The sequence below is a fragment of the Hoylesella enoeca JCM 12259 genome (assembly GCF_000613405.1).
Taxonomy (GTDB): Bacteria; Bacteroidota; Bacteroidia; order Bacteroidales; family Bacteroidaceae; genus Prevotella; species Prevotella enoeca.
In genome coordinates, this window is record NZ_BAIX01000015.1 from 1 (window position 1) to 53,967 (window position 53,967).

36 protein-coding genes, 8 pseudogenes and 1 riboswitch are annotated in these 53,967 nt (G+C 43.9%); of the genes and pseudogenes, 18 read left to right on the forward strand and 26 right to left on the reverse strand.

Features of this window, described 5'->3' with window-relative positions; all coding sequences use genetic code 11:
* Nucleotides 1–155 precede the first annotated feature (155 nt).
* The 7 genes and pseudogenes from JCM12259_RS06250 to JCM12259_RS06280 all read right to left on the reverse strand — a co-directional run bounded on the left by JCM12259_RS06250 (nucleotide 156) and on the right by JCM12259_RS06280 (nucleotide 10,505).
* On the reverse strand, nucleotides 156–1,067 hold the full coding sequence (locus tag JCM12259_RS06250; protein WP_025065806.1) for a discoidin domain-containing protein: 912 nt from the start codon (nucleotides 1,065–1,067) through the stop codon (nucleotides 156–158).
* A 23-nt stretch (nucleotides 1,068–1,090) separates the two neighbouring features.
* Nucleotides 1,091–3,025, reverse strand: coding sequence for a RagB/SusD family nutrient uptake outer membrane protein (locus JCM12259_RS06255; RefSeq protein ID WP_025065807.1), 1,935 nt, complete (start codon nucleotides 3,023–3,025; stop codon nucleotides 1,091–1,093).
* A gap of 19 nt (nucleotides 3,026–3,044) precedes the next feature.
* Nucleotides 3,045–6,148, reverse strand: a pseudogene (locus JCM12259_RS14190) (SusC/RagA family TonB-linked outer membrane protein).
* 660 nt (nucleotides 6,149–6,808) lie between these two features.
* Nucleotides 6,809–7,869: pseudogene (locus JCM12259_RS14195) on the reverse strand (relaxase/mobilization nuclease domain-containing protein).
* A complete protein-coding gene (locus tag JCM12259_RS06270; RefSeq protein WP_025065808.1) occupies nucleotides 7,859–8,284 on the reverse strand; it encodes a plasmid mobilization protein in 426 nt (141 codons plus the stop codon). The pseudogene JCM12259_RS14195 and the gene JCM12259_RS06270 overlap by 11 nt, the downstream one beginning before the upstream one ends.
* 403 nt (nucleotides 8,285–8,687) lie before the next feature.
* On the reverse strand, nucleotides 8,688–9,113 hold the full coding sequence (locus JCM12259_RS06275; protein WP_025065809.1) for a DUF3408 domain-containing protein: 426 nt from the start codon (nucleotides 9,111–9,113) through the stop codon (nucleotides 8,688–8,690).
* Between the two features lie 48 nt (nucleotides 9,114–9,161).
* Complete coding sequence (locus tag JCM12259_RS06280; protein WP_025065810.1) at nucleotides 9,162–10,505, reverse strand: VapE domain-containing protein; 1,344 nt, start codon at nucleotides 10,503–10,505, stop codon at nucleotides 9,162–9,164.
* Between the two features lie 477 nt (nucleotides 10,506–10,982).
* On the opposite strand from JCM12259_RS06280, the gene JCM12259_RS06290 reads away from it, so the two are divergent.
* The 3 genes and pseudogenes from JCM12259_RS06290 to JCM12259_RS14205 form a co-directional block, all read left to right on the forward strand.
* Nucleotides 10,983–11,282 (forward strand): helix-turn-helix domain-containing protein, encoded by a 300-nt coding sequence (locus tag JCM12259_RS06290; protein WP_025065812.1) that lies wholly within the window; start codon nucleotides 10,983–10,985, stop codon nucleotides 11,280–11,282.
* 4 nt (nucleotides 11,283–11,286) lie between these two features.
* Nucleotides 11,287–11,591 (forward strand): annotated as a pseudogene (locus JCM12259_RS14200) (helix-turn-helix domain-containing protein).
* Nucleotides 11,592–11,610: 19 nt separating this feature from the next.
* Nucleotides 11,611–12,241 (forward strand): annotated as a pseudogene (locus JCM12259_RS14205) (ATP-binding cassette domain-containing protein); the annotation flags it as partial.
* Between the two features lie 61 nt (nucleotides 12,242–12,302).
* On the opposite strand, the gene JCM12259_RS06305 reads toward JCM12259_RS14205, so the two are convergent.
* From JCM12259_RS06305 to JCM12259_RS06325, 7 genes are all read right to left on the reverse strand, one after another.
* Nucleotides 12,303–12,899, reverse strand: a complete 597-nt coding sequence (locus tag JCM12259_RS06305; RefSeq protein WP_025065814.1) for an RloB domain-containing protein — start codon at nucleotides 12,897–12,899, stop codon at nucleotides 12,303–12,305.
* Nucleotides 12,900–12,905: 6 nt separating this feature from the next.
* Complete coding sequence (locus JCM12259_RS06310) at nucleotides 12,906–14,186, reverse strand: AAA family ATPase (RefSeq protein WP_025065815.1); 1,281 nt, start codon at nucleotides 14,184–14,186, stop codon at nucleotides 12,906–12,908.
* 220 nt (nucleotides 14,187–14,406) lie between these two features.
* Entirely contained in the window at nucleotides 14,407–14,580 is a 174-nt protein-coding gene (locus JCM12259_RS16720; RefSeq protein WP_159105372.1) for a hypothetical protein, read from the reverse strand.
* On the reverse strand, nucleotides 14,577–14,810 hold the full coding sequence (locus JCM12259_RS06315; protein ID WP_159105373.1) for a hypothetical protein: 234 nt from the start codon (nucleotides 14,808–14,810) through the stop codon (nucleotides 14,577–14,579). Before JCM12259_RS06315 ends, JCM12259_RS16720 begins: the two co-directional genes overlap by 4 nt.
* A 668-nt stretch (nucleotides 14,811–15,478) precedes the next feature.
* On the reverse strand, nucleotides 15,479–16,045 hold the full coding sequence (locus tag JCM12259_RS14210; protein WP_148299588.1) for a hypothetical protein: 567 nt from the start codon (nucleotides 16,043–16,045) through the stop codon (nucleotides 15,479–15,481).
* A 149-nt stretch (nucleotides 16,046–16,194) separates the two neighbouring features.
* Nucleotides 16,195–16,431, reverse strand: a complete 237-nt coding sequence (locus tag JCM12259_RS15805; protein ID WP_051559211.1) for a hypothetical protein — start codon at nucleotides 16,429–16,431, stop codon at nucleotides 16,195–16,197.
* Nucleotides 16,432–16,487: 56 nt separating this feature from the next.
* Complete coding sequence (locus tag JCM12259_RS06325; protein WP_025065817.1) at nucleotides 16,488–16,712, reverse strand: hypothetical protein; 225 nt, start codon at nucleotides 16,710–16,712, stop codon at nucleotides 16,488–16,490.
* Between the two features lie 653 nt (nucleotides 16,713–17,365).
* Between JCM12259_RS06325 and JCM12259_RS06340 the strand changes: the two genes are divergently transcribed.
* The 5 genes from JCM12259_RS06340 to JCM12259_RS17265 all read left to right on the forward strand — a co-directional run bounded on the left by JCM12259_RS06340 (nucleotide 17,366) and on the right by JCM12259_RS17265 (nucleotide 21,957).
* The gene (locus tag JCM12259_RS06340) at nucleotides 17,366–18,364 is read left to right on the forward strand and encodes a CBASS cGAMP-activated phospholipase (RefSeq protein WP_025065820.1); all 999 of its coding nucleotides are present in this window, start codon (nucleotides 17,366–17,368) and stop codon (nucleotides 18,362–18,364) included.
* A 1-nt stretch (nucleotide 18,365) separates the two neighbouring features.
* The gene (locus JCM12259_RS06345) at nucleotides 18,366–19,349 is read left to right on the forward strand and encodes a CBASS cGAMP synthase (protein ID WP_025065821.1); all 984 of its coding nucleotides are present in this window, start codon (nucleotides 18,366–18,368) and stop codon (nucleotides 19,347–19,349) included.
* Nucleotides 19,342–21,063: a ThiF family adenylyltransferase gene (locus JCM12259_RS06350; RefSeq protein ID WP_025065822.1), complete on the forward strand. Its 1,722-nt coding sequence runs from the start codon at nucleotides 19,342–19,344 to the stop codon at nucleotides 21,061–21,063. Before JCM12259_RS06345 ends, JCM12259_RS06350 begins: the two co-directional genes overlap by 8 nt.
* Nucleotides 20,967–21,509, forward strand: a complete 543-nt coding sequence (locus tag JCM12259_RS16145; protein WP_025065823.1) for a Mov34/MPN/PAD-1 family protein — start codon at nucleotides 20,967–20,969, stop codon at nucleotides 21,507–21,509. Before JCM12259_RS06350 ends, JCM12259_RS16145 begins: the two co-directional genes overlap by 97 nt.
* Nucleotides 21,510–21,741: 232 nt before the next feature.
* Entirely contained in the window at nucleotides 21,742–21,957 is a 216-nt protein-coding gene (locus tag JCM12259_RS17265; protein WP_025065824.1) for a helix-turn-helix transcriptional regulator, read from the forward strand.
* Nucleotides 21,958–22,374: 417 nt separating this feature from the next.
* On the opposite strand, the gene JCM12259_RS06365 is transcribed toward JCM12259_RS17265, so the two are convergent.
* The 3 genes and pseudogenes from JCM12259_RS06365 to JCM12259_RS06375 all read right to left on the reverse strand — a co-directional run bounded on the left by JCM12259_RS06365 (nucleotide 22,375) and on the right by JCM12259_RS06375 (nucleotide 25,323).
* Complete coding sequence (locus JCM12259_RS06365; protein WP_025065825.1) at nucleotides 22,375–22,791, reverse strand: hypothetical protein; 417 nt, start codon at nucleotides 22,789–22,791, stop codon at nucleotides 22,375–22,377.
* Nucleotides 22,775–24,081, reverse strand: a pseudogene (locus tag JCM12259_RS14220) (tyrosine-type recombinase/integrase). The gene JCM12259_RS06365 and the pseudogene JCM12259_RS14220 overlap by 17 nt, the downstream one beginning before the upstream one ends.
* 12 nt (nucleotides 24,082–24,093) lie before the next feature.
* A complete protein-coding gene (locus JCM12259_RS06375) occupies nucleotides 24,094–25,323 on the reverse strand; it encodes a site-specific integrase (RefSeq protein WP_025065826.1) in 1,230 nt (409 codons plus the stop codon).
* 457 nt (nucleotides 25,324–25,780) lie between these two features.
* A riboswitch (TPP riboswitch) is annotated at nucleotides 25,781–25,877 on the forward strand.
* Between the two features lie 35 nt (nucleotides 25,878–25,912).
* On the opposite strand from JCM12259_RS06375, the gene JCM12259_RS06380 reads away from it, so the two are divergent.
* Together JCM12259_RS06380 and pnuC are read left to right on the forward strand one after the other, a co-directional pair.
* Nucleotides 25,913–28,180 (forward strand): TonB-dependent receptor, encoded by a 2,268-nt coding sequence (locus tag JCM12259_RS06380; RefSeq protein WP_025065827.1) that lies wholly within the window; start codon nucleotides 25,913–25,915, stop codon nucleotides 28,178–28,180.
* Entirely contained in the window at nucleotides 28,180–28,776 is a 597-nt protein-coding gene (gene pnuC / locus JCM12259_RS06385; RefSeq protein ID WP_025065828.1) for a nicotinamide riboside transporter PnuC, read from the forward strand. Before JCM12259_RS06380 ends, pnuC begins: the two co-directional genes overlap by 1 nt.
* 528 nt (nucleotides 28,777–29,304) lie before the next feature.
* On the opposite strand, the pseudogene JCM12259_RS14225 reads toward pnuC, so the two are convergent.
* The 4 genes and pseudogenes from JCM12259_RS14225 to JCM12259_RS06410 form a co-directional block, all read right to left on the reverse strand.
* A pseudogene (locus tag JCM12259_RS14225) lies at nucleotides 29,305–31,186 on the reverse strand (DUF349 domain-containing protein).
* Nucleotides 31,187–31,299: 113 nt separating this feature from the next.
* Nucleotides 31,300–32,226: a magnesium transporter CorA family protein gene (locus tag JCM12259_RS06395; protein WP_025065829.1), complete on the reverse strand. Its 927-nt coding sequence runs from the start codon at nucleotides 32,224–32,226 to the stop codon at nucleotides 31,300–31,302.
* Between the two features lie 489 nt (nucleotides 32,227–32,715).
* Nucleotides 32,716–34,173, reverse strand: coding sequence for an aminoacyl-histidine dipeptidase (locus JCM12259_RS06405; protein ID WP_025065831.1), 1,458 nt, complete (start codon nucleotides 34,171–34,173; stop codon nucleotides 32,716–32,718).
* A gap of 2 nt (nucleotides 34,174–34,175) precedes the next feature.
* Complete coding sequence (locus tag JCM12259_RS06410) at nucleotides 34,176–35,186, reverse strand: lysylphosphatidylglycerol synthase transmembrane domain-containing protein (protein WP_025065832.1); 1,011 nt, start codon at nucleotides 35,184–35,186, stop codon at nucleotides 34,176–34,178.
* 517 nt (nucleotides 35,187–35,703) lie between these two features.
* Here JCM12259_RS06410 and rsmA point away from each other — a divergent pair.
* From rsmA to JCM12259_RS06445, 6 genes and pseudogenes are all read left to right on the forward strand, one after another.
* Complete coding sequence (gene rsmA, locus JCM12259_RS06415) at nucleotides 35,704–36,504, forward strand: 16S rRNA (adenine(1518)-N(6)/adenine(1519)-N(6))-dimethyltransferase RsmA (RefSeq protein ID WP_025065833.1); 801 nt, start codon at nucleotides 35,704–35,706, stop codon at nucleotides 36,502–36,504.
* A gap of 567 nt (nucleotides 36,505–37,071) precedes the next feature.
* Nucleotides 37,072–38,262 (forward strand): ATP-binding protein, encoded by a 1,191-nt coding sequence (locus tag JCM12259_RS06425; protein ID WP_025065834.1) that lies wholly within the window; start codon nucleotides 37,072–37,074, stop codon nucleotides 38,260–38,262.
* Between the two features lie 46 nt (nucleotides 38,263–38,308).
* Nucleotides 38,309–41,874: pseudogene (gene nifJ / locus JCM12259_RS14230) on the forward strand (pyruvate:ferredoxin (flavodoxin) oxidoreductase).
* A gap of 133 nt (nucleotides 41,875–42,007) precedes the next feature.
* A pseudogene (locus tag JCM12259_RS14235) lies at nucleotides 42,008–44,550 on the forward strand (endonuclease MutS2).
* Nucleotides 44,551–44,564: 14 nt separating this feature from the next.
* Complete coding sequence (locus JCM12259_RS06440) at nucleotides 44,565–45,548, forward strand: aminodeoxychorismate synthase component I (protein ID WP_025065835.1); 984 nt, start codon at nucleotides 44,565–44,567, stop codon at nucleotides 45,546–45,548.
* Nucleotides 45,532–46,128, forward strand: coding sequence for an aminotransferase class IV family protein (locus JCM12259_RS06445; protein ID WP_025065836.1), 597 nt, complete (start codon nucleotides 45,532–45,534; stop codon nucleotides 46,126–46,128). Before JCM12259_RS06440 ends, JCM12259_RS06445 begins: the two co-directional genes overlap by 17 nt.
* 94 nt (nucleotides 46,129–46,222) lie before the next feature.
* Here JCM12259_RS06445 and JCM12259_RS06450 read toward each other — a convergent pair whose 3' ends face one another.
* From JCM12259_RS06450 to prmA, 5 genes are all read right to left on the reverse strand, one after another.
* Nucleotides 46,223–47,428, reverse strand: coding sequence for a zinc ribbon domain-containing protein (locus JCM12259_RS06450; RefSeq protein WP_025065837.1), 1,206 nt, complete (start codon nucleotides 47,426–47,428; stop codon nucleotides 46,223–46,225).
* A 44-nt stretch (nucleotides 47,429–47,472) separates the two neighbouring features.
* Nucleotides 47,473–48,168, reverse strand: coding sequence for a glycoside hydrolase family 25 protein (locus JCM12259_RS06455; protein ID WP_025065838.1), 696 nt, complete (start codon nucleotides 48,166–48,168; stop codon nucleotides 47,473–47,475).
* A gap of 70 nt (nucleotides 48,169–48,238) precedes the next feature.
* Nucleotides 48,239–49,048 carry a hypothetical protein gene (locus JCM12259_RS06460; protein WP_025065839.1) on the reverse strand — a complete coding sequence of 270 codons (810 nt, stop codon included), beginning with the start codon at nucleotides 49,046–49,048 and terminating at the stop codon, nucleotides 48,239–48,241.
* Between the two features lie 47 nt (nucleotides 49,049–49,095).
* A complete protein-coding gene (locus tag JCM12259_RS06465) occupies nucleotides 49,096–50,160 on the reverse strand; it encodes a LacI family DNA-binding transcriptional regulator (protein WP_025065840.1) in 1,065 nt (354 codons plus the stop codon).
* A gap of 93 nt (nucleotides 50,161–50,253) precedes the next feature.
* Nucleotides 50,254–51,123, reverse strand: a complete 870-nt coding sequence (prmA, locus tag JCM12259_RS06470) for a 50S ribosomal protein L11 methyltransferase (protein WP_025065841.1) — start codon at nucleotides 51,121–51,123, stop codon at nucleotides 50,254–50,256.
* A 239-nt stretch (nucleotides 51,124–51,362) separates the two neighbouring features.
* Here prmA and JCM12259_RS06475 point away from each other — a divergent pair, with 239 nt between their 5' ends.
* A complete protein-coding gene (locus JCM12259_RS06475; RefSeq protein WP_234396570.1) occupies nucleotides 51,363–52,196 on the forward strand; it encodes a hypothetical protein in 834 nt (277 codons plus the stop codon).
* A 39-nt stretch (nucleotides 52,197–52,235) separates the two neighbouring features.
* Nucleotides 52,236–53,777, forward strand: coding sequence for an OmpP1/FadL family transporter (locus tag JCM12259_RS06480; RefSeq protein ID WP_025065843.1), 1,542 nt, complete (start codon nucleotides 52,236–52,238; stop codon nucleotides 53,775–53,777).
* The last annotated feature ends 190 nt before the right edge of the window (nucleotides 53,778–53,967 follow it).

Consider the following 53,967-nt stretch of genomic DNA (forward strand, 5'->3'; position numbering starts at 1 on the left):
GATGAAGACCGACATGGTTGGACAACAGTTGTAGTGGGCTGACAAATCAATGATGATTTATGAATTGTAAATTATGCATTATAGAAAAGGTGTGCAGAAACTTGTTCTGTACACCTTTTTCTTATGGGAGTTTATGATTGATTCGGCCTGACCCATCAATACTCAACGATCGTTGTTTCGTTGATTTCCGGATCATAAAGTCTCTCTCTGATCTTGAAAATCTGCCATTCGGCTAACGCTACCCAGTTTCTGCCACTTGTGGCAGACTTGATTTTGAACCAGACATATCTGAAAGGCTTTTCGCTCTTGATGCTTTGTCTCGTCTCATAAACAGCCTTTTTGTCGCCGGGAAGACCTGAGAATGATTTCAACAACGTCGTTCCGGTTTCATTGGTATAATAATCGGCCGTATTTTCAAAGGCATTGCTGACCAAGACATCAATCTCTTTGGGATTGTCTTTATTGTTATTATCGCGACAAACATAACGGAATTGTAGTGCCGTCCGCTCCTGTCCGAGATCGAAAACGATATAATGTGGAAACGATTTAGGCGTACTCCAACTCATGTGAAAGAAGTTGTTTTCATTCCCATCGATCAAAGCAGAAAGCGGTCCTTCCGAAGTTTCGGGATCATCTGTCCACACATGAGCTATGTCAAACGTGAGTAGATCTTTATAGGTCTCATAAACGGTCTTCGTAGCTGCACCAGCCTGCGCCGTAATCTTGACGATCTCGCCTCCGGTTCCGTCTGCATTGCAGGGTTGCAAGCTGTATTCAATCTCGCCGTAACGTGCTAACAGATTGTCGATTTTAATGGAATCGCTATATACACTGGCCAAACGCATCCTCGGAGAATTCTCATCCGGCACCTGATAGGTCACTTTGATGTACTTGTAAGTGGGATTTTGAGGAATCGTCCATTTAATGATAACAGCTCCGGGAGCCTTCTTATAAGTGAGTGTCTGTGCATCGATAGAGGTCGGAGCAGGTCCTTTATCATCATCGCTGCACGAGATGAAGCCTGCAATTACACACAGGCAAAACATCGAAAATATAATCTTTTTCATCTTATTCGGTATTTAGGTATATATTATCTATGATCACCCGTGTAACCAGGATTATTGACCAAATGCGGATTTTTATTGATATCACCGATAGGAATGGGCAATAGATATTGGGTCGGAGCCTCGAACTTACGCTCAAAACTGATATCTTTGATTGTGGCAAGCTCTTCAACTGTTGTTGCATCGATATTCAGTCCTTGAGCCTTCACATTGAAATACTTTTCAGCAAGCATCCAACGACGCATGTCCCAGAAGTTCTGGCATTCAAGATAAAACTCTGCCATCCTCTCCTGTCGTACGATTTGTCGCAGCTTAGCTTGGTCTAACGTCACACCGACAGGGGCCCACGAAGTCTCAACTGTGGGGATTCCAGCGCGCACTCTTACCTTATTAATGTAGGTCTTGGCTGTTTCCAAATCCCCAGTTTCAACACAGGCTTCGGCATATCCGAGGTAAAGATCAGCTAAACGAATGATCGGGAACGGACTTTCTTCACGCGATCCGCCTCCGGTTGCAGCTACAACCGTGTTTGGACTGACGAATTTCTTGTTGAGATAACCGCCCGGTGAGTAGTTGCCAGGCCGCTTTTGGGTAACGGTTCCGCGGCTGCAATTACCGCCGAGAAGGAAGTTACAGACCACGCGAGAGTCGGAAGTGTTCTTTTGTCCGTTGCTCATTGTATAAGCAGGATTAACCGGATCGTTCTGCAATTCATAGTACCCGCCTTGAAAAGCCACCCAAGCGTAATAGCGAGGTTCACGGTCTAAGTTGAAGACTAATGTCTTTTGACCTACTTGTCCTTCGTCTGCATGATCATTATCAATAGTTACCACCTTCATTTTATCTACATCCTTAAACTCCGGATCTTCGTCCCAAGGAAGCCCGTTCTTCGTATAAAAGCGATTAAGCATTGCCCAAGTGGGACATATTCCATTCCAAGCTGATCCCGAGTCATTGTAAGGCATCGACTTGTTTTGTATTCCATACCATCCGCCACTACGTGTTTCGGCCAATAATACCTCCGGATTTACATCCTGATAATCGATATTGAGTAGTCGCATACACCGATTATAACCGGCTGCTGGATATTGATTCTTGTTGTTATCGCCGATATATCGATCTTGTTTCGTATACAAGTGATAGCCATTTTGTTCTGCAAGATCAATGGCTTCTTTCATTGCATCACGAGCCTTTTCCCATTTCTTAGGATCGTAAGAAGTAGGCATTAATAACGTGCCGTTATCTGGATCCTTCATATTTTTATATAAAACAGGAGACTGTTCATTAAAAAGAGGTGACGCTGCATACAAAAGCATCTTAGCTTTTACTGCCTTTGCTGCTACGTTTGTAGCCAAACCATATTGTATCTGAGGTCGAGTAGCCGGCAAATTTTTGGCTGCTTCATCCAACTTATCACATATCCACTGCACGCATTCATCATAAGGCGAGCGATGAGCATAGTCTTTGACGGGTGTTTCTATGTTCGGTTCTTCTTTCACCAAGATGATAGACCCATAGCAACGAGCTAACATATAATGGTAATAAGCAATGAGAAAATTGGTCTGGGCTTTGTAATCCGTCTTCAAATCATCATCTAATCCCGGTGTTTTATCAATAACATTAAGGAACATGTAACATTGACGAATGCCTTGGAAGAATGAATTCCAGTAAGAGATAACAGGAGAAGAGGCCGTGTAATTACCCTTAGGAAACGAGGCGAAAGTCTCATGTTCGAATGAGGTTACGATCTCATCACCGGTCAATAAGTCGAGAGAACCTGAAGCAACGTTGCATTGCGGCAAGTAGCCATAGCAGGAATAGAGATACTTCTCGGCCTTATCCTTATCGGAATAAGTGTCTTTGGTCGTGGCATTCTCATCAGGAACGATGTCCAAGAAATCGCATGAAGAGAAACAGAGAACTGTTGTCGCGACAATGATAAATTGATATATTGCTTTCATTTTGTTTTCTGTTGAGCGTTTATTTGAATGTTAATTGCAGACCAACATTGAATGTCCGTTGCAAGGGATAGGACATTCCGGCTCCTCCTCCCATCTCCGGATCCCAGAGTTTGAAGCCCGAGAAAGTCACGATATTGGTTGCACTGGCATAAATTCGACCGAATTTGAACTTGTAACCGACTTCTAAGTTCTTCAAACGAAGGAATGCAGCGTTACGCAACCAATGTGTAGATGCCTGCATGTTGTTGTTATTATTATATTTAGTCAGGCGTGGATAGCGAGCGTTTGGATTCTGATTATCTTTACTCCAATAGTCATCCGCAATCCATTGCAGCACATTTCGCTTGCTTTGCGTACCGAATGGTTCGAAACCGCTCATCATCAGACTCACATTCGCTTGTCCTTGGAAGAAGAAAGAGAAGTCCCATTTCTTGTAAGCAATCGATGGTCCAAAACCATAAATGATTTCCGGAACATACGGATGGCCGATTTGCACACGATCATTGGCATCGATTTTTCCATCATATTCACCGTTTTGATCAGGCTGATCCTTATATTTTACATCACCGGGAGCTATTGCAATATTACCAAGTGTTGATTTCGGGCTGTGTGCAATGTCTGCTTCATCAATGTATAAACCATCTGCCACATAACCGAGATAGGTATTTAAGCTTCTTCCCACCTGTCTCAATGCAGGACGAGTATCCGCTGCTTCATCATACTCTAACACTTTATTACGTGCAAAGGTGAATGTTCCTCTAAATTCTGCAGACAAATCATCATTAAACTTCTTGCCGTAATTTACAGCTAAATCTACACCCCAATTCTTGACCTTAGCAAGGTTCCCATAAATCGTTGTAGCTGCTGTTCCAAAGTAATTAGGTATCGAACCTTTGGTTTGGAAGATGTGATCACGAATTTCCCGGAATGCATCCACCGTGATACTCAGCGCATCAAAGAAACGAAGATCCATTCCGATATTCAGCTTATGACCCACTTCCCACGTGAGATTAGGATTCTCGAATCTACTGAAAGACGGTCCGCTAAGACTACGTCCTTGTGATCCGTAGCCAGTAGCAAAGCCTGCACCACCTGTCAAATTCACAATAGCTTGATAAGCAAAACGCGCACCGCCTACCTGATCATTACCGACCAGACCATAAGAACCGCGTAACTTCACTTGCTGAATCACTTTTTTGAGCGGTTCGAAGAAGGCTTCTTCACTGATATTCCAGCCCAAAGAAACCGATGGGAAGAATCCCCAGCGATGGCCTTTAGCAAAACTTTCAGAGCCGTTATATCCTGCATTGAATTCCAATAAATAGCGAGATTTATAGTCGTAAGAGGCTCGTGCAGCAAAGCCCATCCTGCGTTTGGGGAGTGATGAGAGGAAATCTGAATTGACATTAGAATTGTATTCATCTATATTGAACAGTATCATTCCACCTACATTGTGGCTTCCGAACCTCCGGTTATAATCAAGAAACGCCTGAAAATAATACCGGCGGTCGCCCGATGTGCCGAAATAATTATTCAATAAATACTTTTGCGGTACGCCGATCGGTTTAATGGTCATATCATATCCGCCTTCGGCAGCTTCGTTAGCGGCATAATCCGTGAGCTGGTATCTGTTGTAATTCTGAACTCTGAACTTGAGATTGTTGGTCCAGTTTTTAAAAGAGAACAAGGCCTTGAATGATAATCCCTTGGTGATAAAGTCTAATTTCTGATCGTAGTTGAGATTAGCCACAACCGTGCTTTCAAAAACATCGCGATAACCGATCGTTGCAAGAGCCATTGGATTATCCGGATTGTAGTTTCCTGCCTGCAAAGAACCCCAGTGATACCATTCATCATTGCCCTTGGGATACATAATCGGGAAGTCCACCGGATTAGTTCCCATAATACTGTTGAATACATTTGCAATTCCGCCACCATTCGAGGCAGCCAGCATTCCGTGCATATTGTTCATCTGAACGTTAAGGTGTAATGCTAGTGTTGCAGTCTTGGAGAGGTGGAAGTCCACATTATTCTGAAAGGCATATTTCATATAATTCGTACCATTATGATAGGAAAAGTACTTTCCGGAGACGTCTCTCAGCATACTGGTCTCATGACTTGCGTTGATATTCATAAAGTAAGTGATCTTTGCCGTACCGCCGCGCACATTGAAATTTGCACGTTGATTCCAAGTCACTTCTTTGAAAATCTCCTTATACCAATCGACATTGGGATAGACATAAGGGTTCAAATTCTGGATTGTTCCATTGATTTTGTCTTCCGAATAGAGCACGTCGCCCGACTGTTGGTTAGTAACGGCCTCGTTATACATACGCATAAAGGTGACGCCGTCTACTGTTCTGGGACGCTTGGTGGGTGTATTAATCCAGTTTTCCACGCGCAGTCCGATTATAGGATGATCGAGATCGGCCCCCGATTTGGTCTTGATGATCAGCACACCGTTGGCTCCTCGCGTACCATACATTGCTGTTGCCGTGGCATCTTTCAGCACAGAGAAACTCTCAATGATCTCAGGTCGATGGCATTGAGGTCTGCCTGAGAGATTTCCACACCGTCCATCACGATCAATGGCGATGTGGCGCCACTCATTGTAGATATGCCGCGCACAAAGAAGTTGGCTCCATTACTGCCCGGTTCGCCGCTACGCTGATAGGCAATGACACCCGAAAGCCGCCCCGCAAACGCCGTAGAAAGATTGGTTGCAGGCACTTTCAGATCCGACGGACGCACAGTCTGAATCGATCCCGTCACTGTTTCTTTCTTCTGCGTTGTTCCGAAAGCCGTGACAACGGCCCCTTCCAAGGTCCGGACATCGTCGGAGAGCGTGATAGAAAGCACTTTGACATCGCCCACTTTGATTTTCTTGGATGTGTAACCGAGATACGACACTTCCAGCGTCGAACCTTTGGATGCCCGAATTTCAAACCGACCGTCGACATCAGTAACGGTTGCCGTGGAGGTTCCCTGCACTTTGATCGTAGCCCCAATCAATGGTTCGCCGGTCTTAGAATCGGTTACGACACCAACGATTTTGGGTGTTTTCTGATTAGGTGCAGGGCTTTCCAGTGCCTTTTCAGTACTTGATCCGCCCGCAACACCCATGACATAAGGGCCTGTAGATACACCACCGGCACTCGCTTTCAGCTGCATTGAAGGCACAGACAGCAATAAAGCCGTTCCGTATATGCCACAACACAAATGAGTCGTTAATTTTTTTGGTAGTTGCAACATTGCTAGGTTGTAAGTTATTAAGTTGGTTAATCCTAATGGATCTCGGTATTTCCGAGTCTCGGAGCAAAAGTAACCAAAAAATGAATAACACTCGCATAAAAATCTTTCGATTTGTTTTTTTTGTATTAAACAACGTTAATCACCATGCGCTCCGATAATAAACATGCTTAATTTCAATCTTTACTTTACAAAATGGAAGTATATTCAGTTTATTCAGTTATAATATAATAAACGAGAGTCTCATGAAAATCAAGACTCAACTAACAGTTACTTAACGTGCAATTAACCGTTAATTGCACGGCAAGATAATTCTCAAAACACAACCTGTTGAAAATAAAGAAGTTACCTTGTTAGTATAACTAAACTGGTAACGATTTGGAAACGAGCGAACTACTTGGCTCCGCTGTTTTCTGCCTAACAAAGAACGCTTGTTATTCTGTTTGCAAAGATAATACTTTGCTGGCGAATAACAAGCGTTTTTAATGAGATATTCTTCTTTCTGCACTTTTCTAATGCGATTTTTGATAGGGACTATAATCCTCGTCTGCGCTTCTTCTTTCTGTTGGCTTGGTTTCTGAGTTTGCGCTGCCATGCTGTTTCTGCATAGTCATAGCCATGCGTAGTTGGTGTAATCAAATCTCCGAACCCTTCCACCACTTCATCGACTGCACTAACGATGGTGTCTGCCACTGCACCAATGGAGTTCTGCGCTCGTGGAGTATCATTGTCTCGTAAGACAGTGGAACGGCTTTTGGGTACAAGCTGATAACCTGTATCAGATTGTCCTCCCTTTTCAGTTGCCTTCTGTATTACTTGGTGTGGTTTATTTGTTTCTTCCTTGTTGGTTGCTTCAAAGTTCTTCTGCAAGGAACGGTAGCCGAACTCTCTGCCGATTTCGGAAGCTTTGAACGATTGTCCGCTGTATGAGAACTTTAAGCCATAAATCTTGCCTTGTTTATTCTTCATGCGCTCTATGATGATGCCGTTCTTGTTCAACTCGATAGAAACATAGAGTGTCCCATGATGCCTGTACCTTTGTATTTTTCAAGCAAGGCATAGCAGATTTGCTGTACCTGCTATTTTGTTTGCTCTCTCGTGAGATTAGCCTTTGTCTTTTGGTGTTTCTTTTCTGCCTTGACCTCTTTTGCGATAGTCAAGCCTTTCTCCCGACTAATGTCCTCCGCTACCCTTGCTGCCCTGTTGCTCACAAAAGTGGTGTCATATACCTCTCCATACAGACTGATGCGGTTGGCAATGATGTGAATATGTCTGTTATCGGTGTCCTTGTGCGTTACTGCCACCCATTGGTGGTTGTCAAGTCCCATTCGCTTGGCAAACAAATGAGCTATCCTCATAAGTTCGGACACAGGCAGCTTTTTCTCGTCCTGCGGTGCAATGCCTATTTCGATACGGAGAAACTTGTTCCTGCAACGGCTGTTGTAGTCACTGACCACTTTCATTTCCTCATAGATTGCCTTTGGCTCCCTGCTGCAAAGATTGTGGAAGGCAAGCCGATAGCCGAGCTTGCCCTCTCTGAAAATATAGTCCAGAGCCGTGCTTCCGTGGGCTATCGCCTTGCACTTACCTATCATTTCTCTTCATATTTAAGACCTTATATACCTCATCTTCCACACGAAAATGCGGGTCGTAAAATCGCTTAAATGCTTCTTTGGCACATAGCGATAGATTCTTTGTGATGAGTACCCACCTTTCGTCCTTGACCTTGATGAGGTTGGAAACCTGCCCATAGAATTTTCCTGTCTGCTGGAGAATGGCAATGGCTTCCCTTTCATTTTCGGTCATCTTGGGAACGGCAGTCACTTCTCTGTTAAGGAGTATCTCACGGCAGTAGTCTGAGAACTTCCGCCCTGCACTTTCCGCTTTTGACTTGATACGCTGCTTCTCTTCACTGGTACATCTTACCTTGATGAACTCCGTCTTGTTCATCCTCTGTTCTTCCTTATCCTGTTGCTGCCATCGGGCAGCTTTTCCCTTGTATCTTTTCATATAAGTTTCCTTGAAAGTTTATCATCGTAGATGATTCATTGTCTCTTAATTCCTGAACACTGACCGATGAGAACGTAGTGATTACGGTCTAACCTCCCCGACAGTCTGACAAGGGGGGCAAGCGCAGTTTGTGGGTACAAACTGACGTCTTGCAATGTCAGTGATAAGACCATTTACACACGAGGCGTATTGCAGCCGAAAAGTGAATGCCGTGCATTCTGTGTTTAACTGTGTTCGTGGTGCTCTCATCATTCAGATGTCTGCTTGCTAAAAATATGATGTCATATTTGCCCAAATATGACGTCTCATTTACGAGAATATGACATCATATTTTAATGCGATAGTAGGATTAGAGCGGGAAATAAATCTTTTGAAATTCATCCCTCGTCCCCCCTCCTGCGGTTTATAACCTCCTCCATTTCTCTATGTCCTCACCGTACTCCTCCAGATGGAGGCGCACGATGTTCTCCACGAAACTTGAGAGGTTGCTGCGCCTGTCACCCAACCTGCGGACGATGAAGTCGGCACGTTCCTGTGTCGCCCTGCTCAGATAAACCGCCTTTCGCTCGCTCAGCTTGGTTGGCACAAGATAGGCTTGCTTATAGGCTTCGAGTGTCTTCTTTCTCATCTTGGCACTGATACGCCGTTGAACGGTTGCATTCTCTGTGTGCAGTGTAGGTTCGGATGGCTCGGAAGCTATTACTTCTCGGCAATCTGTTTCCTTTGATGGAGCTTTTGCCTGTGGTTGTTCTTCCACCTCATCTTTCTCTCCCAAGTAAGATGAAAGACTTTTCCTTTCTGTTCTTTCATTACTTTCCTGTCTGTTCATGTTTGGAAAAGCCACTCTACTTTGACCCTTTTGGGCAAACAGGATTGCTCACTTTGGCCATAATATGATTGTCAGACTACTACAACTATCAAGCAAAGGACAGGGAAGTAGCTTTCTTACTTTGTACACATAGATGGGACAGCCACCGTCACGTCTCTTGCTCACTTTCTCAAAGCCTGCCCTTTTAAGGGCTTCTCCCATACGTTTGGAAGTCAGGGGATACCGGGTATAGATACCCAGATAGGCGAGAATCTCTGTAGTGGTCATATAGGAGCAATGGGGATTATCCTCCGTTGGCTTCTCAAAGCAGCGCAACAGTAGTTCCATTTCTGCGGTCTGCACTTGGAAGTCCTCGCTCTCCAGATACAGTTCGGCTATCTCGTCATCGTCAAACCAATAGCGAAAACCTGCATTCAACAAGGCTTTGGCTTCTGCATAGACACTATCCATTGAGATGGCCTTTGCTCTTTTTATGTCAATGGACAAGACCTCAAAGGGCAAAAAACGTCTGCTGCCTGTCGGGTCTGTAAGGAAGTCGTTGCCATTCACCGATGCCACGAAGCTCGCCAAGTGAGGATGTTCCTCCACATATTTGTCATAGGGCATACGGAACTTGACCATCGGACAGGTAATGAGGTTCTTCAGTTCATTCTCGTCCCGTTTGTTGAGGGCTTTGAGCTGGTCGTCAATGTTTACGATAAGGTTCTGCCCAATATAGGTAAGTGTGTCCTTCTCCTGCGGATATATCTTTCCTGTATAACTGTAACCGTGCAGTGCCGGCGGACAGAGCAAATCAAGAAATGTTGTCTTGAACTTCCCCTGCTCGCCTGTCAGTACGAGACAGGTGTGGTTACGGCACTCACGGTCGTCCATGGCATTGGCGACCACTGCCACGAGCCACTTGTCGGAGTTGCGCACGGCTACGCAACTTGCCAGTTCAGGAATGGCTTTCAGTGAAAAGGAAGAACTACTGCTCAAATCCACTGATGGCAAGTTTTTGAAATACTCCTGTATGGGGTTAATGCGTGGAGAGAAACTGCTCTCGATGATGGAATAGAGATTATCTGAGGAGCCTATTATCCCGATGTCGTTGTCTATCTCCCTGCGGAGCGTGTTGATTTCATAACGGCCCACCTTAGTAAAACCACCATCAGATTTCCTGCGGTATTCTGTCCGTCCCAATACCGTATTGAATCTGAACTCGTAGTGAGTGGAGAGATAGGCCTCTATCTCCGAGTTCTTGGAGGAAATTCTTCTCGGTCTGGGCATATTGTTACCGCCTTCCGATTTGCCTTTATCTACGCTTGTCTTCATTATATGCTTGGTTTGGTTTCCAAGAGTGAAGTTATTAAGAGAATGGGTAAGTTCCAAGCATTCGGAGAGTGCTTGCATAATGTTGCGTCCGTCTGCTATAAAGTTCACATGTTTTTTTATGGAGGTGGGAAAAGAAAAAGATGATTTAAGCTAAAACAGAGGATAAAACGACAAGAAAAGGCAAAGACAATAGTGTGCCCCTTGCACATGTTTGCAGTATTCTGCACTGATATTGCAAACGATAGAATCTGTGCAGAGATGTGGTAGCGTTTGGCCACATTGAAAGTGCCACAAGCTGCTACTTGAATAACATCGATAGAGTTGTATCGGCACGACGTATCTTTACACCAAACGAACGGTGAAAGAAGAAAATAGGGCAAAAAGGTGTAAATGCCAGCCGATGAAATACGTTGCCCTTTCCTTCAACTTCCCTATATTTCCCTGCTATTCCCTGTTGCTTTGAGGTTTGGAAAACACATCCTACTTTTGCAGGCAGAAACATGCGATGAAGCACAAAACAAGAGTAGGAATTACAAACAATACAACAATAGAATTATGGGATATTTTATCATTACGGATTCAAATTGGGCAAAGTTGAGGAATGAGATACTCAGCCTTGCCGAGACCTGCCACAAGGCTTTCGGTGAACAGAGCAGGCACATGGACTGGTTGCATAACGGTGACGTATGTAAGTTGCTCAACATCAGCAAGCGTACCTTGCAGCATTATCGGGACACGGGTGTGTTGCCCTTTGCCCAAATCGGGCACAAGTGCTATTACAAGCGTGAGGACGTCGAGCGTCTGCTCAATACAAAATCAGAGAAATCAAGAAAAGATAAACCTGTAAACAGATAAGACTATGGAATCAGTAAAGAACCTGAATATGGATGCGGACGAGATGCTGATCGTGCTCTCGGCCCTTGAGGGAGTGAACAGACGGATAAAGGAAGTGGCGCAGACACACAAGCCACTGTTTGGCGATGAGCACTTCCTGACGGGCAAGGATGTGTGCGAGCGGCTGTATATCAGCCCCGTACCTTGCAGGACTATCGGGACAGAAGGATTATCCCCTACACACAGTTTGCAGGGAAGATACTTTACAAGGCTTCGGACTTGAATAGCATGCTGGAAGAAAATTATAGAAATAATAATATTATAACGTGAGTTCGACGAATTCAGAACAAAGCAAGTATTAAGCAATGTTTCCTTTACCGCCCTTATGAGCCATCGGGCGGAGGAAAAAGCACAACGACCAAACTCGCCGCGCGTTTATGGGACATTGATAGCGGACAGATACTCATAGGCGGAAGAGATGTTTCCACGATAGAGCCTGAAATACTGCTAAAAAACTACGCCATCGTTTCTTAAGACATACTGCTTTTCAATGCCTCCATTACCGACAATATCGCATCGACAAGCACGCTTCCACCGATAAGGAGGTGCGCCATACGGCACGATTGGCGCAGTGCGACGACACCGTTATCAGCGAGAACGGTGAAAACCTTTCGTGGGGCGAACGGCAGCGCGTCTCTATTGCCGTACCCTTCTGAAAGATGCCCCCATTATTCTATTGGACGAAGCCACCGCCAGTCTTGATGCCGAGAATGGAATGAAGATACAGGCAGGTATCTCTGAGCTGGTACAGGGAAAGACCGCCATCATCATTGCCCACCGCATGCGCACAGTCTGCAATGCCGACCACATCGTGGTGCTTAACGGAGGAACGGTAAGCGAAACAGCCCCCCGACGAGTTAATGGCAATAAATGGTGAGTTTGCAAGAATGGTAAGGTTACAACAGGAAGCAAAGGCATAAAACCAAAAACGGCTGCAAGTCTAATTTCAACTTGCAGTCGTTTTCAATAATAATTATTTCTTTATGTAATAGATAATGCCTGAAGCATACTGCCTAATTCAGAATAAGTGTAGCCGCGGACTTTGTCTTTGCAAGAATTATTGGCATTTGTTATGGCGGTTCGCAAAGTACCGCCTTTTTCCTTGAAGATTTTGTGTAGTCCTTTCCTGAAAAACTTTAAGTTCTTCTGATAACCACATTTCTTTTCCAACTCATTGACCACTTCATTAGAAGTGAGGTATTCCTTGGTTGTATATTTAAAATAGTAAAGGAAGAATAGTTCCGTGCACCTTTCAGTTTCAAAGAATTTCACCTCACAGTTAATGCCCTCATCGTTTTTTACGATGGGGTTTTCATATTTCCTTTTCAGTTCCAGATAATCGTTCTTCTCTTTCCCTTTTTTCTTATTATCCATATCTATCATACAGAAAATCTTAGAATATCCTTTGGAAATGCCTTCCTCTATTTTCTTTTCCAATTCCGTAAGATTGCTATGCTTGGGTATCTTGGGCTCAATACTTTTTAATTGTGCAGGATAATAGTCTCTTAATGAGTTCATATAGAAACTTTCAGTAGGTCCCTCACCCAATATCATAATTGCATCTGCTAACTTTCCCATTGTTTTTCATTCTAAGTCAATAAAATATGAGCCTAACTCGGGTTTTGCCCCCAATCTGCCAATTTTATATGAATTATATAGGGATAAATTCTTATGCAATCCAAACGAATCGCCACGGGAATATTCTGAAGATGCTGTTTCATGGCTTTTCTCCACAAACCATACTATTTCTCGGTGCTCATTGAGCAAATCTTCTGAAAGCAAGGATATTTCCTGACTGGTGAACATCAATTGTGAGCTTTCCGAATTATAAATAAATACATTCAGAAAATAAGTCAGTAAGTCATAATGCAAATCCTCGTCTAATTCATCAAGGAGATACAGATGGCTTCCCGTTATCAAGTCATATAGAAAATGCAAAAGCTTGAGATATCGTATAGTGCCTTGTGATTGCAGCCGCCAAGGTATATTAAAATTGCCGTCAGCCGATTGATTGACAAACAAAATATCCTCTCTGTCATCTTCAAGCATTCTTTTTTTTGCCTTTTCCGTTAGTTCATCATCCTCCATGATCATTTGGCGTAATTTCTGAGGAATACTATCAAGACTTTTTACAACTTGAAAATCAGAGATATTCAAATCTGCTTTTCTAAGCATCAGGCGATAGAAATTTATAAGTTTGGTGTCTTTACAAATATCTTTGACCTCTTCAATAAAATTACGATTCCCATCTCCATTTATTTCGTGCACATGATGTTCTATCCACGAAAATAATTTGGCTATTGGTTGTATGTCCTCCTTAAAAGCAACTTTCCTATAAGTGGATAAAACAGAATGATTGTTGAGTGTATTTTCTATCAGTGTTTTCTGCGTTTCCGCCTTCAATCCTAAACTTGTACCGAACTTGGTGTCTGCCTGTACGCCTTTGTTCTTGAATTTACGCTCATAGAACAAAGCCTTGGAATTGTTAGGATAATAATACAGTTCTTCTCTCACGATATAATCAGGAAAGTACTCCACATCATAGTCATATCTAACAGCCTCTGCATAAAAAGATATATGCATCTTGATTGGCTTTTCCTTGGTCAACTCAAATGGGGGAGCAGTCTTTACTTTATCTGTAATGTCAGTTTGGGATCTATATAATAAATCAAAGATGTTTTGAATGGCATATAGCATATTCGATTTTCCCGAAGCATTTGCTCCATAAAGAATTCCTAACTTGTTAAGAAAAACACCTTTTGAAATTTCGTAACTGAGAAATTCGTCTTGGGTTTTAGAGACAAAATCCAGTTCTTGCCTGTCTCGGATAGACAGATAGTTTTCAACCCAAAAATCTCTTATCATTTTATGTAATATATATATAATTATTGCAATAATCGTAAATCTGTTACAAAAATAAGATATTTTTTCGGAACAAACAAGGAAATTTGGTAAAAAGGAGGAAATCTGGTACATCCTTTTGGTCGGTCACTGAAAAATGAAAAACGCAAGGCCTGTTTCCCAACAAGCCTTGCGCCATACAAATTAGAAAGTTATAAAAAATCAAGAGTTTTATAAGATTACTTTATCTTCTCCGTCTCCAACCCTCCTGGCTGTCCGGCTGAACCTTAAACTCAATCTCGGTAAGCTTACCGTTCTTCACCGTGAGCCAGAAGAGGTCGGTGGGCTGGTCGGAGAGGTAGACTTGATAGGCGCGTGTGGCGTCCTTGGTTGATGCGGTAGAGCCGGATGTTTTCAATCGTTTTGCTCATAGATTTTAAGTTTAATGGGTTGATATTGATGGAAGAACGCCATGTCGGGCGACATACCGCCCAAGCGACTCGCTTCAAGGGTTTGCCAACCCGACAAGGCGTTCTTTCCGATGGCTTGGGCTTTGTGTCGGCCGACAATATCCGCTTTCCGGTTGCATGGAGCTTTGTCATCGTGACAAGCCTTGCTTTCTAGTAGCATGGGTACTTTGTCGGCCAACAAGGCCTATTCGTCTTTCACGGGGCGGACACCGTGCCTATCGTTCGTTCGGCCATTTATTGACGATCCATTTCGAGACAGCATTTTGTGAGAATACTATAGTTTTGTAGATATGCATCATATACCTGTTGGAAGGAATCGTAAGATTCTCAGAGCTTGTGAAGTAGTCCCTGCCCCATAACTCAATATATTCACCGGGAGTAGAATAGTCTAAGTAGGTTGTCCCAATACCCTGTCCTGAACTATAGATAAAGAAATAGTCGTTAGTGTTTGTCGGCTCACCCATGATTGGGGCGGGACCATAGAATTTTAAATGCGAGTCGTAGAAACTGTTGTCTGCTCTTTAGGAATAGCTTCCCTGAAAAAGCGTGCGAAGTCCAACATTGCCGTTCTCGCAGTTGTCTGCTCTTTAGGAATAGCTTCCCCCATCAGGAGCGGTGGACTTCAAGGCTGATACGGACTTGCCGTGGTCGGCAGCGATGACACTCAGTTTCTTTATCCATACTCCGCCTTGGTAAAGTATACCATTTACAGTGAAAAGTTTGCTGTCGTCCCAGTGAATGTCGCCATGCTGAACATACTAAACAATCTCATTCATGTTGGGACAAGAACTTACTTGGGTATTTCTTCCAAAATAATAATCTTCCGGGAATTTAATGCTGGGATGTTCAGATCGCTTTTACGGACTTGTTCTTGCCAGCCGTGAGAACTACATTGTTGTAGGTTTTGCTGGTGGTGATATTCTTGTTTTTGTAGGTATTGTAGAATGTGTATTCTATGGTAAGTGTGCTGCAGGTTCCCGGAGCCAGCACTATAGTGGCGGCATTCGTGGCAGGGGTGAGTGCTTGCGGTGTGGTCACGAACCCCTGTTGTGGATCGGCATCCTTCAACTTCAAGGTGATGCTCTGGTTGGCTGGCGTTGGTGTGGGACGCGAGGAGAGGTTGATACCGTTGTCGTCGAAGTCGAACTGCCCACAGATGGCCTTGTCGGCGGTTACTTTTATTTGGGTGAGAGGGGTGTTAATCTGCTGTGGCGAGTTGTAAGGCATAAGGGTGAGGTAGGCGGCCTCGTGCTTGAGGATGAAGTGGTAGCGGCCGCCTATCTTGGTGGCCACAGCCGTGCCGCAGTCGCCGCTTTCGCCGAGGTGGCTGGCGTCGTTGGGAATGGTTTGCAGTTGCTCGGCCTTGATGGTTACCTTGTCGCCGGAGGTGCTGTTCTTGCCCGTGTAGCGCACGGGGTAGGTGGGGTAGGTGTGGGTGCCGTCGAACCAAAACTTGGCCTTGTCGGCGCGCTGCACGCCACCCGACACGGTGCTGGCGGTGAGTTTCTCGGCGATGTTGTTTTTGGCGTCCTGCTTCAAGGTGGGGCTCTCGGCATCGTTCTTCACCCAGAGGCGGTCGCCCTCGGTCCAGTAGAAGTTGAGCCGGAACCGTCGTACTCGGCAGTGGTGCGGGTGGTTGGTGCGTTGTCTTCCTCAACAAAGGTGGTGAGATCCTCGGTGGTTTCGGTATTGCCTTTCTGCTTGTTCTCTACTTGCGCGATGTCGTCGCTGTTGGCGCACGCGGCCATGAAAAGCGCCAGGGCCGTGGCTGCGAGAATGGAAAATAATCTTGTCTTCATTTTGTTTTCTTCCTTAAAATGTTTTACTTTCTTAAATGATGTTTACCTTGAGAGGCTCAATCCTCCCACATGTTGAAGTCCCCTCCTACCTCGTCGTCAAGGAAGAAGCCGCGCTTGGCGTTGAGGTCGTTGCCGTCGTCTTCGGCCTTTTGGTGTCCGCCACTGTTGGGGAACGAGATTTCCAGCAGATGGTAGTCGGCCTTGACGCTGATGAGTTCGACTTCTGCCCTTACATAAGGCTTCCTTTTCTTACCCTGTGTTGTTACTTGTTTTTTGTTCATGACTGTGAAATTTTTAATTGGGATTTTGGTTTGTTTGTCGTTCTTATTTCCCCCTTTGCACGAGTTGACAAAAGGGCATGAAAATGCGGACAAAGGGAACTCGATGGAGCCCTTTGTTTATCGAGGTTGCGCGGAGAGCCTCGCGCGCGTATGCGAAAAAGTTTTAGAGTATAGTTACGCCAGTAGCGCCTATATATGAGAGAGTAACAAATTATTTGGAACTGCCAAATAATCCGTCATCTTTTTTGCGGCGTATTGTGCGTTGTCCGCAGCGTTGTATGCTATATTCTTCACGCAGGGAACCACTGTATTTGTCACACAGGGAATCGCAGACGATGCCATACGCAAATCCGCAGAAAAACCTCCGTTCCCCTGCGCCGCGCATACACCTTTATTATATAAGGAAAGATGCTGTGAGTCATCATATCTCCCTAATCCGTTCAATGATTGATAGTTGTAATCGGATGCAAAGATAGTTAAAGTTTCCGAAACTTGCAGAAAAAAACGGAAATAGATGTGGAAATGGCGTGCAAACGAATGCACATTTGCCATTTTGTAGTAGGGCTTACCATTATGTCATCTTTAATAAAAAAAATACTGATTATTAAAATTGGCATAACGTTTGCATAGTATTAATAGCAAATAAAATTTATATGACTAAAAAACCTTTCAAGATCTTATGTATTGATGGAGGTGGTATAAAGGGAATCTATTCCGCTGAACTTTTAGTAAAATTCGAAGAGGTTTTCGATTGTACAGTTTCCGAATGCTTTGATATGCTGTGTGGCACTTCTACTGGAGGCATCATTGCTCTTGCTGCATCGCTTAAAATTCCCATGAGTGATGTAGTAAAATTTTATCAAAAGAATGGCCCATCAATTTTCAATGAAAGTGTCAAACATAGACCAGGTGGTTGTGCATACCTGCGTTCGAAACAGATTGCATTTGGCGGAAAATACTCCGCAAAGCCCTTACGTTTAGCTCTTGAATGCGTATTTAAGAACAAAAAGATAGCAGAGAGTAATAATTTCCTATGCATACCATCCTATAACACATTAACAGCCAACCCGAGAGTCTTTAAAAAGGACTTTGACAATTTCACGGAGGATGACCGTAAAAGTTATGTTGATGTTGCATTGGCCACTTCTGCAGCTCCTACATATTTGCCCGTTATGGAAATCGAAGATGATCAATTTGTTGACGGAGGTTTATGGGCAAACAATCCGATTCTTGTTGCTCTGACAGAATACTTGTATAAGTTCGCGCAAGATAAGCGATTTGATGGACTCGAAATCCTTTCAATAAGTAGTTGTCAGAAAACTCAAGGAGAGAAACATCATAAATTGAACAGATCCTTTATTGATTGGGCCGATACGCTTTTTGATGCATATTCTATTGGCCAGTCGAAATCAACGATGGTTTTGTTGTCCAAGTTGAAGAGATATTTGTCATTTCCCTTTGATTTTCACCGAATTGAGAATATAGTTTTATCTCCAGAACAGGATAAAATAATTGACATGGACAATGCAAGTGAAGCATCCATTAGACTTCTGGTGAAGATTGCAGACAATACGGCTATGAACGAAAAAATGCGTCCAGAAATAGCCCATTACTTCCAAACAAAAAAAACATTAAATCCAAAAGATTATTAATATGGCAAACAATCATGAACAATTTGTGGCGTTCCAAAATGCAATAAAAGCAACTTCAACGCGACGCAAGACCCTCAAGACAAACCGAGATGCACTGAGAGCCAAAATAAAAAAGTATTTCAAAGAAACCCACCGCGATTATATCCAGCCAACTTTCTATTGGCAGGGGTCATATGCTATGTGCACCTTACTTAATCCTATTAAGGATGAAAGTGGTTTAGGAGCATATGACCTTGATGATGGAATATATTTTGAAAGTGATGACATAAATGATCGTAAGTCTATAGACTGGTATCATCAGGAAGTATATGAAGCTGTAAAAGACCATACAGAGAATGGTGCTGATGATCTTGATCCTTGCGTAAGAGTACAATATGCTGATGGTCATCATATAGATCTCGCGATATACTTTTTGCATACTACAGAAGACAAGACGATGCTTGCGCATAGGGCAGAGCCGTGGCATGAATCCAATCCTGATGAAATGATAGATTGGTTCAAAGACGAGTGTAATAATAAGACAAAAATGCGGGAACTTGTTCGTTTTATGAAGGCATGGTGCGAATACAAGCGTAATGAAGGCATTAAAATGCCGAGTGGTTGTATCATGTCGATGCTTACATCTAAGTATTATCAATGGAATGATGAAAATCGTTATGATATTGCTATGAAGGATATACTGAAGAATATGTATGATGACCTCAGTATAGAAGACCACTTCCATTGCTGGAGACCAGTCAATCCTTACGAGGACTTGTTTGACAATTATACTAAAGGCAGGAAAGACTCTTTCTTAAAAGAACTGAAATCATTTAAGGAGGATGCCGAGAGGGCAATAGCCAGCAAGAATCAACATGACGGATGTGTTAGATGGCAGAAACATTTTGGTGATAGATTCAGTTGTTCAACAGCGAAAGACATTGACGAGGATACCTCACAACAGAGATTCTCAGGTACAATAAATAAAAATAGCCAGTATGCCTGATGTTGAAGCAGCATTGAATGCCTGTTTTCTCGTAATTTCAAAAGAATACGATATAGAAAAGGTTAATAGCATTCCACAATTGGAGCATTTGCCCAAAACACATATTTGGAAAATACAGATACCTGCGTTGGTATCGGGTAAGGCTGAAGATATAGAGACTTATATCCTGTTTCCAGAGGCTTTCCCCTATTCAATGCCATGTGTGATTATACCAGATGACAGGTTCAGATACCTGCCTCATATATCTGTAAAAACGCACAAATTGTGTTTATATGAGGATGGTGAGGTTTATGATACAGAAAATATCGAAGGACTAATACGTGACAATATTGACAGAACGAGAAGGTGGATTGAGAACTATTACGGTCGAGATAACTCTGATGAATATTCCAAAGAGATCAGGAGTTATTGGAATGAACAATACGACGGAGAAAACAATGTAGATGACCATTGGATTTTGTTAGGCGATATACCTACAGAAACCTGTAAAATGACAGGTGTGGCTTATACTAATAAATACCTAAATAATGGTAGTCCATATGTGATGAATGTTATTGCATCTGACGAGAACGACAAGACATTAGCAATCATCAAACTCCATCATAAAACAATAGACATCCCAGTTCTCTATATTGCTTCTTTAAAAACACCTAATGTGCCACCATTTTGTATGACGGGCCAAGAAGTAATAGATAGGATAAGTGATAATGAAGACCAAAAGATGTTCAAAAAGCACCTCAACCACTTCAAAAATATTAATGTACTTTTTCCGATAGGATTGAATTATGCCGTAGGCGGCATCTGTATACGCGGCCTAAAAGTGAGTAGGAACGGCTATCGGGAAGGAGCACTGGCCTCATTCAAAGTGCTGACATCTTTTGAAAATAAGAACAAAAAACTTGACAGACTTCATCTTTCAGTTTATTCTAATCAGCGAATTGCCGAACGGACTGCTGGGGCAATGATGATGGAGAGACGTTTCTTGGTAGTTGGGCTTGGTAGCATAGGTAGTAACCTATGCTACTATCTTAATGGTTACAATAATGTTGTGTTTGATCTAATAGATTGGGATTCGTTAACCATTGATAACATAGGACGGCATCTGCTCGGTTTTGAGTATATCAATCAGCAAAAGTCATATGCTGTTGCGCACTATCTACAACAATATAGACCAGACAGGAAAGTATATGCATCACAAAAGCAGTTGCAGCAACAAAAGAAAGAAGAAATCGATAAAGCCAGTGCGATATTTGTTTGTACGGGCGATGTTATGTCAGAGAAATGGCTACTTAGCCAGATGATTGAAGGGTCTGTAAACAAACCTGCTTTTATACTTTGGCTTGAGCCTTACGGAATATCAGGCATTATGATATATGTCAACCCAAAAAATAAGGAGTCTATTAAGCGGCTGAAAGAAAAGGCAAATGGCTGCTTTATGGATTTTTGCTTGATAAAACGGGAAGAGTATGAATATGGAGAGAAGCTTACGAAGCATGATGCCGGGTGCAATGGTAGTTATTCGCTGTATTCAGCCAATGATGTAACTCTATTTCTTTCATCAATGTTCCCCATAATTGACCAATTATTAGAAAAACCTTCAGAATCAAGATGTTACCAATGGGTAGGAAACACAAATATAGCAACAGAAAAAGGAATAAGCCTCGTGTCATCGTCGGGATTGTCAAAAAACACTTTGCAAGAACTGCCAATGTAAATATTGCTGATTATCACTTCGAGATAAAACAAGAAGTAGTTGATGAATTGAAAAGCAATGCTCAGCATGAGGGCAACGAGCTTTGCGGAGTACTGATGGGGGCACAGATTGATGATAATCGTTATAGAATCAGTAAGATTTCGCCACCATGTGTTAAAAGACATACTCGTTGTGGCTGTGAACGAGATGCAGCAATGGCAAATCAATTTATTGAAGAAGACTACGAACAGTCTGAGCATACTCGTTTTTATATTGGAGAGTGGCATACACATCCAGAGGACAACCCCACACCATCGGCTGTCGATTATAATTCTATTGAGGACAATTATCAAACGGCATCGCTTGTGGTGCCATTTATGATTATGATCGTAGTTGGAACTGAGGCGTTTCATATTAGTGTATTCAATGGGAAAAAATTTGTAGTAGCAGAACTGGAGATTGTATGATAAGCCTTTATAAAGTAAGAAGCCGTAGTTTCTATACTGCCCCTAACAAACAGATATTTTCAATGGTTGATTTTTTCATAGATAGACATTGAGTCATGCTAAACTTATCATGAGAGATGATAAGATCAATGAAAAGTGCCACAAATTATGAAATTATAAGCATTTTATTTCTATTTCTACCAAGATTCTTGAAAAAACATATCTTTATACCCCAAATAAGTAAATATTAGATATGAATACGAAAGATTATAACCGTATTAAAGTTGTTTTGGTGAAAAAGAAACACACTAGTAAATGGCTTGCAGTGCAACAGGGAAAAGGCCAGTCCACAGTGTCAAAGTGGTGTACTAATACTGCCCAGTCTGGACTTGAAATGCTCTTCCAGATTGCAAAGTGTTTGGGTGTGGAAGTTAAAGACTTAATCAGGGAATACGTAAATAACAATTAATCATAATGGCGATATGGATATAATTCAACATACAGGTAATATGATTTCAGAGAGCTATGGATGATGGGGGAATCTGAATAGGATCTGATGAACCGTCTTAGACAAAAGATGCTACAGCTTGCGACAAATGGGAATGATTTTATATCACAAATGTCTATAAAAGAGTATAAGTATAAATTATAATGAATGAGATGTCAAGCACTGATTCTTTGCCTACAAACAATGAAAACATTCATCAAAGAAGTATCTATCAAATAATAATAAATCGGTAAAAAAAGAATAGCAAATGTAGTTACTGCGTAGTACCATTGTTTTGAGCACTTAACTACACGTTAATTCTTTTTCTTTCACCGTCTTAACTCTTATTGTAGTAATGTAGTAAGAAATAATCGGTGAAAGAAAAAGGAAATGTTATTATCAGTTGTCAGTCTTGCCCAATAAAATGATTGGTGTTACAGTTGTTATTGGCTTCTGCAATCTACGACAAACATACTTTCTGAACAAATGCGCTTCCATGCTGTCCAATAGAAAGGACAGGGCGATGATTGTTGAGAGCGGATAAAGTGACGCATAACGAACACACTCTCTACCATTGATAACTTCTTCTTGACCTGCATCCCTTTCATCGGGATGCAAGTTGGGAAATTTCATTATTGTTTGAAGCTTGTGATTGAGTTTTCTCCAAGTTACACCGAAGAATTTTACAAGTTCACTCTCTGTCATGGCAATCTCACCTTTACCTTTGCGGACAACCTGCATATTCCTGCCCCAATCAAAGTAACTGCGATGATAGGCAGCGTTTGTTACTACTTTTGTGTTATCGTTTGTTTTCATGCCGTTTCTCCATTTTACAGATTGGTATATCCGAAGGTTTACTGACCTCTCTCTCCGCAGTTTCCTTTCTCTTTACCGATTGCTTGGTAATGAGCCTGTCCATATCTTCAGAAATTTTCTTGTCCGTCACATGTGCGTAAATCTGCGTGCTTGATAGGGAAGCGTGTCCCATCATCTTGGCTATGCTCTCAATAGGTATTCCTGCACTAAGGCTCATCGTTCCGAAGGTGTGGCGAGCCATGTGGAACGACAATCGTTCCTTAATGCCGCAAGCCTTGCCAACAAAGCTCTGTCTGCCATCTATCACGCTCCGGCTGCACTCACGGGGAAAGATATGTTTTTTACCTTTTTCTTTCACCGTCTGCTGTTCTTCATTCCCTTTCTGCTCTTCCAGACAATGGCGGATAATGGCCTCTGCTATCGGGTGCAATGGCACGACAAACTCAACCTTTGTCTTCTGTCTCTCCTTACGGATATACTTCCTCCCATCCGCTGCCGTCTGGATATGCTTATATTGCAGGTGTTCCATATCAGCAATTGCCAGTCCCGTAAAGCAGGAAAAGACGAACATCAGCCTTGCCTGTTCCGCTTCCCTATCATTCATCGTCATTACCATGAGTTTGGCGACATCGCTCTTCTGCAGGAAGCGTATCTTCTTTTCCTCCTTCTCATACTTGGCATGCTCAAAGGGATTGCATCGGATAATCCTTTGACTGACCGCACGGAACATTAGTCGGCTCAGCCAACAAAGATAGTTGTTGATAGTCGTTCCCTTCAATCCACGCTTTTTGAGAAAGAAACGGTATTCCTCAAACAAGTCCTCCGTAATGGTGGATATGGGCATGTCCTGTAATCCTTTACTTTCCACAAACTCGCGGAGGCTCTTGTCTGAATGGGACAGATTATGATAGGTGCTCTCAGCCCTTGACCTACCCACACTCTCCTTGACGGCTTGCAGCTCCGCCTTGCTCATGGCAAGGAGCGTTGTAGGATGGGTGGCAATGTCTTGCAGATGGTTTTTGATGAGCTCGGCACTTACCACTCCGTCCCTTGTCAGTATATCCCGATAGGCCTTTTCCACAAGTTCCTTGAATTCATATAGTCTTTGGTTGGTCTTTTTCTCGGTTGTCAAGCCCTGCTTGGCATTCCACTCAGAGGCTTACATTCTTCGCCCGTGGTAATGGTGATACTTTTTCCGTCTATGGTGATACGGCAGAGAATACCTGTTTTTCCGTCCGCCTTTGTCTTCTGTCTGTTGATATAGAACAGTATCTTGAATGTACTTCTCATAATGGTTGTCTTTTATATGGTCAAACGTAAATCTTCGGTGAAAGCAAAGAAACGGTCAAACTCCTCAAAGAGTTTCTGTGGGGTTACTTTAGCATAACGTTCCGTCATGCTTATGTTGGAATGTCCCAGCATTTTGCTCACCGTTTCAATAGGCACACCCTGTTCAAGCGTGATGAGCGTTGCGAAAGTATGCCTTGCGGTATGCGTGGTAAAGGGAAACGATATGCCTGCACGAAGCCGCAGGGCTTTCAAGCAGGTCTGATAGTTCTTGTACTTCATGTATGGAAGCAGCGTTTCCCTTTCATCGCTGTGAAGTTTCTCCATCAGCCTAATAGCTTCCGGCAGCAGTTTGACACTGCAGAGTACGCCTGTCTTTTGACGGTTGAACTTCAGCCATAGGTTTCCTTCATCATCACGGACAAGATGGGATTTCTTCAGTTCCATCAAGTCGCAATAGGCCGCACCAACATAGCAGGCAAAGAGAAAGATGCCTCTTGCCGTTTCCATTTCCTCCTCCAAATCATCAAAGCGGAGAGCCTTTAACTTGTCCAATGCTTCCCAGTCAAGTGCCTTGGGCAGTTTCTTGTCGCCCTTTGATACTTTGGCCTTGTCAAACAGGAGCGTGTCTGCCAATCCCTCACGGTATGCCAATCTGCATACCGTCTTTAAATGCGTGGCTACATTATAGAACGTGCTTTCCTGAAAACCGCACTCACCTAAGAAATACTGACGGAACTCATTGATAAAATTCTCTGTGAGTTGCGAGAATGCCAAGTCCGAAACCTTGTACTTCCGTTGAATAAATTTCTGTAAATGTATGCGGGCGGAGTGGTAGCCGTGTATGGCTCCTTCCTTGATGTCTATACCTACATGGTTTTCCTTTTCCTTGATGAGCATGTCCAGCCTTTCGATGAGCATGCACCGTGTCTGCACGCTGCCCTGAAACTGCTCTTTCACTTCGGTTGCGTCAAACGGGCAGCCTTTGGAGAGCAGGGACTGATAAGCAGACTGAACGGACAGCAACAAGTTCTCCAACCTGCCGTTTATCTCTACAGCCTCACGGCTCTTTCCGTCCATACGGCTCTCACGGGGATTCCAAAGGTCGGGATTGCAGGAGAGTTTACAACTGAACTGAGCAATACTTCTTCCAAGTGTGATACGTCCCATAATAGGAGCCTTACCCGACCTGTCAAGACTGCTCTTTTTGAGGTAGAGCAACACCTTCATTTTCTCTTGTTTCATACGCTTTGATGTTTTGTGGCAAAATTACCAATTTCAAAGCGTTCCTCACTTATGCAGAAAACTGCCGACCGAAGCAACAGCCACACGAGCGAAAATAATCCAGTTACCGAATATTACCTCATCGTTACCTATCCTCAAATCTGGTAACGCTTTGGTAACTGAACTTCTGCTCAAATCTGAATATTACTGCCCTTTACGGACAGAGCAATCTTATGCAAATCATTCCGTTTCCTCCTCATTATCAGTCAGTTTACATCAACTTCGACCTTTCTTCATTTTCGTTGATTAGTTGCACGACAACTAACACTTAATTGCGCTGCAACCAACGGTTAGTTGCAATGCGATTAACGGCAGATTGAAACACATCTCATAGCTCGCCGCCTACCGAAACCAAAATAAGGGGCATTTCGTTTCACTGTTTCGAGAAAACATCTTACCTTTGCAGTCGACTTGCAGACTGTGAGTTAAGGGGTGCCCTCATAACGTTGGGCTGAGATCAAACCCTCTGACCTGATCCGGATAATGCCGGCGTAGGGAAAAGGAAACATAAAAAGTACCCCTTTTTGTGTATTATTCAAACCAAGTATTGATGAAAAAAAACCTTTCTCTGTTGGCAACATTCACGATGTTTGTTGCAACAGCGGCTGCCAATCCTTCGCAAGAACGGATTGACACAACCAAGAGTTATCAATTGCAAAACGTGCAAGTGGTTTCTACGCGGGCCACAAAGAAAACGCCAATGGCCTTTTCCGACTTGTCAAAACAGCAATTAAAGACACTGAATCACGGCAAAGACATTCCTTCACTGCTCAATTTCACGCCCTCGGTCACGATGTCATCGGATGCGGGTACGGGCATCGGCTACACCGGCATACATATCCGCGGCACAGATCCGACACGTATCAATATCACGGCCAACGGCATTCCGATGAACGATGCAGAGAGTTCGGCCGTCTATTGGGTCAACATGGGCGATTTGTCTTCAAGTTTAGAGTCGGTTCAGATACAGCGGGGCGTGGGCACATCGACCAATGGTGCAGGGGCATTCGGCGCATCGATCAATCTGCAAACAGACAATATCGGGCTGCATCCGTATGGAAGTATCGACCTTTCGGCAGGCAGTTACGGCACACATAAGGAAACATTCCGTTTCTCTACGGGCTTGTTGGGTGATCATTGGGGCTTCCAGGGTCGACTGTCGAATATTGGAAGTGACGGTTATATCGATCGCGCATCGGTCAAGTTGAACTCTTATTTCCTGCAAGGAGGCTATTTTGCAGACAACACCGTGGTGAAATTCATCACATTCAACGGCACAGAGAAGACATATCATGCATGGGACTATGCGTCGAAAGCCGATATGGAGAAGTATGGCCGCACTTACAATCCTAGTGGAAAATATACGGATGCCAACGGAAATACGGCTTTTTACGACAATCAAACAGATAACTATCATCAGCAGCATTATCAATTGATTTGGAACCAAACCCTCAATCGGAATTGGACTCTCAATGCAGCACTGCACTACACTCATGGTTCGGGCTATTACGAACAATATAAAAAGGAGCAGAAACTCTATAAATATCTACTCACGTCGACACTCGGCACTAAATCGGATTTGGTTCGTCAAAAGCGAATGAATAATGATTTCTATGGCGCTGTAGCATCGGTCAACTATGACAATCGTGCTGGATTGAGTCTCAATATCGGCGGGGGATGGAATAAATATGATGGAGATCACTATGGAAATGTAATTTGGTTGCGACAATTCAGCGGTAAACTCGATCCCAATCATAAATATTACGATAACAATGCAAAGAAGACCGACGGTAACATCTACGGCAAACTCAACTATGAATTGGCAAAAGGACTCAACGCTTATGTTGATTTGCAGTATCGACACATCACTTATAAGACTTCGGGAACATCGCAAACTTTCGACGACAACAAGCAACAAAAGCCGTTTGAAGTGGACCGTCGCTACAATTTTTTTAATCCAAAGCTGGGGCTTACCTATCGATTCGCACCAGCACACACCGTTTACGCCTCTTACGCCATCGCTCACAAAGAGCCCACCCGCAATGATTTCGAAAACATGTTGGCAGAAAAGGAACCTGTGAATCCGCAATCCGAGCGATTGAACGATCTGGAATTGGGTTATCAATATCAATCGAATGTTTTCGATGCAGGCATCAATCTCTATTATATGGACTATGATAATCAGTTTGTTTTAACCGGAGCGCAAGATTCAAACGGAGAAATGGTGGCCCGAAACATCAAGGATTCATATCGAATGGGTGTCGAACTGATGGCCGGTATCAAACCTTTTGATGGCTTTCGATGGGACATTAATGCTACGTGGAGTAAAAATCGAGCCAAGAATACCACTGTAACGGTGATCAATTCCGACTGGACTTTGAGTTACGCCAACGTGGGAACGACTCATCTTGCATACTCTCCCAACTTGATCATGGGCAGCGTCATTAGCTACGAATACAAGGGATTGCGCGCTGCTTTGATGTTAAAATATATCAGCGAACAATATATGACTAATTCGGGATACAAAGAGTTTCTCAACACCGATGGCAAAACCTACACGCGGGCGATGCTTGATGCCATGTTTGTCAACGATCTCGACCTATCTTATACATTCAAATTGCGCAGATTGACAAGCGCCACCGTGGGACTGACCATCTACAATTTGTTCAACGAAAAATATGAAAGCAATGGCAGTTCGTCAATGAATTTCAAGCGCGATAACGATCAAATTGTGGCTTACAACGGCGGTTGGGCATGGGCAACTTACTCTGCACAGGCCCCCACTCATATTTTAGCTCATCTCTCACTCAAGTTTTAATGACAGCAGAAGCATTCTTTTCGGCCCACTGGCTCGATATGTTGAGCACGGTGTTAGGCATCATCTACATTATCCTCGAATACAGAGCGCACATCGCTTTATGGCTCGTGGGTATCGTAATGCCTGCAATCGACATCTGGCTTTTCTGGTCTGTGGGCCTCTATGCAGACTTCGGCATGGCCATTTATTACACATTGGCCGCCATTTATGGATTTGCCGTATGGCGATTCGGGCGTAAACGCAACCAGAAAGTAGATGAGTCATTGCCCATCACGCATTTCAAGCGGCGACTGATCATGCCTGCACTATGGGTGTTTGTCGCAGCATGGGGCGCCATTTACTTCATCTTGGTGCGGTTTACCAACTCCAACGTGCCTGTGACAGACAGTTTTATCAATGCGCTCAGCTTTATCGGACTGTGGGCATTGGCCCGCAAATACTTAGAGCAGTGGCTCATTTGGATTGTGGTAGACGTCGTCAGTTCGGCCCTCTACGCCTATAAAGGTATCCCGTTTAAGGCCAGTCTCTATGCCATGTATGTCATTATAGCTGTCTTGGGTTATTATAAATGGAAAAGAATGATGTCCAATGGCTGACCTATTCACAAACTGTTGGTACAGATATCCATCCCACTCACACACTCTTACACTCCTAAGAAACAAAAATAATATGATTTACGAAATCACAAATCTGTTGTACTTCCTGAATCAGTCTGCCTTCGGTCATTTGTCAAACATGAAAAGGGGATGACACTGAGGGAATCGCTGAACAGTAGTATAGGTGTTGTTTCTGAACTTACTAATCGCAGAAAAATTCTTCACAATCATGGTAAAAATTTTTATACGAGAGAAAATATATTTCTTCCCGTATAGGAATTTATTTCCAACTTGTGGTAATTTAATTACCAAGCGGTGGTAAATTAGATTACGACCTTATGCATATCTTTTCCTGATTTGATTAAACACTATTTTCGAGATAGGCTGCCGATCGAATTGGTTTTCCGGTTTGATAAAGGTAATGGGCCTTTCAAGACAGATGGGCAGATAATAAAATAAGTGATTGATCTTATGAAGACAATAGCCACGCAAATAGATTATTTATTTGCGTGGCTATTTTTTTTGTTTTTATTCTTCGACGTTTTGTTTGTCGATGACTTTGATTTTCTCGCGTAAGAGATTCATGTCGTCTTTGAGTTTCTGAACTTTCCGATTCATCTCTTCGATCAGACTGTTTCCTTTTTTGCTGCCGATATTGAGAAATCCAAGGTTGTTTTCATAAGTGTGGATTTCTTGTTTGATTTGCTCATAACGGCGCATCAACCGACTTCGCTCGTTGTCTAAGGCTTCTTCTCCACGCTTGGCGACGTTTTTCAAATTGTTTTTGAAGTTGTCAAGACGACGTTGGGCGCTGGAAATATTCAGTTTCTTATAGAGCTTGTCGAGTATATCGTGATACTCTTTGTATAGTTTGTCCTTCTCTTTATAGGCACATGGCCCACTTGGTTATACGCTTCCACAAGATCTTGCACCTTTTCCTGAATGCCATCGACAGTTTCTTCGGCCAGTGCTTTTAATTGGGTGATGATATCGCGTTTCTTTTCGAGGTTGTCGCGTTCTTCATTCCGCGTACCGGCATTGGCCGAATTACGAGCTTCAAAGAAGTGATTGCAGGCACTGATAAAGTCATTCCACAGCTGATCGCCTAACTTCCGGGGAACCATTCCAATGGTTTTCCATTCTTTTTGCAGGGCAATGATCTTACTGCTGGTGGATTTCCAGTCAGTGCTGTCTTGCAAGGCACGCGCCTTTTCCACCAAACTTCTTTTCTTCTCGGCATTCTCTGCATACTTCGATTTGAGTTCTTTGAAAAATGCAGCCTTACGACCGAAGAAGTCATCGCATGTTGTGCGAAAACGTTCGAAGATCTTGACATTCATCTTCTGCGGTGCAAACCCGATGGTTTTCCACTCTTTTTGTAGGTCAATAATCTCTTGGGTGCGTTTTTCCCAGTCTGCACTGGTTTTGCATTCCTGTTGTGCCAAGGCTTCGACTTGCTCGCAGAGGGCCGTCTTTTTGATGAGATTTTCGTTTTCTTTGGCCCTGAGCAGTTCAAAATGTTGCTGATGGCGCTTGTTGATCACAGTGGAAGCAGCTTTGAAGCGAGCCCAAATTTCTTCGCGCAAGTCCTTGGACACAGGACCGATTTCACGATATTGCTGGTGCAACTCTTGCAGTTGATGGAAAGCACTGATCACATCCGGTTCGTCGGCCAACTTCTCCGCAGTTTCGCAGAGCTTCGTTTTGCGTTCGAGATTTTTCTTGAAATCGTATTCGCGCGCTTCGTTGTTGAGTTTCAACAAATCGTAAAACTGCTCCACATAGACTGGTAATTACGCCAGAGTTCATTGGCTTTCTCTGCCGGAACAGCCTTGATTTCTTTCCATTCTTGCTGCAATTCCTTGAATTGTGGATATGATTTGTTGGCTTCATCAGGCGAAGTGACCATTGCTTTGATCTTTTCGATGATGTCGAGTTTGCGTTTCAGATTTTCCGCTTTCTCTGCTTCTTTCTCTTGGAAAAGTTTTGCACGCTTCTCTTTGATGATGATCATCTCGGCTTTGAATGCCTCTTCCATATCGTCGGGGAGCATGGTGTAAGTGTCGGGATTGCCTCCTGCTTCCAAGTATTCGCGCTGTTGGGCTTCGCGTTCGGCTATGTGCAACTTATAGAAAGCGGTTTTCAGATAGTCCACCTCTTCTTTTCGAGGGGCTTCTTCGCCATGAGCAATTTCGCGAATGCGATCCAACACTTCTTGCTTGGTGTTGTAAACTTGTTGCGAACTACCGTTCTCTGTATCGCGATTGACCGTTGGTTGCTCTGCGTCTAACGGTTTTTCGGAAGGCGATTCGGTCTCTTTCGCATTTTCATCAGCTATTGTGCTGTCTGTCAACACTTTTTCTTCTTCGTTCAATCCCTGCTCCGGGGTATTCAATTGAGAGTCCATCATTTCACTGTTTTAAGTTTATGATTCGGTTTTCCAATACGTTCTAATTGCTTGCAAACTTAAACAAAAAAAGCGTAATCACCTAAATTAAAATCCATTTTTTGTCGTTTCAGCCTTTAAAGGAGTCGTTTGTATCGCAAAATCCACCAAGAAACGCCCGATACGAAGAATGAAATGATTAGGGCGATGATAAATCCATAGCGGCTTGTTTCCATTCCGTTGATGAGGTTCATACCGAAAAGCGAGGCGATCAACGTGGGAAACATCATGATGATACTCACCGAAGTGAGGGTTCGCATCACCGTATTCATATTGTTGTTGATGATGCTCGAATAGGTGTCCATTGTCGATTCGAGAATGTCTGAATAGATGCTCGTAGTCTCGCGGGCCTGTGTCATCTCGATGTTTACGTCTTCAATAAGGTCGGCATCCAGCTCATCCACTTGGAGTTTGAATTTCAGTTTAGCCAAGAGATTTTCGTTTCCGCGGATCGATGTGATGAAATATGTAAGCGAATCTTGCAACCGGCTCAATCCGATCAACGATTCGTTGTTCACGCCATGATCTAAGTTGTGCTTGGCTTTTTCAATCAAAGCGTTGATCTGTTTCAATCTTTTTAAGTACCAAACGGACGAGGATAGGAACAACCGGAAGATCATATCAACATAATCGGTGAATCCCTCGCCCCGTTTCTGCTGGTAAGAAACGAAGTCGATCATCATATTGCTCTCGTAATAGCACACCGTGATAGTCACGTCGCGCTTGTGAATAATGCCGAGTGGGACGGTGGTATAAGGTGTGCGCGAGCGTATTTCCTTGACGTAAGGGATGCGGAGAATGATGAGCATCCAACCGTCGTCGTATTCATAACGTGCCCGCTCATCGGTATCGCTGATGTCGGAAAGAAAATAATCGGGTATTTTGAATTGGTCTTCCAAGTATTGCTGGTCTTCGTCCGTGGGACAAGTGACCTGTATCCAGCAATTGGGTTGCCATTCGTTGATGGCTTTCAGATTTGCGTTTATATTCCAGTATGTTCTCATTTCGCTCATCTCCAAGAATTAAAATAGGGTGGAGATCAGCCCGAAGAGCTTTCGTTCTCCAACCTACACGTTCTTATTTTCCGCGTGATAATCGTCCATATAAATTGTTGAATCGTTTCTGTTTGGCGGTGCAAAGATAGTAAAATAAGTTGAAAGAGCGAAGAAACTGTGTGAAAAAAGCTGTTTGATCATCACGAAATAACTTCCGCGAGGTTTGCGAAAGACCGTGAATTGGCCAACGAAAAAGGCTTTTTCATCGGCCAATTGATGCCTTTTGAGAGCCCAATTAATACTTTTTCGCAATATAATTGATTTTCATCGAATTATTAGCCGATGATTTTTTACGTGCAATAGATGTGATTCCCTGTGTGGAAAGCTATAAAAAACCGATGAATACGATTGTTAATCGTTCATCGGTTTTTGTATAATTTCGTTCTCTCAATCGTGAGAACGATTTATGATCATCTGTTTATGGTCAAATCGGTCGGCTCATTTAACCGGTGCTTCTTCCATCGTTCGTTTGAGCAACTCCCAGAATGGAGCCACCGTTTCGATGAGACAACGCTCGTTGGTAGTGTGTGGCGAACGGATCGTCGGGCCCATCGAGATGACGTCTAAATGCGGATATTTACTCAAAATGATAGAACATTCCAGACCTGCGTGATCCACTTTCACAACAACTTCTTCGCCAAACATCTCTTTGTAGAGGCATTTCAGCAGGTTAAGTATCTCACTGTCGGTGTTGGGATCCCATCCCTGATAGTCTCCGCTGAACTTGACTTCAAAACCAGCCAATGCCAATGGGCCGAGTAATGTTTTGCAAATACACTCTTTCATCGTCTCGCTTGAACTACGAGGAAGAATCTTGATAGCAACTTTTCCATCCTCGATGTCGATGATTGCGAGGTTAGATGATGTTTCGACAACAGTCGGAATGGCGGGAATCATCCGCATTACACCATTGTGCAAGCCATAAAAAGCGCTGAGAATGGTCTCACGATCAGTTTTGTCTAATTGTGTCTTGGGTGTTGGAATATCTTCGGCTGTTAGCTCAACTTGATTTTCAATGAATTTGTATTCTGCTTCGAAAATCTCACGAAGTTCGTTGATGAGAGCCTTGGCAGCAGCTACTTTTTCCTTCGGCAATACCACAACGATTTCAGCTTTGAACGGAATCGCATTGCGCATGTTGCCTCCATGCCAGCTCGAAAGCTCGGCATCGCATTCCTCAACGAGTTTCAACAACACGCGAGTCATCAGCTTATTAGCATTAGCTCGGCCTTCGTTGATTTCCAAACCGGAGTGTCCGCCCTTTAATCCTTTGATAGTCACACGTAGTGCAGCATGATTTGGGGCGGTGGGAACTTCTTTATACGTGCGCAAAGCATCTAAATCGACACCTCCGGCACTGCCAATTACAAGATTACCCCATGTTTCCGAGTCGAGATTCAATAGGATGTCGCCTTGCAGAATACCCTTAGCCAAGTCATTGGCACCGAACATTCCCGTCTCTTCATCTGCCGTAATAAGTCCTTCAATGGGGCCGTGTTTTAAATCTTTTGCCTCCATCACGGCCATAATGGCAGCCACTCCGATACCGTTGTCGGCACCGAGTGTAGTATTCTTAGCCTTCACCCATTCGCCGTCAATATACGGTTGTAGTGGATCTGTTTCAAAGTTGTGATCACTGTCAGGCGATTTCTGCGGCACCATATCCATGTGTGCCTGCATAATAATGCCTTTTCGGTTTTCCATGCCTGGTGTTGCAGGCTTGCGCATCACAATGTTTTGCGCATCGTCGACAAATGCTTCGACTCCGTTTTGCGCTGCGAAGTCAAGCAAAAAACGTTGTACTTGCTCCAAATGTCCTGATGGACGGGGAACTTGTGTCAGTGCATAGAAATTACGCCAGATGCACTCGGGATTTAGATTTTTAATTTCACTCATAATTATTGATTATTGTTTAGGGTTAAACTTGTCTTTTGGGTGAATGCTAATGCGGCCCAAGCGTAAATGCCGAGCATAATCACGAGCATGGTTTGAATGGTGTGCACGATAAGCACAAAGTATAAGGCATCTGTTTCCGAGATGCCGTAAAGGATGAGCATGGTCTTTACTGCAAAGTGCCAAGGCCCTGCACCGTTAGGTGTTGGTACGATAACGGCGATACTACCCACGATGAATGTCACCAATGCACAGGCCATTCCCACATGTGAAGTGGCTTCAAAACAAAAGAAAGTGAGATAATAGTGTAAAAAGTAACAACTCCAAATGGCCAGTGTGAAGAATGTGAACAGCGGGATGTTACGCACCTTTCGTAATGAGATGATGCCCTGCCAAATTCCCCGCAACATATCTTTCACCTTATCATATATATATAATCTCCGAAACAAGAAGTATAAGAGGATGATGACTGCAATACCGCAGACGATCGTTACAAGATAACCTGTAGCTGAAAAGCCGCGCATCAGCGTGTCGATACTCATTCCTGTGCGATCGAAAAACGTGGAAAAGACTCGTATTTGAGTCAAAATGGTGAGTCCGGCAATGCTTGCCAGCAGCAGAGAATCGATTACTCGTTCGGTAACTACGGTGCCGAGCGCTTTCGGGAACGACGTGCCGTCATAGCGTTTGAGTATGCCGCAACGTGCAAATTCGCCTATCCGCGGAATAACCAAGCTCACAGCATAAGACAGGAAGATGGCATTGACACACGTAGAGGTGCGCGGATGCTCGCCAATAGGGGCCAGTGTTTGTTTCCATCGCCATCCGCGGAATAATTGGGCAAGGATTCCGAAAGGAAAAGAAAGCAACATCCATGTCCAGTTCATTTCGTGGATCACCACGTGTTCGATGCGTTTGAAGTCGAAATCGCGGTACATCCAAAAGAGAATTGCACCCCCGAGGAACAGTGGGAGTACAATTTTCAGGATCTGATTAATTGTTGTCTTCAATTCCAATGTTGTGTTGTCTTTTTCTTTGTTTGGGCAAAGTTACGCTAAATAGCTGGTAACGCAAAATAAAACCAACGGTTATTTTTCCTGATTTTTGATCTGAATCAACAAAATAAGGCATTTGAGACGAATAACGTTTAAAAGTGTTTGCGCACACAAATAAACATCCTACCTTTGCATCGTATTTAAAAATTAGGATAACAATAACATTAAAGAGAAAGGTTTAAAGATCATGGTAACATTTGGAATTATCACAATCGTAGCAGCAGTTTTGGCCGAAGCGTTGGTTCTTAGCAGAAAGATCGATCTCGGTCAGATGTAAGCCGGAAAGACTTACAGCTGTTGTTCACAGAATAACAAAAGCGAAATCAAAGAGGCGGCGACAAGTATTGCCATTCGTCTCATTTAAAATAGGGAAGCGGGCAACGCTCAGACATCGTCTGAATGTTGTCCGTTTTTCTGTTGATTCCTTTGTCCTTTATCCGAATCTGCCTACCTTTGCACGCACAAACAACACAATATGATAAGATCAGTCAAGCCCAAAAAGAATCTCGGTCAGCATTTTCTGACCGATCAAAGCATAGCTCGCCGCATTGCGGACACTGTGGATCGCTGTCCCGACATACCCATTTTGGAGATCGGACCGGGCATGGGCGTGCTCACACAATATCTTGTCACCAAGGGACGAGAGGTGAAAGCCGTGGAAATCGATACCGAATCGGTGACTTATCTGCACGAGAAATATCCCGCGTTGCGTGAGAATATCATTGGCGAAGACTTTCTTCGAATGGATTTGCGTGCCGTTTTCAGTGGTCGCCAGTTTGTTCTCACGGGCAATTATCCCTATGACATTTCGTCGCAGATATTCTTCAAGATGCTCGATTATAAGGATTTGGTGCCGTGTTGCACCGGAATGATTCAGCGAGAAGTGGCTCTGCGGATGGCATCGGCCCCGGGCCACAAAACTTACGGCATTTTGTCAGTGCTCATTCAGGCGTGGTATGATGTGGAATATCTTTTTACGGTGGATGAAAACGTGTTTAACCCGCCGCCCAAAGTGAAAAGTGCCGTCATCCGAATGACGCGTAATGAGGTGACCGATCTGGGTTGTGATGAAATCCTTTTCAAGCGATTGGTCAAGGCCGTGTTCAACCAACGGCGCAAGATGTTGCGTGTCAGTCTTCGGCAATTGTTTACAAAGGCGCCCGCCCGCCCCGTGTTTTATGAACAAGACATCATGACGAAGCGTCCCGAACAGCTGTCGATTCCCGAGTTTGTTACGCTCACCAATCTCGTGAAAAAGGAATTAGACGCTGCGCATTGACCGTCAAACAAAAGGAGTAAGCGACACTTGCGGCGGCGCTCACTCCCTTTTTCTATATGCAGCATTCCTCCTGCCAACATTGCCATTTTCCGCAACGTGCATTTGCAGCAAAGCCAACATCAGCATAGGTTGTTTTTCTTTCCATCACCAACGAACTTCGGTTCTCAATCAGACAAAGAATAATCCATTTCACGCCTTTTTTCAGTCGTCTGTAATCTATTGATTCATAGCGATTTACAAAACCACTTTTCGTCTTCCAAAAAACGTCTAGTCATTTTATGAAAAACGTCTAGACATTTTGCAAAAAACATCTAGACGTTTTACTAAAAACATCTAGACGTTTTTTCAGAAACCATTAGACGTTTGACTTATCTTCAAAACAGACCATGAGAAAAGTCCCTAAAAGGAAATCGTTATGCGCAAAGATCTGACCGATTCTGACCGTCTTTTGATCATTAGAAGCGATACAAAAAAACATAATTCGTGAATATTTTGTAATCCACACGTTGCAAATTTCAAAATAAGTAGTAACTTTGCATGGATTAAAAAAAGAAGGATAAACAGAATATGGAGGATGCTTTCTTTCGCACACACTCTTACTTGATTGATCACACCTGTGCACCGGTCAGGCGAAAGCTGATGGATGAAATCGATTGGAATGATCGGCTGATCGGTATTAAAGGCACGCGTGGCGTTGGGAAGACCACTTTTATCCTGCAATATGCCAAAGAACGGTTCGGAGCCAATGATCGCCAATGCCTCTATGTGAATATGAATAATTTCTATTTCCAAGGGCGCGGCATTGCCGATTTTGCTGGGGATTTTGTCAAAAATGGAGGCCGGGTGTTGTTGATCGACCAAGTGTTTAAACAACCGAATTGGAGCTCCGAACTCCGCAAATGCTATGATATGTTTCCCAAGTTGAGAATCGTTTTCACAGGATCGAGTGTGATGCGGTTGAAAGAGGAGAATCCCGAACTGAATAACATCGTCAAGAGTTATAATCTGGCGGGATTTTCATTTCGCGAGTATCTCAATTTGCAGACAGGGCATCAGTTTCCGTCGTTCACGCTGGATGAGATTTTGCGTCGTCACACACACATCATTAAGCAGATTCTGCCGAAAGTGCAGCCATTGAAGTATTTTCAGGAATACATTCATCATGGTTTTTATCCTTTCTTTTTGGAGCATAGGAATTTCTCTGAGAATCTACTCAAAACGATGAATATGATGACAGAGGTGGATATTCTGCTCATCAAGCAAATCGAATTGAAGTATTTGACAAAAATCAAGAAGCTGTTTTATCTGTTGGCAGTGAATGGGCTGAAAGCGCCCAATATCAGTCAGCTGGCACAAAACATCAAGACGAGTAGGGCCACGGTGATGAATTATATCAAATATCTGTCGGATGCCCGTCTCATCAACATTATTTATGCTGTGGGGCAGGATCGCCATAAAAAGCCGGCCCAGGTGATGATGCACAATCCCAACTTGATGTATGCCATTTATCCCATTCAAATCGACAATCAAGAGTTGATGGAGACTTTTTTTGTAAATGCGCTGTGGAAAGATCATCTCGTCAATCAAGGCGGAAAGGAACACCTTTATATTATCAACGGCAACAAGAAATTTAAGATCTGTAATGCGCTGGGGAATGGCAAGATCAGACTTAGTTCCGATACGATTTATGCACGATATAATACCGAAATAGGATTGGATAATCAAATCCCCCTATGGTTGTTTGGATTTCTCTACTAAATAGAACAAGATACAAAACATTTAATTAACATTTATCAATAAGACAATGGCTAAAGAAAAAAAGTTTATCACTTGTGATGGTAACGAAGCCGCCGCTTATGTGAGCTATATGTTCTCCGAAGTGGCTGCCATTTATCCCATCACACCGTCATCTCCGATGGCAGAACATGTTGACACTTGGGCCGCCAAAGGTCGGAAGAACCTCTTCGGACAAACGGTCACAGTTCAAGAAATGCAATCAGAGGGAGGCGCTGCCGGTGCCATGCACGGTTCGTTGCAGGCAGGTGCACTGACAACCACTTTCACCGCATCGCAGGGTTTGCTGCTGATGATTCCCAATATGTATAAGATTGCCGGCGAAATGCTGCCGTGTGTATTCGACGTTTCGGCTCGTTCCATTGCTACACATGCACTCTGTATTTTCGGCGATCACTCGGATGTAATGGCTTGCAGACAAACAGGCTTCGCGATGTTCTGCTCAGGTTCTGTGCAGGAAGTGATGGACCTCACAGCTGTTCCTCATTTAGCAACACTCAAAACGAGTATTCCTTTTGTTAATTTCTTCGACGGTTTCCGCACATCTCACGAATATCACAAGATCGAAATGATCGATCAGGAAGAGATTGCCAAACTCGTTGATCCGGAAGATATCAAACGGTTCCGCGATCGTGCACTCTCGCCCGAACGCCCAGTTACACGCGGTACGGCAGAGAATCCCGAAACATTCTTCACACACCGCGAGGCTTGCAATCAATATTATAGCAATATTCCTGAGATAGTTGAGGATTATTTAGGAAAGATTTCTAAGATCACAGGTCGCGAATATCATCTCTTCTCTTATTACGGAGCCGAAGATGCAGAGAATATCATTATTCTGATGGGATCTGCAACAGAAGCTGCGCGCGAGGTGATCGATTATCTCAACAAGCAAGGCAAGAAGGTGGGTATGATCTCCGTACATCTCTATCGCCCATTCTCTGTAAAGCATTTGCTGGCTGCCGTACCTAAATCAGTGAAACGTATTGCCGTGCTCGATCGCACAAAAGAGCCTGGTGCAGAAGGCGAACCGCTCTATCTCGATGTGAAGAGTGCATTCTATGATGTGGAGAATAAACCGCTGATCGTGGGTGGCCGTTATGGTTTGGGATCTTCGGATACCACACCGGCACATATCATTGCCGTATTCAACAATTTGGAATTGCCCGAACCCAAAGATCATTTCACCGTAGGTATTGTGGATGATGTTACATTCACGTCTCTACCCCAGGTTGAAGAGATTCCGATGGGAGGTGAAGGTATGTTTGAGGCGAAGTTCTATGGTCTTGGTGCAGACGGAACGGTGGGCGCCAATAAGAACTCGGTGAAGATCATCGGAGATAACACCGACAAACATTGTCAGGCATATTTCTCTTACGACTCCAAGAAATCGGGCGGCTTCACTTGTTCTCACTTGCGTTTCGGAGACACGCCGATTCGGTCTACTTATCAGGTGAATACACCGAACTTTGTGGCTTGTCATGTGCAGGCTTACTTGACAATGTATGATGTGATTCGCGGTTTGCAGAAGAACGGAACATTCTTGCTCAATACGATTTTCGAAGGTGACGAACTCGTGAATTTCATTCCGAATCGGATCAAACGTTATTTTGCAAAAAACAATATTACCGTTTACTATATCAATGCTACAAAGATAGCACAGGAAATCGGCTTGGGTAATCGTACCAATACGATTCTGCAAAGTGCATTCTTCCGTATTACGAAAGTGATTCCCGTAGAATTGGCTGTGGAACAAATGAAGAAATTCATTGTCAAATCTTATGGAAACAAAGGACAGGATGTGGTCGACAAGAACTATGCAGCGGTTGATCGCGGCGGTGAATATAAGCAATTGACCGTAGATCCGGCTTGGGCTAACTTGACTGACGAGCAAACTGATCCCGAAACTCACGTTCCTGCTTATATCAAAGAGATCGTTCGGCCCATCAATGCACAGTCGGGCGACCTGCTGAAAGTCTCCGATTTCGTCAAATATGATATGGTTGACGGAACGATGAAGAACGGTTCGTCGGCATTCGAGAAGCGTGGTGTAGAGGCATTCAATCCCGAATGGACATCCGAAAACTGCATCCAGTGTAACAAGTGTGCGTATGTTTGTCCTCACGCTTGTATTCGTCCGTTCGTGCTTGATGATCAAGAACTCAAAGGTTTCGATGACAATACACTCGAAATGAAAGTTCCCAAACCCATGGCCGGCATGCACTTCCGCATTCAGGTGAGTGTGCTCGACTGTGTGGGATGCGGTAACTGTGCCGATGTATGTCCCGGAAACAAGAATGGAAAAGCCCTGGCGATGGTTCCATTCACACACGACGAAAAACAGATAGCCAATTGGAATTATCTTGTAAAGGACGTCAAGAGCAAACAACATCTCATCGATATCAAGAGCAATGTGAAGAACTCGCAGTTTGCCCAGCCGCTTTTCGAATTCTCGGGCGCATGTTCGGGTTGTGGTGAAACACCTTATGTGAAGCTGGTTTCTCAACTTTTCGGCGATCGCGAGATGATTTCCAACGCCACGGGGTGTTCGTCGATTTATTCGGCATCTATACCTTCCACACCTTACACGACCAATGAAGCCGGGCAAGGTCCTGCTTTCGACAACTCGTTGTTTGAAGATTTCTGTGAGTTTGGTTTAGGTATGACGCTTGGCAATAAGAAGATGAAAGAGCGCATTTCTGTACTTCTCAATGAAGCGATGGCGAAAGACGGCACTTCTGCCGACTTCAAAGCAGCTGCTCAAGAATGGCTCGACGGCAAAGACAACGCTGATGCTTCTAAACTCGCAGCAGCTAAATTGAAACCGCTTATTGCCGCCGGTGCAGAACAAGGATGTGAGATTTGCAAAGAACTCAAAACTTTGGATCACTATCTCATCAAGCGTTCGCAATGGATTATTGGTGGTGACGGTGCTTCGTATGATATCGGTTACGGCGGTCTCGACCATGTGATTGCATCGGGTGAAGATGTCAATATTCTTGTGCTCGACACCGAAGTGTATTCGAATACGGGCGGACAGAGTTCCAAGTCGACACCGCTCGGCGCCATCGCACAGTTTGCTGCACAAGGCAAACGCATTCGCAAGAAAGATCTCGGATTGATGGCAACAACTTATGGCTATGTTTATGTGGCTCAGATTGCCATGGGTGCCGATCAAGCACAAACGTTGAAAGCTATTCGCGAGGCCGAAGCTTATCCCGGTCCGTCATTGATCATCGCTTATGCACCGTGTATCAATCATGGTTTGAAGATCAAAGGCGGTATGGTAGGAGCCAAGCCGAGGAAGGACGTGCCGTTGAATGCGGTTACTGGCACTTGTGGAGATATAATCCTCAGCTTGCAGACGAGGGCAAAAATCCATTCTCGCTCGATTCGAAAGAGCCAGATTGGACGAAGTTCCGTGATTTCCTCTTGGGCGAGGTGCGTTATCTCTCCGTGCAGAAAGCCTATCCCAATGAGGCCGACGAACTCTTTGCCGCTGCCGAGCAAATGGCTAAACTCCGTTACAAGAGTTATGTTCGCAAGACAAAAGAAGATTGGAGCAACGAGGCTTAGGGCTTGTCTGATCTTTTGATTATAATAAAAGACTCCTCGATATCATCATTGAGGAGTCTTTTTTATACCCTTTCGCATTTGATTTTAGCGTTATATGTTTTGCTGTTCGTATAACTTCGCGTAATTTTGCAGCATGATTTATCCGAATAATTTTGAGCAAAAAATAGGCTTCGACGATATTCGTGCGATGCTGAAAGAGCATTGTCTGTCGTCGTTGGGTAAGGAAAGAGTAGACCAAATTGCATTTTCCACGGATGTCAATATCATTAACGAGTGGCTGGAACAGGTGCGGGAATTCAGGCGATTGCAGGAAGAAGCCGATGATTTTCCGCTGCAATACTTCTTCGATGTACGTCAGGCTGTGGCGCGAATCCGACTTGAAGGCACTTATATGGAGGCCGGTGAACTATTCGATTTGCGTCGCTCGCTCGAAACGATACACCTAATCGTGCGCTATCTTAACCGTGCGGAGGAGTCTGTCGACGAAAAAACGCCTGCGTATCCCTATCCCGCGCTCCATCGACTGACACAAGATGTGCTCACGTTTCCACAGCTGATACAGCGCATTGATCAAATATTAGACAAATTCGGAAACATTCGCGATAACGCTTCTGCCGAACTTTCGCGTATCCGAAGCGAGTTGGCCAGGACCGAAGGGAGTGTTTCTCGCGCCTTGTATAGCATCTTGCGGTCGGCTCAAAACGAAGGACTTGTGGAGAAAGATGTCAATCCCACGCTTCGCGACGGCCGTTTGGTGATTCCCGTTGCGCCTGCATTGAAGCGCCGCATCAGGGGAATCGTCCATGACGAATCGGCTACCGGTCGGACGGTTTACATCGAGCCGGCCGAAGTTGTTGATGCAAACAATCGCATCCGTGAGTTGGAGGCCGATGAAAAGCGTGAAATAATCCGCATCTTGAAAGACTTCTCAAATCAGCTCAGACCGTTCGTCGATGACATCTTGTATTCGTATGATTTTCTGGCAGTTATCGACTTGGTTCGCGCGAAAGCGTTATTTGCAAGCCGATTAATGGCTTTTGAGCCTGCAATTAACGCTTTCCCACACGTCGATTGGATGCATTCCGTCCACCCTTTGCTGCAACACTCTTTGCAAAAGCAAGGCAAAGCGATTGTGCCGCTCGATATTATGCTCACTCGCGAACGTCGAATCCTGATCATTTCCGGGCCGAATGCCGGCGGAAAATCTGTGTGTTTGAAGACAGTTGGATTGCTACAATACATGCTTCAATGCGGCTTGTCGATTCCTGTTAGCGAACGTTCGAGCATCGGAATCTTCCAAAACATCATGATCGATATTGGCGATGAACAGAGCATCGAGAACGATCTCAGCACGTATTCATCGCATTTGCTGAATATGAAGAATATGATGCGGCAGGCTAATGACCGCACGCTGTTGTTGATCGATGAGTTCGGGGCCGGCACGAACCGCAGATCGGCGGTGCGATTGCCGAATCTGTTTTGCGACAATTCTGTAAGAAAGGAGCCTATGGCATTATAACGACCCACTATCAGAATCTGAAAAACTTTGCAGAAGACCACGACGGTGTTGTCAATGGTGCCATGTTGTACGACAGACAGGAGATGCGCGCGCTCTTTCAGTTGCAGATCGGACAGCCGGGTAGCAGTTTTGCCATCGAGATCGCGCGTAAGATAGGACTTCCCGAAGAGGTGATTCGCGACGCGTCCGAGATCGTCGGTTCGGCTTATGTGCAGAGTGACAAATATCTGCAAGACATCATTCGCGACAAGCGTTACTGGGAAAACAAGCGCCAAACCATTCATCAGCGCGAGAAAGAGATGGAGAAAACCATCGAAAAATACGAAAACGACATCAGCGAAATTGAGCAAAATCGCAAGGAAATTCTGCGTAAAGCCCGCGAGCAAGCAGAAGATTTGCTGCGCGAAAGCAATCGAAAGATCGAGAATACGATACGTGAAATTCGTGAGCATCAGGCCGAAAAAGAAGAGACCAGACGCATTCGAGAGGAGTTGAATAGTTTCAAAGAAGAGATCCAAAAAGTCGACACGAAAGACAACGACGAGAAAATCGCTCGAAAGATGGCGCAGATTCAGCAGCGCAGAGAGCGCCATGAAAAGCGCAAACGAGAGAAAGCCGAAGACCAACGACGTACTACCGAAGCAATCAAAGCTGCTGTGCTGGCTAAGAGTTCGACGGCTTCGACCGATTTCGAAGTCGGTGATGCCGTGCGCATCAAAGGTCTTTCGTCGGTTGGGAAAGTCGAATCCGTCGATGGGAAAATGGCAGTCGTTATCTTTGGCGACATGCGAACGAAAATGCGCAAAGACCGTTTGGAACACGTGACGACAACCGAATCGAATGAGACCGAACGTTCATTGCAGCCTTATTCCATCAGTCGGTCAACGCGCGAAACCATCGATAGTCGTAAACTGAACTTCAAACAAGATCTGGATGTGCGCGGAATGCGAGGTGATGAAGCGCTTCACGCCGTGACTTATTTCATCGACGACGCCATCCTTGTGGGTATGCCGCGCGTGAGAATACTGCATGGAAAGGGCAATGGAATCCTGCGCCAACTCATCCGACAGTATCTTTCGACGGTGCCTAACGTCACGGATTATCATGACGAACATGTGCAGTTCGGCGGTGCAGGTATTACAGTTGTCGATTTTTAAGTCTTTGTATTGTGATGAAAGCATACGACCGAGAACGAGCAATCCATCGAATTGACGAACTGGCAGCGGCTAATCGCCCGTTTATTTTTGTTGTGAGCTATGACACCGAAACGGCTTTCGTCGAGGAAGTCGATGCAATTGATGCGCGCGAATGCCTATTTGCGTTCCCCGGACGGGATAATATTCCTGCCGATGCGACCTTTGCTGAGCAACCAGTGATATGGAAAGCCGATCTTCCTACACAACAGTCTTACGCTCGTCAATTGCAGATCGTCCAGAATCATTTGCAAGCCGGCAACAGTTATTTGGTTAATCTCACCTGTCGAGTGCCCGTGGAGACCAACGTTTCGATGCGCGATATTTTCCTTCGTGCTCATGCTCCTTATCGGCTTTGGATCAAAGACCGACTCGTCTGTTTTTCACCCGAAACATTCGTGCGGGTAAATAGATATTCCATTAGCTCCTTCCCGATGAAAGGAACTATTGACGCTACGATTCCCAATGCTGCAAAAGTGTTGTATGACAATGCCAAAGAGGCGGCTGAACATGCTACGATCGTCGACCTGATTAGGAACGATCTCAGTATCGTGGCCGATCATGTGCACGTGTCACGATACCGATATGTGGAGCAACTTACAACCAATCGAGGCGCAATTTTGCAAACCAGCTCGGAAATTAATGGTCAGCTGACCGACTATTATCATCACCATCTTGGTCAAATGCTCTATACGCAGTTACCGGCAGGTTCTATCACAGGTGCACCCAAGCTCAAAACAATGTCTATCATTGCCCAAGCAGAAGACTATCAGCGTGGTTTCTATTCGGGAGTTATGGGTTATTATGCGCGAGGCAGAATGGATAGTGCCGTGATGATTCGCTTTATTGATACCGAAAATGGGCATCTTTATTATAAAGCAGGTGGTGGAATCACGGCCAAAAGCATTTGCCAAGACGAGTATCAGGAAGTTATTGAGAAAATATATGTGCCCATTTATTGAAACCATTGCCATCATCGGAGGTCGAGCGCGTCATCTTTCGTATCATGAACGACGGTTAAACGCTACTCGTCAACACTTTTTCCCTGAAGCAGAAACGTTGTCATTAGCGCCCATTCTTGCCGACGCACCATTGACAGAAGGACTTGTCAAAGCACGACTTGTTTATGATGAACGTGGACTCATCAACAAGACCTATCAGCCTTACACGATGCGACAGATCCAAAGTCTACAACTCATCCGTGCCGATGACATGGAATATCCTTTCAAAAACACTGACCGCTCGCATCTGAATGCGTTATTTGCACAGCGACAAGGTTGTGACGACATTCTGATCATCAAAAATGGGCTTGTCACCGACACATCTTTCACCAATGTTGCTTTGTTCGACGGCCATCGATGGTTTACACCCGACACGCCACTTTTGCCCGGCACGATGCGCGCTTGGTTGCTTGATCAAGGGTTTATCACGTCTCATCGCATCACTGTTAACGATCTCCCGCACTTTCATTTCATCTCTCTGATCAATGCATTGATTCCCTTAGGGAGGTGTATTATACCCATCAATCAAGTGATGAAATAAAAATAATTGATTGTTTGAAGATATAACAAAACATCGGCGACTTAAATATAGATTTTAAGTCGCCGATCAAGAGAGATTGTTGTCTTGTTATGTGTCACTCCAATATCTTCACCATATTGAATTCCGAGATCTTTCCGTCTGGACTGACTTTGGCTTTGATACGATATTTTGCCGCTTTTTCTTTGGTCGGATCGGTACGTTCGATTTGCTGCTCGACCGAAAATTGAACTGTATATTCATATTGATTGTCACCCACTTCTTTTTTGTCGATCTTATAATCTTTATTGATGCGCCAGTTCATTGTCATGATGTCTTCCTTGTAGAGCTTTTGCAGCAAAGAAGCTACATCGGCTTTAGTGGCATCAGCTTTGCCTAAGAATGAGGTGAGGAATGTGCTGACGGTAGAAGTCAAACCTTCTTCGTCCTTGCTGGTGATACTTTGGAAGAATCGGCGGAAGATCGTATTGATAGCCGATTGCTCTTCGGGCTGCACCGTCTTGGCTTTCAAGGCATTCAATGCATCGGTTGCTTCGTCGATATGATCACCGTCGGCATGCTCCCGAAGATAATCGTTATAAGACATTTGCGTGTTTTCTGCCTTGGCCTGCAACCAATCGAGCGAATCGATTTTGTGTAGAGCATCCGCCTTGTGAGGGCTATCGGGATGCTTAGCCAGATAGACTTCAAGATCGCTCTTGGATCCGCTGACCACAGCATTGGTCCAATCTTGATCCGTCTGTTGAATCTTTTGTAGATGGGCTTGAATAGAGTCTCGGTGGGCTTCGGGCGCATCTTTATAAGTGTCGAGGTAACTTTGTAACACCAATGGGTCACTGCTAACCATCGCATAATCATAGGCCTCGCGCTCTTTGCTGGTTTTCGCGTCGTTGTAAAAATAGAAACAGACGGCGCATACGATCAAGGCCAAGATAAATGAAACGATGAGCACAGCATGACCTTTCTTCTTCGGCTCACTGATTAACGGACTTTCGGACGATGACTGACCGTTAGTCGGAAACTCATTCACGGTCTTTGGCGACACATTTAACGGTTGTTCATCGGACTGTTCTGTTACTGGTTGTTTGTCAGGAGCATACGAAATCTCTTCAGCACGCGGCGTAACATTCGGCGTGAACGTGACATGGTGACAGTTGGGACACGCTGCTTGATCTTTGAAATACACCTCGCCGCATTGCGGACATTTAACGGTTTTACCGGCGATCTCCACGCCGCAGGACGGGCACACAGGTGCTTTGTCGCTCACTTGATGACCGCATTCGGGACATTTAATAATTGCCATATTCGTAATGATTCGTTAATTCTGTTATTTTCTTATGTCAGTGATTATCGGTGTCGGAATCGAATCTCGCGCAACTTATGGTTGCCCATGAACCGACTTTTGTCCACATAGCCGTTGATTCCATTAATTTGGCCTTTTCCTGTGTACTGCCACATCTCAAAATCGCGACCATCTTGCAGCACGGGTTCACGCAGAGTGTATTGCGCAATCATCAATTTATAGTCGTTGATTTTGCCTACCAAATGGCGATTATAGAAGTTGGTAAACGTATAAAGCAGTGGTTTCTGCTTGTAAGCTTTCTCTACCAAATCAATAAATTTGAATAAAGAATCGCAAAATTCGCCTGTGCTGAGACCGCTGGTAGTCTCTATATCGATCATCGGAATCAAATCTTGGTCTCCAGGCAGGCACTGTGTCATGAAGTTTCCCAGTTGTTTTTGCTGTTCAATCTTAGGCCGATAGAAATGGTAAGACCCCACTTTGAGTCCGTATTGATGGGCCAATTCGATGTTGCGCACATACTTGTCATCACGATTATCGCCACCTTCCGTTGCTTTTAAATATACATAGGCCATCTTGGTATTATCACCAATAATTTCCCAAAACACATTACCTTGATAATGACTGAGGTCAATGCCATGAATATGCGAGCAGGTATCTTCGCACTGGACTTGGCTGTTTTGCGCACTTACAGATATAAAAGAAAACAGACTTAATATGATGACTATGACTCGATTCATAGTCGCAAAGGTAGCAAAAAGCTAAGATACGGTAAAGTTAGGTGTTTGGTTTTTTATAAATATTAAGTTTTTACTCCTCTATCTCTGATAGCGAACGGGTAAAATTAGCCACGAAGCTGCTCACAGTTTCTATCGGGGCATACCGAACATAACGAATGCTGCGGTGGAGATTACGTCTGAATACAGCAGAGTTGTTTCGCACAAAGCCAGTCCGGCTCTGCTTGAAATGCCACTCTTCGGTCATTGTTTCACCACTTGTTTCGAGTGTTTTGAGAGCCAAATAATTGGCTCTTGGTTCAATTTTGTCTACAAATGGAATTTCAGCTTGCTCGAATTGAAAAAATGAAATGAGAAGACTTCCTTCCAAACGAGCCATTCGGCGAAGATGAAGTCTCAACAACCAACTGTCTAATTTCACAAAATCCACTTTATCACCGCGTGTTCGCAGGAAAACACCCAATTCTAAAATGTCGTGCAAAGAGATGCCTCGATTGAGGAGTGCATAAGTGTTGCGAACAATGATATTGAGTAATTTGACAGTCTCGATGGATGCATCCATCGCGTGGCGTTCATTTTCTTGAATGGTTTTTAATCGCTTATTCAATAGGGTATTGCCCATAACGGTAGGCAATTGATATATTTGCGAGGTATCGGAAATATCGAATAAGTCGGTCAAAAGTGTAGAAGGGAGGTTCATTCCCTCATCATACTGATGATTTTTAATACCTTTTTGGACTATCGATACCACATTTTGGTTTTTAACCAAACGTATCAATCGATCCCATTTGAATGCTGACATCGGTTCCAAAGATTCAAACTCGTTGAGCGCTCCTGATCTAAGGAGTCGGAAGAGATTGCGTTTGATGACGTCAGTTTTCATTGATGAATTGGTGGAAAATGAACACAAACAAAATAGCTCGGTCCTATTTATAGTTGAGTACGCCGATAATAGTCTACGTTTTCTTTGAGAAGCAATTCTATCGGCATGTAATTCACAGGCTCTACTTCCTTTTTCAACACGATGGCTCGGAATAAAGTGTCTACGCATGAATAACCTTGCATATAAGCATGTTGAGCAATGAGAAAAGAGATACTGCCTTGTTTGAGACACTCCATATTCTTACCCACCATGTCATAACCCATGATTTGAATGTCGCGTCGATTCGTGCGCAACAGAAAAGTACCGACAATATGCGCCTTAGAGTTGAACGTTATACAATGATGTAATTGTGGATGGGCTGTGAAAAAGTCTTCCAGTATGGCATCATAATTCTTGCGTTCATATTCAAGAGGAAGATTGAGTTCAATGATTTTGATATGAGGGAAATGTTCGCGCATGTAATGCCGGAATCCCACTTCACGGTTTTCTTGTTGTCTACTTACCACTTTTCCATCTTTCATTTGCTTCATGAGCATGATCTCTTTTTCGCCCGACGCTACGAGCATCAATACTTTTGCGGCAAACGAACCGCTGCTGAGAGAATCTTGTCCATAAAAAGAAAGTGGTCGAAGATCTGGCATATTCGAGTCTAAAAGCACGAAAGGAATGTTGCGTTGATGCAGTTTGTCCGTGAATTGACGCGTTATTTCCAGTTCGGCAGGTACAATAATCACACCGTCAGGAGCAGAATCGAGACATTCGTTATATTTTTTTGTAAACGAAAGCGTGTCAAATCGTTTATAAAACATGATCTTCACACTGATTTGGAAATCGCGCATTCGCTCGCAAGCTTTCATTGCTCCCTCTTCGATTTCCTCCCAATACGCCTCGGATTCATGCTTGGGCATCAACAGATAGAAAGTATATGACTTGTTGTAAGCTAATGCACTGGCATACATATTGGGCTGATAATCCATTTCTGCGAGAGCTTTCTCTACTTTCTCACGGGCCTTTTGCGATACATTTGGGCGTTTATGTAATACCCGGTCTACGGTTCCGACAGAGACACCAGCTCTTTCCGCAATATCTTTAATTCGAATTTTTTCGTCCATATTATCATGATTTTCAGTGGCAAAAGTAGTTATATTATCTGGAATATGAAAGAATGAGAAAGCAAATATAGCTCATTTCACTAAGGAAATAGCCTAAATCCTTGCCCGATGTAGTGTGAGACAGGTCCAATTATCTTCTATTCGCCTACCTCTTTCTATCAGATTAAATTCTGAAGCTCGCTTCAATAAGAGCACAGAATCGGCTTGATAAAAGCCACTCAATATCAGGATACCATCTCTATTCATAACGCGTGCGAAAGCTGGCATATCTTTGAGGAGAATGTTGCGGTTGATATTGGCCATGATAATATCAAAAGTCTCATCCAGATTGACCAATACACTCACATCGCCTGACACCACTTTGATATTCTCAATACCGTTTAAAGCTGCGTTATGCTGAGTGTTTCTCACGCTCCATTCATCAATATCATACGCCAAAACATCCCTGGCCCCCAATTTAGAAGCCGCAATACTCAATATACCACTACCACAACCGCAATCCAATACACGCTTGCCCATAATCTCAGTATCTAAAAGACTCGATATAACTAACCGTGTCGTCTGATGAGTTCCTGTGCCAAATGCTTGCTTCACTTCAATTCCGATGGCGATGTCTTTGTGTGAAATATCAGAGAAAGTGTGTGCTGCATCATAGATCGTTATCCTATCTGCAATGTTGATTGGTTCGAATCCGGCAGCTTCCCAGGACTCATTCCAATTACGATTCTCCATTTCTTGAATCGTATAATCGATTTGAACACCTGGAATCGGGAACGTATTCAGTACAGCATTCAAGGCATTGCGATCGTACATCCTCTGTTGAATATATCCTTTTAATCCATTGTTTGTCTCTTCAAATGATTCGAAACCGACTTCTCCTGCTGCGTCTGCGAGTAGATCACGAGCTATTTGTATCAACTCTTCAGTACAATCGATTTTGAAATCCGCTACTAAATATTCCATCTGTTTATCTGTAAAGTCCTACCAATTACATCTTTTTGAGAATTGGTCTGATACGTTAAAAATGCGATGCAAATATATAAAAAATAGGAGAAAACCTATTTGCGTTTAGGGCTTTTCCCTATATTTGCATGGAAATAGGTGTTATTTTTGCAATGAAAATTTTAAGAAATGATGGAGAGGAATGTCAAATGAACAAGTTATTTTTAGTCTCAGTCTTATTGTCAATGCCGTCTTTCACAATGATGGCACAAGATGACGACCTCTATTTCGTACCGAAAAAGACGGTCGAGACAAATCATTCTGTTATTGATCGATTAGATCGGTCGACTTATTACATAGGGAGTGATCGCAATATTGATGAATACAATCATCGCGGCAAATTCAGAAGTCGTTATGGAAGGATCGATTCCGATTCTCTTTCGGATGGTATGATCGGTTACCGCAATGGTAAAGCAATCTATCCCGACACCATTTATGAAGATGAGAATGATTATGCTTATTGTCGTCGAATGAGTCGCTTTGATGGCTATTACGGCTGGTATGATCCTTGGTTCTACGGCCATTGGGGTTACGGACCATATTGGTCGGCGCGTTGGGGATGGTATGATCCCTGGTATTATGGCTACTATGGCTATGCCGGATGGGATTATCCGTGGCGCGATCCTTGGTATTACGGGTATTACGGATATAGATGGCGCAATCCTTATTATTATGGTTGGGGATGGGATTATCCTTATTATCCCGACAGATATGTGGTTCAACGCGGTATCACAGGCACCCGTAATCACTCGGACGGCGTAAGTCCGCGTATCGAAGGAAGACGTGATTTCACGTTCGGAAACGGTAATCGAACTCGTTCTTTTGGTTCAAGAAATAGCAACTCGAGCTGGAATAGACAGGAGAACGAAGGTTTTGTAAATTCCATTAGGTCTCGTAGTTATGACAACAACATGCCTTCTCGCAGCTATACGCCGATGAACAGCGGCCGAAGTTTTGGTGGCGGAAACCGTAGTTTTGGCGGAGGCGGTAATTCCGGAGGTGGTGGTGGACATTTTGGAAACGGCAGACGATAGTGCACACATGCGTTTATTCAAGAACAATTTATATATTTAATGAATATGAAGCATTTATTTTTAGCGGTCGCAGTGCTATTTGCAGCGTCTGCCACCGCACAGGAAACATACGAGAACACCAAACTCATTGACAACGAACTCAATGGTACTGCCCGCTATGTGGGTATGGGAGGAGCCATGGATGCACTTGGAGCCGACATCTCGACGATCAGTACCAATCCGGCCGGTATCGGTCTTTTCCGTCGGTCAATGGCCAATCTCTCGTTCGGTTTGGTATCGCAACCCAATGTGAAAAACTTCGACTCAGGTCATAAAAACAATGCAAGTTTTGATCAGATCGGCTTTGTTTACGCGCTTCGCAATGGTCGAAATTCATTTCTCAACTTTGCTTTCAACTATCATAAAAGCCGCAATTTCGATCAGATTTTATCGGCTTCCGGCGCCTTATCGAATGCTTCACAAAACAAGTTGACTGCCATAAAGGCAAAACTCGAAGTCTTTCGTGATAATAAAGACGCTACTTACAGCCAGTTGGACCACCTTTATATGCAGAATTTGGTGAATACCACGATTGTAGGCCACAATAAAATTTTTGACTATTATAATGCCACCGATTACATATTCAACCAAGCCATGAGAGGATATATCGGCGAATATGATTTCAATGTGAGTGGAAATATTCACGATCGGCTCTATTTAGGTCTGACCATAGGTGTTCACGACGTGCACTACAAGCATTATGGAGAATACATAGAGACCTTGGCAGCCAATCATGACAACATTTCCAGTGTAGGCATAGCTGACGATCGCGAGATCACAGGGACAGGAGTCAATCTCCGAATAGGTGCCATTTTCCGTCCCATCGAAGGTTCGCCGTTTCGCATTGGTCTTTCCTTTGCCAGCCCAACGTGGTATGATCTCACGACGAGCAATTCCACAACCATCTCTACCGGAAAGAAAAATCAAAGTGTTGGTGAGAGTTATGACTTCAAAATCTTTACCCCATGGCGTTTCGGGGTGAGTCTCGGACACTCTGTGGGTAATTGTCTTGCTCTTGGTGCAAGCTATGAATATGCCGATTACGGAGTCACTGATACAAGGATCAATGACGGCGAGTATTATGATACTTGGCGTGATGCGTATTATGAGTCAAGCAGAAGCGACAAAGCGATGAATGATCATACCCAAAAGGTTTTGAAAGGTGTTTCCACATTGAAGTTAGGCTTAGAGTTCAAACCTTTACCCGATTTTGCCATCCGTGTAGGGTATAATTATCTCTCGCCGATGTTTGATCGCGATGGATTTAAGGATGGAACCATTTCGTCGGCCGGTACTTTTTACGCTTCAGAGACCGCTTACACCAACTGGCGGTCGACAAATCGCTTCACCTGCGGATTCGGATATATCATCGGTCAATTTAATTTCGATTTCGCTTATCAATTCAGTGCGACCAAGGGTGATTTCTATCCGTTTATGAGTTATTATGATAATAAGAATCCAAACGATAGTAACATCGCAGATGCAGTGCGTGTAGACAATAAGCGTCATCAATTGTTGTTCACATTGGGATATAGATTTTAAGAGCTATATGCCATACGATTGATTCATAGAAAACCAAAAACAGTGTTTCCGCCGCGGCGGAAACCTTCCCAGACAAAAAAACAATATTTCCGCCTGGGCGGAAAGGCAGAAAATCGAAAAAACAGCGTTTCCGCCGCGGCGGAAACTTTCCTAGACAAAAAACAACATTTCCGCCCGGAAGAGCAGAAAA

Coding starts and splice junctions, on each gene's coding strand:
- JCM12259_RS06250 (WP_025065806.1), bottom strand. CDS start 1,067: ATGAAAAAGATTATATTTTCGATGTTTTGCCTGTGTGTAATTGCAGGC.
- JCM12259_RS06255 (WP_025065807.1), bottom strand. CDS start 3,025: ATGAAAGCAATATATCAATTTATCATTGTCGCGACAACAGTTCTCTGT.
- JCM12259_RS06270 (WP_025065808.1), bottom strand. CDS start 8,284: ATGAAAAGATACAAGGGAAAAGCTGCCCGATGGCAGCAACAGGATAAG.
- JCM12259_RS06275 (WP_025065809.1), bottom strand. CDS start 9,113: ATGAACAGACAGGAAAGTAATGAAAGAACAGAAAGGAAAAGTCTTTCA.
- JCM12259_RS06280 (WP_025065810.1), bottom strand. CDS start 10,505: ATGCAAGCACTCTCCGAATGCTTGGAACTTACCCATTCTCTTAATAAC.
- JCM12259_RS06290 (WP_025065812.1), top strand. CDS start 10,983: ATGGGATATTTTATCATTACGGATTCAAATTGGGCAAAGTTGAGGAAT.
- JCM12259_RS06305 (WP_025065814.1), bottom strand. CDS start 12,899: ATGGGAAAGTTAGCAGATGCAATTATGATATTGGGTGAGGGACCTACT.
- JCM12259_RS06310 (WP_025065815.1), bottom strand. CDS start 14,186: ATGATAAGAGATTTTTGGGTTGAAAACTATCTGTCTATCCGAGACAGG.
- JCM12259_RS15805 (WP_051559211.1), bottom strand. CDS start 16,431: ATGAAGACAAGATTATTTTCCATTCTCGCAGCCACGGCCCTGGCGCTT.
- JCM12259_RS06325 (WP_025065817.1), bottom strand. CDS start 16,712: ATGAACAAAAAACAAGTAACAACACAGGGTAAGAAAAGGAAGCCTTAT.
- JCM12259_RS06340 (WP_025065820.1), top strand. CDS start 17,366: ATGACTAAAAAACCTTTCAAGATCTTATGTATTGATGGAGGTGGTATA.
- JCM12259_RS06345 (WP_025065821.1), top strand. CDS start 18,366: ATGGCAAACAATCATGAACAATTTGTGGCGTTCCAAAATGCAATAAAA.
- JCM12259_RS06350 (WP_025065822.1), top strand. CDS start 19,342: ATGCCTGATGTTGAAGCAGCATTGAATGCCTGTTTTCTCGTAATTTCA.
- JCM12259_RS16145 (WP_025065823.1), top strand. CDS start 20,967: ATGGGTAGGAAACACAAATATAGCAACAGAAAAAGGAATAAGCCTCGT.
- JCM12259_RS17265 (WP_025065824.1), top strand. CDS start 21,742: ATGAATACGAAAGATTATAACCGTATTAAAGTTGTTTTGGTGAAAAAG.
- JCM12259_RS06365 (WP_025065825.1), bottom strand. CDS start 22,791: ATGAAAACAAACGATAACACAAAAGTAGTAACAAACGCTGCCTATCAT.
- JCM12259_RS06375 (WP_025065826.1), bottom strand. CDS start 25,323: ATGAAACAAGAGAAAATGAAGGTGTTGCTCTACCTCAAAAAGAGCAGT.
- JCM12259_RS06380 (WP_025065827.1), top strand. CDS start 25,913: ATGAAAAAAAACCTTTCTCTGTTGGCAACATTCACGATGTTTGTTGCA.
- pnuC (WP_025065828.1), top strand. CDS start 28,180: ATGACAGCAGAAGCATTCTTTTCGGCCCACTGGCTCGATATGTTGAGC.
- JCM12259_RS06395 (WP_025065829.1), bottom strand. CDS start 32,226: ATGAGAACATACTGGAATATAAACGCAAATCTGAAAGCCATCAACGAA.
- JCM12259_RS06405 (WP_025065831.1), bottom strand. CDS start 34,173: ATGAGTGAAATTAAAAATCTAAATCCCGAGTGCATCTGGCGTAATTTC.
- JCM12259_RS06425 (WP_025065834.1), top strand. CDS start 37,072: ATGGAGGATGCTTTCTTTCGCACACACTCTTACTTGATTGATCACACC.
- JCM12259_RS06440 (WP_025065835.1), top strand. CDS start 44,565: ATGAAAGCATACGACCGAGAACGAGCAATCCATCGAATTGACGAACTG.
- JCM12259_RS06445 (WP_025065836.1), top strand. CDS start 45,532: ATGTGCCCATTTATTGAAACCATTGCCATCATCGGAGGTCGAGCGCGT.
- JCM12259_RS06450 (WP_025065837.1), bottom strand. CDS start 47,428: ATGGCAATTATTAAATGTCCCGAATGCGGTCATCAAGTGAGCGACAAA.
- JCM12259_RS06455 (WP_025065838.1), bottom strand. CDS start 48,168: ATGAATCGAGTCATAGTCATCATATTAAGTCTGTTTTCTTTTATATCT.
- JCM12259_RS06460 (WP_025065839.1), bottom strand. CDS start 49,048: ATGAAAACTGACGTCATCAAACGCAATCTCTTCCGACTCCTTAGATCA.
- JCM12259_RS06465 (WP_025065840.1), bottom strand. CDS start 50,160: ATGGACGAAAAAATTCGAATTAAAGATATTGCGGAAAGAGCTGGTGTC.
- prmA (WP_025065841.1), bottom strand. CDS start 51,123: ATGGAATATTTAGTAGCGGATTTCAAAATCGATTGTACTGAAGAGTTG.
- JCM12259_RS06475 (WP_234396570.1), top strand. CDS start 51,363: ATGATGGCACAAGATGACGACCTCTATTTCGTACCGAAAAAGACGGTC.
- JCM12259_RS06480 (WP_025065843.1), top strand. CDS start 52,236: ATGAATATGAAGCATTTATTTTTAGCGGTCGCAGTGCTATTTGCAGCG.